This window comes from Streptomyces sp. NPDC003077 (assembly GCF_040611095.1).
Classification (GTDB): domain Bacteria; phylum Actinomycetota; class Actinomycetes; order Streptomycetales; family Streptomycetaceae; genus Streptomyces.
In genome coordinates this window covers 1-56,996 of record NZ_JBEXNM010000059.1, presented here as the reverse complement: position 1 = coordinate 56,996, position 56,996 = coordinate 1, and the positions used below count along the sequence as shown (strand labels likewise).

The window sequence follows — 56,996 nt, the reverse complement described above, 5'->3', positions numbered from 1 at the left end:
GGCGGGGTGGGGCGGGGTTTGGGGGGGGGGGGGGGGGGGGGGGGGGGCCCCGCCCCCCCCCGCGCCACGCTCGACCGGACCGGTCGGGGTGCGCGCCCGGTGGGGCCGGGGTGCGCGCCACCCGGCCCCACCTCCTACGCTCAGCTCTGGTGGGCGTAGATCCAGCGGTAACGGGCGCCACCAGCCGTCGGCCGGTCGGCCCGGAGTGCGGTCTGGGCGTTCATTGTGATCTTGCGCATGGTCGTGTCACCTCCTTTCGCCCCCCGGTGCGCGAGGGCCCTTCCAGCACCGCGCACCCACGGCACTTCGCACAAGTGAATGGGCATCAAACCGCCTTGACGGGCGAAACCGTGGCGATTCCGCGAACTGGCCGGCGGATTCGATGGCGCGAGCGACAGGCGGCCCGATTTCCGGTCCCGGCGTCAGGCCGCCCCAAGATCACTCAAGATCACGCAAGGTGACACAGGAACCGCCACCGGCCTGCCGAAATCCGTTCGTCGTTACGTTCGGTTACGTTTTGTGCATTGACCCCGGACGAGCGGGCGCAGGAAACTTCCGGGGACCCGGCCCGCCGCGTGCGGCCGGCCGGGCGGGCCGAGGGGGGAACATGGCCGATCGAGCACGCCCGTACGGACGCGCCGGAACCGGGGACGAACCGGAGGCGGCGGATATCCGTGACACGGAAGGTGCGGGGGAAGCGCGAACCGAAGCGGACGCACGGGCCCAAACAGACGGACGGGCCCAAACAGGCGCGCGGGCTGAAGCGGATGCGCGGGCCGAAACAGACACACGGGCCGAAGCGGACGCGCGGGCCGAAGCAGACGCACGGATCGAAGCGGACGCGAGAGCGGTGGGTGACGGGCGGACCGCGGGCAACGGGACGGGAGCCGGGAACCCGGCGGCCCTCTCGCCCGGAGGAACGCCCCCGGCCCCACAGGCGCGCGGCGTGGCGGTCGTCCCGTTCGGCAAGGCGGGGGAGTGCCGGGGGCCGCGTACGTACGACGCGGTGATCCGGGGCCTGCGGACGACCGACGCGACGGACGTCCTGATCTTCGCGCACGGGTGGAACAACACCTACGAGAAGGCGATGGGCTGGTACGAGTCCTTCCTGGCGGGCCTGGCGGGCCTGGCGGGCCTGGCGGGCCTGGCGGGCCTGGCGGGCCTGGCGGGCCTGGCGGGGATGGCCGGGATGGCCGGGGCGTCCAGAGGGGCCGGAGGGACCGGAGGGGCCGGAGCGGTCGGCGTGCCCGGTGCACCGGAGTTACGGCCCCACCCGATCGGCGTGGTCTGGCCCAGCACCGCCCTGGTCCTGCCCTCCGAGGAGGGCCCCGCGATGGCCGGTCCGGGCCGACCCGACCCGCTCGGCGCCGTGGTCGCCGAGCGGATCGACCCGCGCGTGCGCCGCCGTTACGCCGAACTGGCGGCGGCGGACCGCCTGGACGAAGGGCAGGCGGTGGAGTTCGCCCGCATGCTCGCGCCCTTGTGGGGCGCGGAGATGTCCACCGAAGACCTGCTGCGCCGGTGGCACCGGGCTCCGGAGGAGACAGGGACGGGGCAGCGCCGGGACCGCGAGCGGGACCGGGCGGGGGACTTCGGATTCGTCGGGGAGTTCGGCGCCTGGTCGAGCGGCGCCGCCGAGCCCGACGCGGCCGGCGTCCCCCGCTGGGCCGACCCCCGGTGGCTCGTCCGCCTCACCACCGTCCTGCTGATGAAGGACCGCGCGGCCCGCGTCGGTGCCCACGGCGTGGGCCGGTTGCTGCGGGACGTCCTGGCGGCCACCGACCTCCCCGTGCGGCTGATCGGCCATTCGTACGGCGCCCGCGTGCTGCTCTCGGCGCTGTGCGGGCCGCCGCTGCCGCGCCCGGTCGCCTCGGTGCTGCTCCTCCAAGGGGCCGTCTCCCGGATGTGCTTCGCGCCCGACGCGGACGGGACGGGCCGACCCGGTGGCTACCGCGCGGCGCTGGACCGGGACCGTACGCACCAGCCGTTGCTGGCCACCTTCAGCGGTGCGGACCGGCCGCTGACCCGCTTCTTCCACTGGGCGGCGCGCCGTGGCGCCGACCTCGGCGAGGCGCGGATCGCCGGCGGCCCGGACGGGCTGCCGCCCGCGCCCAGCCGGTACGCGGCGCTTGGCGGCTACGGGCCGGGCGGTTGCGGCCCCGAGTGCCGCGTCGTGCGCGCCCGCCTCCCGTACGAGCCGTACGACGTGGGCGAGATGGCGGCCGGTCCGGCCCGGCTGCTCGCGCTGGATGCCTCCGACGTGATCACGGGCCACGGCGACATCAGCAACCCCGCGACGTGGTGGATGCTCGGCAACCAGGTCACGGCGGGGACGGGGAGCGCCCCGGACGCGACGGCCGCTCCGTATCCCCCTGCCGCTCCGAGTGCCCCGCCTCCCTCCGCCACCCCGAGTGCCCCGCCTTCCTCCGCCACCCCGGAAGGGCGGCCCCTATGAGTGCATCCTCCAGGGCACGCGGCGCCTCCGGCCACGGGACCGCCCGCACGGGCGCCGCTCCCAAGCCGCTGGGCGGCCCGCTCCCGCTGCGCATCAGGCTGGAGCGGGAACGGGACGCGCAGGGCGTGGCCACCTCCTCCGTCACCTTCGAACTGGCCGCGGATGTCGGCAAACCGGTGCAGGTCGCCGGGTGCGCCTCGCACGTCCTGGGCCTGCCCGAGGACATCGCCGACCTGGAACGGCCGCCCCACCGCTCCCCGCGCTTCTTCCGTGTGCCGCACCGCATCGTCCGGGCGATCCACGAGCAGGCGCGGCGGATCGGGGACGGGCGGTGGGAGGCCCTCTGGCTGGAGTTCCCGCGTCCCTCCGGGTGCCTGAGCATGCTGCCGTGGGAGCGGATGCTGCACTACGGCCCGCGCGGCCTGCCGATCGTCCGGCGGCCGTACTCCCTCGTCCGCCCGTGGACGCCCGAGAACTCCCTGGAAGTGGTGCTGTGCGCGAGCGTGCTGCCGAGGCCCGCCGACTCGACGCATGGCGAGCCGTCGCCCACCGCGCCCGGACCCGCGCCCGGACCGCCCGGACCCGCGCCCGGAACGGCGTCCGAGGAGCCCCCTGGAGCGGCACCCGAGGAGGCGTCCGAAGCAAGGTCAGTAGCAAGGTCCGCAGCAAAGCCCGATGCGATGGCCCATGCGACGTCCCAAGCGATGTCCGAAGCGATGTCCGAAGCCGTCGACACCGTCCTCGACACGTTCGAAACCGTCATCGGCGAAGTGCGACGCCGCGCACGCGTGCACGTCTTCGCCGGTCCCGGCCTGCGGGCCGCGCTGCGTCCGTACGCCGGGCGGCAGCGCGACCTGGAGCTGATCGTGCACGATCCGCCCGCCGCGCACCCGGCCGCGGAGCCCGCCGACCCGGTCCGTGACCCCTGGCTGCGCTGGATCCGCGCCGAGCTGGGCGAACGGGCCGTTGACGTGGTGCACGTCCTCGGGGACGGCGCGCTGCTGGACGGCGAGGGCGCACTGATCCTCCAGGAGCTGACCGACCACGGTGGGGACCCCGTCCGGCCGGGGCCCACCGCGGTCGGGTCGGCGGAGCTGTCCACGTTCCTGATGCAGGTGGGGGCCTGGTCGCTGGTGCTCAGCGGCGCGCCGGGCAACACCTCCGGCTGCGGCCTGCGCGAACTCGCCGACAGTGTGGCCCGGGTGCACCCCGGCTCGGTGCTCGTCCACGACAGCGCGCGTGACCCGGCGCTGTCCGCGCTCAAGGCCGCGTATGTGTTCCTCTACCGCACCGAGGACACCCGGCCGCCGCTCTCCGACGCCCTGAGTACCTGGGCCTACCCCCTCCGGCTCGACTACCACTTCGGCAGCGGCGCCGAGCCGGTCACCCTCAACGCGGCCCGGCTGCTGCTGGACGAGGAGGGGCACACCGCGATCCACGGGGACCGCATCGAGAACGCCATGGCGGCCGAGGACACCCCGATGTGGCTGGCCGCCGGCATCCGCTACCTGGAACGCGTTCAGGCCCAGTGGCTGCCGCCGCCCTCGGGCACCGAGGACAAGTCCCACCTGGCGCGCCGGGTCGACGTCCGGTACGCGCTGGACCAGGCGGTGTTCCTGCTCGACCGCGTGCTGGCGCAGCAGACGGAGGAACCCGGCGTGCGGCCCGGGGGCCGTACCCACCAGGACTCACGGAGGAGGTGAGGCGATGTCGACCGCGAACGGCGACCGCGTCGTCGTCCGGCTGGAGACGGCGCTGCGGAACCGGGAGCCCTGGGGGCTGCTGCTCGCCCTGGACGAGCCGTACCACGCCACCACCTGCCCGCCGCACGTGGTCGCGTACGACCACGCCGACCCGGCCCTGAGCGCGGTGTGCGACGAGCCGCCCTCGCCGGGGGCGATCGGCGCGGCGGGCGACTTCCTGTTCCGGCTGCTGGGACAGAACCAGCACGCCGCGGACGCGCTGGGGCACGCGCTGCGGGCGGACGAGGGGCGGCGGGTGCCGGTCTTCGTGTACGACCGGTCGCACGGCTGGGGCGAGCGGCTCCCCTGGGAGACGCTGCGCACCCCGGAGGGCGTCTTCCTCAGCCTCGCCGCGCAGTGGCCCGTCAACCGGATGGTCGACGCCGCCGTCACGGGCGCCCGTCCGCGCGCGCTGGACTCCGGCGACCCGCTGCGCATCGCGGCGGTGCTGTCCTGCCTGGGCGTCTCCGCGCTCCAGGAATGGAACGCGCTGAAGGAAGCCGTCGGCACCGAGGGCAAGGCCATCGACCTGGACCTCCTCGTCCTGACGGGCGAGCGGGACCTGCGGGACGTCATCCGGGCGGACGGGCCCCCGGGCTCCGGGGTGAAGGTGAGCGTGGGCTCGATTCCGCTCCACCAAGAGGACCTGGTCGGCGTCGTCGAGGAGTTCGAGCCGCACATCCTGCACTTCTTCTGCCACGGCTCGGTGGACCAGGGCCCGCACATCGAACTGGCCACCACCTCCGACTGGGACGGCTGGGGAACGCGGAGCTCGCTGCACCTGGAGGCCGCCAACATCATCGAACTGACCCCGGTGGACGGCCGCCCCTGGCTCACCGTCCTCAACTGCTGCTCCGGCGCCGCCCCCGGCCAGGGCTACGGCCCCCTGGCGCGCAAGCTGGTGACGGACGGCGGGTTCCCCGCCGTCATCGGCCGCCGCGAGCCGATCGCGGTCGAGGAGGCCCAGGAACTGACCCGGTCCCTGTACCGGGAGCTGTTCGTCTCCCTGCGGGAACGGGGGCTGGGCGGCATCAGGCCCGAGGACGTCGACTGGTTCGAGCCGCTGCGCCGCACCCGCCGCCTGCTCCTGCGCCCGCACAGCGTGGCCCGCACCCCGTCGAACGCCGCGGCCACCAGCAAGGAGTGGTCGCGGCCGGTGCTGTACCTGCCGCACGGCACCCTGTACGGCGGCGCGGCGAACGGCCACCCGCGGAGCGACGAGCCCATGGCGGACGACCGGCGCATGGAACTCGACGTGCTGCTGGGCCTCTTGAGAGCGCCGTACCGTCCCCCGGAGCGGTTCCTGCGCGCGGTGGAGGCGCAGGTGGAGGATCTTCTGCCGGGCCGTGTGTCGGACGAGTGGGGTGACGAGCCGGACAAGAGGGGACGGGGCAGGGCGAGCAGTCCGGGGGGTGCGCGAGCCGGTGGGGCGGAAGGCCCGGAGACGGGTGGCTCCGGGCCGGGATCCGAGGACCGGGAACGGAGCCGGGGGACCGGAAGTGGGCGGCCGAGCGGCAGGCAGCGCCCGGAACGCTTGCCTGATGGGGACTGGGCTCCCGGCGAGTCTGTCGTATGGATGCTTCACGGTCCGGAGGAGGAGACGCCCGACGATCCGGGGCAGACGTGACGACGTGACCCAACCGACCGGCCTCCTCGGCGCCTGGGACCCCGGCGAGCCGCCCCCGCGCCTGGCCGTCAACGCGTGGACCGGACGGCCGGGACCGGTCGCCGCGCCGCTCGGTCCCGGCCACCGGGCCTGGGCGCTCGGCCCGGTCGCCGGCGTCAAACGGCTGCTGCGTCCGACCGCCCCCGACCCCGCCGACTACCGGGACGAACGCGTCGGCTGGGGGCTCGTCCTCCCCGACCGTCCCGGCCTGCGGCACCCGGAACGGCCCGAGGAGGCGCCCGAACCGGTCCGGGCCCTGTTCGACGCCCGCCCCGGCGCCCGGCTGCTGCGGCTGACCGGTGACTCGGCCACGACGGCGACGCTGCGCGACCACGCCGCGGGGAAGGACGTCGCCGTCGTCGGCTCCCCGCGCGGCGCGATGCCGGGTGCGCTGCCCTCGTACCTGTTGATCCACGGCGGCCCGAAGGCCGTTCCCTGGCGCGCGCAGTACCTGTTGGGGCGGGTGGCGCACGTCGGGCGGCTGCACCTGGTGGGCGAGGGGCTGGAGCGGTACGTGCACGCGCTGCTGGACGGCTGGTCCGGCTCGGCGGCCCGCTACGGCAGCCCGGTGGTGTGGAGCCCGGACCTGGGCGGCGGTGACATCACCTCCCTCATGCGGGACGCGATCGGCGCCCCGCTCGCCGAACGGCTGCGAGCCGACGGGGAGATGCCGGGCGCCGTCTTCCTCGACGGCCACCGGGGCGGGGCGTCCGTCTCCGACCTGGTCGCCGCGCTCCGAGCCCGGCGGCCCGCGCTGGTGGTCACCACCAGTCACGGTGTGACCGGCCCGCTGCACGACCCGGAGGCGCTGCGCGCCCGCCTCGGCCTGCCGGTGGACGCCGCGGGCGTGCCCGTGGACCCCGCCGCGCTGTCGGCCGACTGGGAGCCGGACGGCGCCGTGTGGTACGCGCACGCCTGCTGCGGGGCCGGCGCGGACCGGACCTCGGCCTTCGACGGCCTGGTCGCCCCCGACGGACCGGTGGGTGAGGTGCTGGCCGGCGTCGCCGCGCTCGGGTCCGTGGTCGCGCCGCTGCCCACCGCCCTGCTCTCCGCCCGCCGCCCGGCCCGCGCCTTCATCGGCCATGTCGAGCCCACCTTCGACTGGACGCTGCGCTCGCCCTGGACCGGGCAGCACCTGACGGACGGGATCACCGCGGCGCTCTACGGGGGCCTGTGCGGCGGCGAACCGGTGGGCCTGGCGATGCACCGGATGGTCCGGGGCATCGCGGCGCTGGCGCTGGCCCACGAGGAGGCGCTGCGCGCCTACAACGCCGGCGAGTGCACCGAACGGGCGGGCCTGCGCGCGGCGCTCTACCACCGCCTGGTGGCGGCCGACCGCACGGCCGTGGTCATCCTCGGCGACCCGACGGCCGCCCTGCCGCTGCCGCCGACGCCCTGACGGCCGTCCGCGTGCGGCTCCTGGTGACCGTCCGCCGACGCACCCTGAGGGCCGTCCGCGTGCGACAACCCCCGACGCCCCCGGCGACGCGCTCTGACGGCCACCTGGCGACGCGTCCTGATGGCCGTCCGTCGACGCGCCCCGACGGCCGTCCGGCGGCGACTCAGCCGTACAGTCCCTGCACGAACTGCGCCCCGTAGTGCTTCTCCAGCGCCTCCAGCTCCACGTCCTTGGCCTCCAGGGCCTTGACCATCCTGGCCCGGCTCGGCAGCGCGTCGGGCCGCCACGACTCGGGTTGCCAGAGCGAGGACCGCAGGAACGCCTTCGAGCAGTGGTAGAACACCTCCTCGATCTCGACCAGCAGCGCCACCTTGGGCCGGTTGCGCTGGACGATCATGTCGTCGAAGAACGGGGCGTCGCGCAGCAGGCGGGCCCGCCCGTTGATGCGCAGCGTGTCGCCGCGGCCGGGCACCAGGTACTCCAGGCCGACGTGCGGGTTGGCAAGGATGTTCAGGAAGCCGTCGACACGTTTGTTGCCGGGGCGGTCCGGTATCGCGATCGTGGTGTCGTTCAGGACGAGGGTGAATCCCGGCGGGTCGCCCTTGGGGGAGACATCGCACCGGCCCTGGGCGTCGGAGGTGGCCACCAGGCAGAACGGAGAGTGCGCCAGCCACTGCCGGTCCAGCTCCTCCAGGGACCGGCGGACCTTGTTCGCCGTGTGGGCGTTCGGCTCGCCGATCAGCTCACGCAGCTCGGCCTCGGACGTGATCTCCGTCGTTCCCACGAGCCCCGTCGTTCCCGCGAGTTCGACTGTTCCCGCCGTCTCCATCCCGGTCTCCCCTCACTCCTCGTCGCACATCAGGTCGATTCGTCACCGACTGTACGCGGTACCACTGACAACCGGCCGCTGTCGGCTGCTTTATACGGACAAGTCGGGGCTACAGGCGGGAGGCGGCGGTGCACAGGACGGGCGACCCGGACCGGACCCCGGGCAGGACGGCGCCCCCGGCGGACCCCGGCTCAGCCGGTCGACCGCACGTCACCGCCCCTCGCAGCGGCAACGCCCGCCTCCGGAGCGGGGAAAGGACCCCGGAGACGGGCGTCGGCCCGGGTGGGGAACGCGCCCGGCGCCCTCCCACCCAGGTCTCATCGCGGCTTTTCGACCCCGACCCCGACCCCGCACTCGACCTCAGCCGCGCCGTGCGGCCTTGCGGCGGGCGGTCGCGAACAGGACACCGGCACCCACCGCCACAACGGCCGCGCCACCGACGGCGATCGGGGCCGAGGAGTCGTCCCCTCCGGTCTCGGCCAGATTCCGGCCGTCGACCGGTGCGGCGCCGCCGCCCTGGGGAGCCGCCGCGTTGACGGCGTGTTCGGCGCCGTGGGTCCCGGAACCACCGCGTGCCGCGGCCCGTGCCTCGTTCGCGGGGGCCGGGCTCGCGTCCGTGCCGTGGCCGAGGTCGCCGTGCCCGTGGTGCTCGACGGTCGACTTGCCGGCCCCGGCGGCGATTTGGGCGTCCGTCGGGGCGGACGCGATCGGCGCCGGAACCGAGGACCCGGCACCCGAGGACGCGCCGCCCGCACCGTGACCGGCCGCCGGGGCGCCGCCCGCCCCCTGGCCGGCCGCCGGGGCGCCGCCACCGGACCCGCCGAACACCACGTCGGAGCAGGTGTAGAACGCCTCGGGGCTGTCCGACCGCTGCCAGACGCTGTAGATCAAGTGCCGTCCGAACCGCGCGGGCACCGTGCCGTCGAAGACGTAGTCACCGTTCACCAACTTCGGGTCGGTGACCCGCGCGAACGGCTTCGCCTCCAGGTCGGACCACTTCAGCGGCTTGGTGGGGTCGTAACCGGCCTTGGTGAGGTACAGCTCGAAGGAACCCCGGTGCGGGGCCGTGGCCTTGTAGCGGAAGGTGTGCTTCCCGGCTTTGAAGGGCGTGGCCGGCCAGTCGGCGCGCGGCAGGTCGAAGCCCCGGTACTTGGCGTTGCCCGCGCTGCACAGCTTCCCGTCGGGGATGATCTGCCGCGACTTGCCCGCGGCGTTGGCGACGTTGACCTCGTTCCAGTCGTAGAGGGGCTGCGGGCCGCCGGCCTGGACGGCCGCCTTGCAGGCCGCCGACCGGGGGCTCTCGGGACCCTCCGCGTAACACGCGAAGACGCGGCTGGCCGGGTCCTTCATGGAACCGTGCGCGACGGCCGGGGACGCGGCGAGCGCGGTGAGCGCGATCGGCGCGACACCGGTGAAGGCGAGCGCGGCGGCCTTGCGACGAGCGGACATCGTGGGGGTTCTCCTTGCTTCCGGTACGGCCGCCTCGTGCCCGTACGGCCCGGTCGCGTGCGCCGGTCGGCGCACGACGGGCCGTCGGTGAGGCGGGGGAGCGGGGCGGGGACGGCCGGACCGCGCGGCGCCCCAGCCGTCCCCCGGCACGCGCCGCGTGGCCGAGGCCCGTGTCCCCGCCCTGCGAGCAGCACGCTAACCACGCCGGACGGCGAAACCGTCCGCCCGAGCCGGAAGATCGAGTTCTTTATGGCGGGCTTAAGGAAGCGCTAAGGCCGCCATCAAGGAAGCACGCGACCGGGTGCGAACGGCCGGGGCGAGAACGGCCGGGTCTGTACCGCTGAGGCGTGAACGGCCGGGTCCGAACGGCCGGGTGCGAACGACGCCCCGGGAGGGACGCCCGACGACGCGGACGAGTGGGAACGGGGGCATGTCGGCAGCCGGGAACGGGCGGCATGTCGGCAGTCGTGGAGGGGGCGCGTCGTCAGCCGGGACGGCGGCGCATCGTCAGCCGGGGCAGGGGCGCGCCGACAGCCGAGGACGGCGGCACGCGGACGACCGGAAGCAGGCCCCCACGGCGGCACGTCAGCCCTCCGCTGCCGACCCGAGTTGTTCGTACGGCAGGAGCCCGCGACGGCCCCCCGGCCGGACGCGCCCCTTCCCCGCCGCGCGGAAGACCACACCAACCGCGGCCCTCCCTATCGGCTTTGGCCTGAACCGAACGGTTGCCCCAAGCATCGATGGTGTCTGCAACTACATCGGCGTACCGTGATCGACGGTGGCTTTCCGCGAGGGCGCGGCGGGCCGCAGTCGACCAAGGAGGGCCCGCTTCATGTGCGGAATCACCGGATGGATCTCCTACGACAACGACCTCACCACCGAACGCGCGACGCTCGACGCGATGACCGGCACCATGGCCTGCCGGGGCCCGGACGCCTCGGGCGTCTGGCTCGGCACGCACGCCGCGTTCGGACACCGACGGCTCGCCGTCATCGACATCGAGGGCGGCAAACAGCCCATGTCCGTCGAACACGACGGACGCACCCTGCTCGTCACCACCTACAGCGGCGAGGTCTACAACTACCGCGAACTGCGCGCCGAGCTGGAATCCCTGGGGCACACCTTCCGCACCCGCAGCGACACCGAAGTGGTGCTGCACGCCTACCTCCAGTGGGGACGCGATTTCGCCCACCGGCTCAACGGCATGTACGCCTTCGCCCTCTGGGACCCGCGTACGGAGGAACTGCTCCTGGTACGCGACCGGATGGGCATCAAACCCCTCTACTACCAGCCCACCCGCGACGGCGTCCTCTTCGGCTCCGAGCCCAAGGCGATCCACGCCCACCCCCAGGTGCGGCCCGTCGTGGACGCCGAGGGCCTGGCCGAGGTGATCAGCTTCACCAAGACCCCCGGTCACGCCGTCTACAAGGGCATGTACGAGGTCCGCCCCGGCCACCTCGTCCGCGTCGGCCGGGGCGGGGTGACCGTCGAGCGCTACTGGGCGCTGGAGGCCCGCGAGCACACCGACGACCGGGACGCGACCGTCGCGCACGTCCGGGACCTGCTCGACGACATCGTCGCCCGTCAGCTCATCGCCGACGTCCCCCTGTGCACCCTGCTCTCCGGCGGCCTGGACTCCTCCACCATCACCGCGCTCGCCGCCCGCGCCCTGGCCGCCCAAGGCAGCGGACCGGTGCGCTCCTTCGCCGTCGACTTCACGGGCTACACCGAGAACTTCACCGCCGACGACCTGCGCGGCACCCCCGACGGCCCCTACGCCCACGCGCTCGCCGAGCACGTCCGCGCCGACCACCACGACATCGTGCTGGACACCGCCGACCTCATGGACCCCGGCCACCGCGCCGCCGTCCTGGCCGCGCGCGACCTGCCCAGCGGCTTCGGCGACGGCGACACCTCGCTCTACCTGCTGTTCAAGGCGATCCGGGAGCACTCCACCGTCGCCCTGTCCGGGGAGTCGGCGGACGAGGTGTTCGGCGGCTACCGCTGGTTCCACGACCCGGCGGCGGTGCACGCCGACACCTTCCCGTGGATAGCGGCGGGGCTCGCCGGGCGGTTCGCCGGCGGGTCGAGCACCCGCGAGGCGCTGCTCGACCCGGGGCTGCTGAGCAAACTCGACCTGCCCGGTTACGAGGACCGCCGGTACCGGGAGGCGCTGGAGGAAGTCCCGTACCTCGACAGCGACACCGGCCTCCAGCGCCGGATGCGGGAGATCAGCTACTTGCACCTCACCCGCTTCGTCCAGATCCTCCTGGACCGCAAGGACCGCGCCAGTATGGCCGTCGGCCTGGAGGTGCGGGTGCCCTTCTGCGACCACCGGCTGGTGGAGTACGTCTTCAACACCCCCTGGGCGCTGAAGACCTTCGACGGCCGCGAGAAGTCGCTGCTGCGCGCCGCCGCCCGGGACGTCCTGCCGGACCTGGTCGCCGACCGGGTGAAGAGCCCGTACCCCAGCACCCAGGACCCCCGCTACGGCGAGGCCCTGCGCACCGAACTGAAGGAAGTACTGGCCGACCGCGAGTCCCCGGTCCTCCCCCTGCTGAACGGGGAACTGGCCGCCCGCGCCACCGCCGACGGCGCCACGGACGACATCCGGGCGGGCGCCGAACTGGCCCTGGGGATGGACGCGTGGCTGCGCGAGAAGGGGGTGTCGCTGGAGCTGTAGGGGACGGTGAAGCGGCGGCGGACCGGCTCGCCCTTGGGTCGCGGACCGGTTCGGCCCGCTTTTGGGTCGCGGACCGGCTCGCTCGCCGCCGTCGGCGCGGGCCCCGCCGTCCCGCCCGCGGGCGCCGCCGGTGCCGCTGACGCACAATGGGTGCGACAAAGTCCGGCACCGGGTCGCGCCGGCCCGCTCGACGCCGATCGGGTACCGGACCCGTACGGGTCCGTACCGGTGCGCCCCGGAGCACCGCACTCCGAGCGCCAGGAGCCACACTGTGACCGCGCCGACCCCGCAGATCACCATCGACCCGCACGCGGCCGAGGCGCCGTTCGAGCAGGTACGCCTCCAGATCGCCGCCCAGGCCCGGGACGGCGGCCTGCCCGTCGGCTGCAAGCTGCCGACCGTCCGCGGCCTGGCCGAGCACCTCGGGCTGGCCGCCAACACCGTCGCCAAGGCCTACCGCGCCCTGGAGGCGGACGGCGTGATCGAGACCCGGGGCCGGCACGGCACCTTCGTCGCGGCGGCCGGGGAGGCCGCGGACCGGGAGATCGCCACGGCGGCCCAGGAGTACGCCCGGCGCGCCCACCGCCTCGGCCTGGACCGCGCGGCGGCGCTGTCCGCCGTGGAGGCCGCGCTGCGGGCGACGTACGGGGACGTGGGCTGACGGGGCGTGGCCTGACGGGGGCGTGGGCTGACGGGGCGTGGCCTGACGGGGGCGTGGGCTGACCCGACGTGACCTGACGGGCGCGTGGGCTGACGGGCATGTGGTCTGGTCGGGCACGAGGTCCGGACGGGCGTGGGCATCCGGGGCGCCGGGTCCGGGCGATGTCCGGCGAACCCGAACTGACGGCCGGGCGCCGGGTCCGGGCGGTCCCGGCGAACCCAAACTGACGGACCGTCGGCAGCGGACGGCGCGAGGTGATCAGCGACCGCCTCGCGGGCCCTCCGGGCGGACCGCCAGGATGTGGGCGGCGCCCGACCACTCGCGTTCGCAGCCGCAGGCGCCGGAGGCGAGGAACAGCCGCCAGGCGCGGGCGCGCTCGGCGCCGATCTCGTCCACCGCCCGTTCCCAGCCCGCCTCCAGGTTGGCCAGCCAGGCCCGGAAGGTCAGGGCGAAGTGCTCCCGTAGGTCCTCCACCCCGCGCACCTCCAGCCCCGCGTCCTGGAGGCACCGCACGCCCTCGGTCAGCGTGCGGACGCGCAGCCCGGGACAGACGTAGCGGCGTACGAACGTGTCGTCCCGGAAGGACCGCCCGGCGCGCGTCACGTACACGTCGTGCGCCAGCAGGCGTCCGCCGGGCGCCAGGAGGCGGTGCAGGTGGCGCCCGTAGGCGCCGAGTTCGCCGCGGCCGAGGTGCTGGGTGACCTCCACGCTGGCGATCGCGTCGTACGGCCCGTCGCGCACCTCCCGGTAGTCCAGGCAGCGCACCTCGGCGCGGTCGGCGAGGCCGGCCGCGGCCAGCCGGTGCCGGGCGTAACCGGCCTGTTCGCGGGCGAGCGTGACGCCGACCGCGCGGACCCCGTAGTGCTCCACCGCGTGCCGCAACAGGGCGCCCCAGCCGCAGCCGACGTCCAGCAGCCGGGCCCCCGGGCGCAGGCGCAGCTTGCGGCAGATCAGGTCGAGCTTCTCGCGCTGGGCGTCGGCCAGGCCCTCCGGCCCGGTGGCCGGCTTCGGCCAGTAGGCGCAGGAGTAGACCATGGACGGGCCGAGGATCACCTCGTACAGGGCGTTGCTCAGGTCGTAGTGGTGGCGGACGGCCGCCGTCCGGCCCAGGGTGCGGCGGAGTTCGGCGCGGGGCGGCGGCGGGGGGAGGCCCAGCGCGCCCGCCGACAGGGCGCAGCCCAGCAGGCCGATGCCGCCGGCGAGCGCCGTCAAAGGGTGCTGCGCCTGCGTCTGAGGGCTCGCGGTGAGCGTCGTCGGGGCGGCGCGGTGCAGGAGATCCGTCAGGTCCCCCTCCACGTCGAGTTCGCCGGCGACGAACGCGCGGGTCACCGACAGGCGCCCGGGGCGCAGCAGCAACCGGCGCAGCGCCTGCGGGGACCGCAGCACGGCGATCGGCGCCCCCTCGGCGCCGGCGGTGCTGCCGTCCCACACGCGCAGGCCGAAGAGCGGCGGCGCGCCGTTGGCCGCTTCGAGGGCGGCGGCCAACTGCGCGGCCAGGGTGCCCCCCTTCGAGCAGGGTTCCCGCCGGGCCTCGGCTGCCTGGGGAGAGCCGTCCGGGGCCGCCGGGGGTGACGAGACGCTCGCGTCTTCCGGTGACGGTGAGGTGAACGGGCCTTCCGGGGTCGGCGGGGTGGTCACGTCTTCCGGGAACGGTGAGGTGGACGGGTCCTCCAGGGACGGTGAGTTGGACGGGTCTTTCGGGGGCGGTGTGGTGAAGGGGGCTTTTGGAGACGGTGCGGTGAACGGGGCCTTCGGGGACGGCGAGTTGGCGGATGGCTCCGAAGGGGTCGGGGGTGTGGGGGCGTCGGGGGTCGGGTCGTCGTCGCGCACGGGGCTCCTTCGGATCGGTTCCAGGTTCGGGGCGGGTGTCCGGCCTCGTCGGGTCGCGCGGCCGTCTTCGCTTTCTTCGGCTCCGGCCCGACGCGGCGAGAAAGTCCTTTCGTGTGGTTTCAACTGATATGGGCCTCTGGGGGATATGGGCGCAGTTGCATGGACCCATGACGAACACAGCGACCCGGAAGGCCCGGCGGCCGGAACGGGCACGGCGAGGACGGACCCACTGGTGGCGCTTCCTGGCCGCCGCGCTCGGCACGGTGGGCGCGGCGGCGGCCCTGCTGCTGAGCGGCGGCACCGGAGCGCTGGCGCTCGCCTTCGCCGGACGGCTCCCGGTGGCGGTCAGCGCCGAGCACGTCCAGGTCTCGGGGGTCTCGGCCACCCCGGGGATCAGCACGGGCGAGGGCGTCCGCCCCACGCTCGTCACCCGGGCCGACCACGCCGAACTCCGCGGCGCCTGCGCCAGGTCCACCGTCAGACTCCCGGTGATCGGCACGATGACGGTGACCATCGGCATCGACCGCGTCTCGGCCGCGCCGCTCAAGGTGGACCCCGGCGCCGTGTCCGCCCACGGGCTGTCCGTTGGCGGGGTCGGCCTGCGCCTCGGTTCGCCGGCCGGGGAGTCGGGCGGGCCCTTCTCGCTGACCGTGCGGCGGGCCACCGGCGAACGGCTGGTGGTCCGCCCGCACGCGTTCGCCGTGGGCACCATCAAGGCCCACGGGGTACGGCTCGACGTCCGGCGGGGCGTCCACGATTGCGCCCCCTCCCGGCCGGAACGCGCGCCGGGGAACGCACCAGAGCGAACCTCTGGGACCGGTGCCGAACGGGCCTCCGGGAGCGCACCGGAGCGCACCTCCGGGAACAGCGCCGAACGGACCTCCGAGAACGGCGCCGAGCGGACCTCGGGGAATGCACCGGAGCGAACCCCCGGGAACAGCGCCGATCGGCGGGCCGGCGACAGGGACCACGGACCGGCCGCGCCGGAAGGCGCCCGGAGGTGAGGCGGGCCTCCCACCGGGCGGCGGGCTTCGCGCACCGGTGGCGGCGGTGGCGTGCGTGGCGGCGGGCCCGGCCGTTCGCCGCCGGGCTGCTCATGATCACGGGCGGGACGGTGCTGGTGGCCGTCTCCTGGGGCGACCTCGGGCTGTTGCGGATGACCGGTACCGCCGGAGCCGCCACTTGGGGCATCGGCGGTCTGCTCGTCGTCGCCGGTTTGACCACCTGGGCCGACCGGGCCCGCCGCCACTTCACCGGGACGCTCGCCCTGGTGCTGGCGCTGACGAGCCTGGTGGCCGCCAACCTCGGCGGCCTCCTGCTGGGTTTCCTCCTCGCCGCGACCGGGGGGTGCCTCGCCCTGGCCTGGGTGCCAGGGGACCCGGACGAGGCCTGAGCCCGGCGGGCGGCCGGTGCCCGCCGGGCCCTCGGCGGGGAACCCGGCCGTCATCGGGCGGTCCCGCGCGGACGCCGCCGGGCCGGAGGCGTCCGCCGCAGATCCCCCCCGCGACACCATCCGCCGCAGGGCCTCCGGCACCGGCCGCCGCGGGGCCCGTATCACCGGACGGCGCGGTGCCCGTGACACCGGCCGGTGCGAGGCCTCCGGCACCGCCCGAAGCGGGCCCCGCGACACCGCCCGCCACAGGCCCCCGACGCCGCCCGCCACAGGCCCCCCGGCACCGCCCGAAACGGACGGCACCGCCCGGCACGGCGTCACCCCGTCACCGTTCCCGGTTTCCCGGGGCCGCCCGCCGCTCCCCGTCCTCGGGGAGACCAGGGCCGGCACCGCCCGCGGCCTGCTCGGGGACCCGCGCCGGGGCTCCCCGAGCCCCCGGACCCGCCGTCCCGTCCGTCCCCGGCCCGTCTCCGGCGGAAGCCCCCGTCGAAGCCCCCGTCGAAGCCCCCGTCGAAGCCCCCGCCGAAGCCTCCGCGGGAGCCCCCGCCGAAGCCCCCGCCGAAGCCTCCGCGGGAGCCCCCGCCGAAGCCTCCGCGGGAGCCCCGGCCGAACTTCCAGCCGACCCCCCCGCCCCCTGGTTCCCCAGCCGCCGCAGCACCAGGTCCGCCAGGTCCAGCAGGGTCGGCCCCGAGGTCGCCTCCACGGTGGGGATCTCGCAGCCGAAGTGGCGCTGGACGGAGACCATCAGTTCGGCGGCCATCAGGGAGTCCATGCCCAGTTCGTCCAGGCGCCGGTCCACGGGGACGCGTTCGGGGAGGGTCTGGAGGACCGCCGCGGTCAGCTCGGTCAGCGCCTCGACGGCGAGTCGGCGGGCCTCTTCGGGCGCGGCGGCGGCCAGCAGGCGGCGGAACTCCTCGGCGCTGTGCCCGGCGACGTCCTCGTCCGGCGGCAGGACGAGCCCCATGCGCGGGGTGTCCAGCGCCGGGCAGAAGGAGCGGAGCCGGTCCCAGGCGGTCACGCCGACGGCGGCGACCTCCGTGCCGTCGTCCGCGAGCAGTTCGTCCAGATGCGCGCAGGCCTCCCGGGAGGTCATGGAGCCGAGCCCCTGCCGTTCGAGGCTGTCGATCAGGCCGGTGCGCGCCACGTAACCGGTGTCCTCGATGGCGGCCCAGGCCACGGTGAGGGCCGGGAGGCCGCGCCGCCGGCGGGCGCGGGCCAGCGCCTCGACGGCCACGTTGGCGCCGACGTAGGGCACCTGGCGCGGGTTGCCGAAGAGCGCGGAACCGGAGGAGTACAGGACGAACAGGTCCACCGGGCGCTCGCGGGTCAGTTCGTCCAGCACCAGCGCCCCGCTGATCTTGGGCGTCAGGACCGCCGCGAACCGTTCGTCGTCCAGCTCGGAGACCGGCGCGTCGTCCATCTGCATGGCGGCGTGCACGACGCCCCGCACGGGGTGCCCCGCGGCCTCGGCCGCGTCGAAGACGGCGCGCATCGCCGCCGCGTCGGTGACGTCCGCCGCGTACGGGACCGCCTCCGCCCCGGCCGCGCGCAGCGACCGCAGCAGCTCCTCGCACCCCGGGGTGTCCGGTCCCCGGCGGCCGACCAGGGCCAGCCGGCGGGCGCCGCGTTCGGCGAGCCAGCGGGCGGTGGCGGTGCCGAAGCCGTCGAGCCCGCCGGTGACGAGGTAGGTCCCCTCCGGGCCGACGCGCGGCGCGGGGCGCGGGCGTTCGACGGCGGGGGGCCGTTCGAGGGACACCACGACCTTGCCGATGTGCCGCGAGTGCCGCACCGTCTCGTAGGCCCGCGCCGCCTCCGAGGCCGGCCGGACCCGGTGCGGCAGCGGCCGGAAGTCCCCGGCGGCGATGTGCTCGGTGACCTCCCGGAACCGGTCCGCCGCCTGCCGGGGGTGGGCCAGCAGCGTCTCCTTGATGTCCACGGCGAACAGCGACAGGGCCCGCGCGAACGGGCGCAGCAGCAGCCGCTCGTTGGCGTGGAAGTCGCGTTTGCCCAGCTCCACGAACCGGCCGCCGGGCCGCAGCAGTTCCAGGCTCCGCCCGATGGCCTCGCCGCTGAGGGAGTTGAGCACCACGTCCACCCCGCGGCCCCCGGTGATGTCCACGACCCGCTCGGCGAAGGACAGGCCGCGCGAGTCCGCGACGTGCTCCACGCCCAGCAGGCGCAGCAGGTTGCGCTTGTGCGGGGTGCCGGCGGTGGCGATGACGTGGGCGCCGCGCATCCGGGCGTACTGGAGCGCGGCCAGGCCCACGCCGCCCGCCGCGCCGTGCACGAGCAGCGTCTCGCCGGGGGCGAGCCGGGCCAGTTCGCCGAGCCCGTGGTGGACGGTCAGGAACGCGATGGGCAGCGTCGCCGCCTGGGCGAAGCCCAGATGATCGGGGATCGCGCCGACCAGCGCGGTGTGCGCGGTGACGTGCGAGCGCAGCGCGCCCGGGGCGATGGCGTACACCCGGTCGCCGGGCGCGAAGGCGGTCACCCGCTCGCCGACGGCCGTGACCACACCGGCGCACTCGTAGCCGGTGGGGTGCTCGTCACCGCCGTCCCTGCCGGGCTGCGGCGGCAGCAGGCCCTGGGCCTGCATGATGTCGCGGTAGTTCAGGGCCACCGCGCGGACCGCGAGGGCCACCTCGTCGGGGCCGGGCGGGGCGGGTTCGTCGGCCGGCCGCCACTCCAGACGGTGGGCCGGTCCCGGCGCACGCACCCGCAGGGCGTACGGGCCGTCCCAGGGCCGCGCGGCGAGCGCCGAGCGCCGCTCCCGCACGCGGGGGACGAACCGGCCGCCGGGCCCGAGCACCACCTCGTCCTCGTCGTCCGGGGCGAGCAGTTCGCGCAGGACCCGGTGGACGGGCGGGCCGCTCCCGCCCTGGGTGTCGTGCACGCTCACCCGGCGGATCGTCAGCCACGGCCGCTCGTTGGCGAGCGACCGGGCCATGCCCCAGGCGGCGGCGTGCGGCGGGTCCAGGGGCTCGGGCGCCGGGGCGCCGCCGCCCGGCACGACCAGCCACAGGCAGCGGTGCGCGGACGACGCCAGCCGCGCGCAGGCGTCGCTGCTCGCGCGCAGCGCCGCCCCGTGGCGCACGGCCCGCGCGGTGGCCTCGCCCGGGTCCGTCACCGGCGTGCCGGACCCGAAGCCGGAGACCAGCACGATGCCGATCGACGCGGTGTCGGCGGGCAGCAGCGCCTGCCACGCCTCGGGCCCGGTGTCCGGCCCGGTGGTGCGGACGTCGGTGTACCCGGCGTCGGTCAGCGCCGCCGCCAGCGCGGGAGCGAGCGCGCACCCGGGTTCCGCGGCGACGATCCACGAGGACGGCGCGTCCGGGTGCGCGGTGAGGGGCCCGGCTCCGTCCTGAAGGGCGGGGTGCGCCGGTGGGGCGGCCACCAAGGCGGACGGCGCGGACGACGCGGACGACGCGGACGGGGTGGACGGCGCGGGCCCGGTCCGCCGCCGGGCGGGCGGTCCCCCTTCCGCGCGGGCGGCCGGAACGCTCTCCCGAGCCTCCCGGTCCACCCCGTCCTCCCGCACGCTCATCCCGCATTCCGACGGGCTCCCGGCCTCCCGGTCCGCCCGCTGGGCCAGCAGCACCGACGTCCCCCCGGAGAGGTCGCCTCCCGCGTGCGCCCGGGCCACGCCGTCGAAGCCGCACTCGGACAGCAGCGCGCACCACCGCCCCGGGGACAGCAGCGGCGTGGCCGGGCGCTCCTGGAGGTCGGTGTGGTCCCAGAAGCTCCCCAGCAGGCCGAAGACCAGGGCGACCGTCTGCGTGTCGTGCACCTCCTGGGCCAGAAGATGGCCACCGTCCGCCAGCAGGTGCGCGATCCGCCGCAGCGACCGCCGCACGTCCGCGGTGGCGTGCAGCACGTTGGCCGCGACGACGAGGTCGAAGGAGCCCTCGGCGAACCCCTGCTCCGCCGGGTCGCGGTCCAGGTCCAGCGCCCGGTACTCGACGAAGTCGTGGTCCGCGAACAGCGCCTGCGCGCGGGGGATGAAGGCCGGGGAGACATCGGTGAAGACGTACCGGGTGCGGTCGCGGGGCAGGACCGGGAGCACCGACCCCGTGGTCCCACCGGTGCCCGCGCCGACCTCCAGCACCCGCAGCGGACGGCCCGCGGGCCAGGCGGCGGTCATGGCGCGCACCCACGAGGCGGTGGTCCGGTTGGTGGCCGCGGAGAGCGGCGAGGAGGAGTACAGCTCCTCGGTGAGGTGCCGGCCCGACTCGGAGAACAGCAGCTCCAGCGGGTCGCACCGGCCCCGCAGCACATCGGCCAGGTGGCTGCCGCACATCCCGTAGACGGCGATCTCGGGCGCGTGGTCGTGGCCGTTCCGGGCCAGCCGGCGCAGCAGCTCGGCGGGGCGGGCGCGGCCGGTCAGCTCCTGTGCCGCGCCGTCGAGGAAGTCGCCCGTGCCGCGCGCCAGGCCGTGCTGCCGGGCCATGCCCAGCAGCAGGTCGACGAGTTTGCCGTACTCGGGCCGGACCCCGGCCGCGGTGAGCGCGTCGAGCGTCACGGGCGTGCCGCCCGGCAGGATCTCGGCCAGCGCGCGGGCCGCGAAGTGGGCGGTCAGCTCGCGCACCCGGAGCTGCCACTCCCGCAGGGCGGCGCGGTCCCGGGGGGACAGCGCCGCGAGCCCGTCCGCCTCGGCCGTCGCGGCCACCTCGCCCGGGTGCGGCAGGGCGCTGCGCCGGGCCACGGCGTCCGGGCGCGGCGCCGCGCGCAGCTCGGTGACGTACGTACGGACCGGGGTCCGCCCGCCGCCCTCGAACCGGCGCAGCCGGCACCCGGTCAGCTCCAGGGTGACCGCGCCCTCCTCGTCGGTCACCGTGACGTCCCACTCGGCCTCCAGCGAGCCGGTCGCCCGGCTGCGGACGTGGAAGTGCCCGGTGGGCGTCAGCGGCTTCCAGGCGCGGACGGCGTCCACGGCGGCGGGCAGGAACGCCTGCCCGTCCGCGACGACCGGCGCCAGCAGCGGGCAGCCCGCCTGCAACGCGCCGTCCAGCACCGCCGGATGGGCGTGGTAGCCGTCGGCGGGCAGGTCCTCGGCGGCGTAGCGGGCCAGCACCTCGCCGTCGCCCGTGCGCAGGTGGTCCAGCACCTGGAAGGCGGGGCCGTGCCCGATCCCGGCCCGGCGCGTGCGGGCGTACAGGTCCGCGCCCGGCCCGGGCGGGCCCAGGCGGCGGCGCAGCGCGTCCAGGTCCAGCGGGTCCGGGCGGTGGCGCAGCAGCCGGCGCACCCGCGCGCGGGCGTGCGGCTGCCAGCGCCCGGCGTCGCCGGTGCGGCTGCCGACCCGCAGCACGCCGTCCTCGTCCGACAGCGAGGTCTGGAGCCACACGTCCATTCCGGGGTCGTCCCAGGGCAGCGCCAGCACCTGGAAGGTCAGGTCGGTGACCTCCACGGGCGCGTCGAACGCGTGCCGCCCGGCGGCTAGCGCCATCTCCACGTATCCGGTGGCGGGCACCAGCACCGTCCCGCCGACCCGGTGGTCGGCCAGCCACGGCAGGCGGGCCGGGTCCACGCGGTGGTGCCAGGCCGGTTCCAGCGCGGCGGCCCGCTCGCCGAGGAGCGGGTGGACGAGGCCGCCGTCACCGCAGGTGCGGGTCCACCAGTGGGGCGAGACCATGTCGTACGGCTCGTGCTGCCACGGGTAGGCGGGCAGGTCGGTCACCCGGCCGGGCACGGGGAAGAACGCCGACCAGTCCGCCGCTCCGGCCGCGACCACACCGGCCGCCGCGGCGTCCACCGCGGCCGGTCCCGGGCGGTTCCGCAGGAGCGTGGGCACGACGGCGGCCGGCCGCTCCGCCGCCTCGGCGGCCCGCCGCAGGTACGTCCGCAGGACCGGGTGCGGCCCGATCTCCACCAGCACGTCGTGCCCGTCGGCGAGGACCTTCCCGGCCGCGCGGGCGAACAGCACCGGCTCGCGGACGTTGTGCCACCAGTACGCGGCGTCCAGCGGCGGCTCGCCGGGCCCGCCGGCCCGCTCCCCGGTGACGGTGGAGACGAACGGCAGCCGGGCGGTGCCGGGCCGCAGGCCGTCCAGCGCCTCCGCCAGCGGCGCGGCGAGCGGGTCCATCGCCCGGCTGTGGAACGGGTGGTCCACCTCCAGCAGCCGGAAGAACGCGTCCCGCGCGCCCAGTTCCCGCCCCAGCTCCTCCAGCGCGGCGAGGTCCCCGCTGACGGTGACGTCCCGCGCGCTGTTGACGGCGGCGACCTCCAGCCGGTCCCCGTAGGGGTGCAGCGCCTTGCGCACCTCGGTCTCCGGCAGTCCGACCGCCGCCATCCGCCCCGTCCCGGCGGTCACCGCCTGGACCCGGCTGCGGGCCACCACCACCTGGGCGGCGGCCGGCAGGTCCAGCGCGCCGGACACGCACGCGGCGGCGATCTCCCCCACGCTGTGCCCGAACACCGCGTCCGGCCGCACCCCCCGCCGCTCCAGCATCGCGACGAGCCCCAACTGCACGGCGAACAGCGCCGGCTGCGCCACCTCCGTGCGGTCCATCCGCGACCGCTCCGGCGGCGCGGCCAGCTCCCCGGCCACCGACCAGCCCAGCAGCGGCTCCAGCACCGCGTCCGCCTCCTCGACGGCCGCCCGGAACACCGGCTCCGCCAGCAGGTCCGCCCCCATACCGGCCCACTGCGAGCCGTTGCCGGAGAAGGCGAACACCGTCCCGCCGGGCCGATCGCGCCCAGGGACGGCGGACGGGCCCGGCACCGGCGACCGCGCCCACTCCCGCAGCCGCTCCGCCGCCTGGGCGGGGGTGCGGGCCAGCACGGCGGCGGGGTGCGGATGGCGCGCGCGCCGCCGGCACGCGGTGTGGGCCGTGTCATAGAACTCCTCGGCGGGCACGCCGTCCAGATGGTCCGCCATCCGCTCGGCCGCCGCCCGCAGCGCCTCGGGGGAACGGGCGGAGACGAGGACGGGGAGGGGGGTGGGGGGCCGCGGACCGCCGGAGGTCGCCGGCCCGTCCGGGCCGGTGGCCGCACCGACCGGGGAGCGACCGGCGGACGCCGACTCGTCCGGGCCGGTGGCCGTCGCGGCCCGCCGTACCGAGACCGCCCGCCCGCTTTCCGCGCACCCCGTGGCGGTACCACCCGCCCCGCTCGCGTCCGGCGGCGCCCCGAGGACCGCGTGCGCGTTGGCGCCGCCGAACCCGAAGGCGTTGACGCCGACCACCGCGCCGTCCGCCCGCTCCTCCAGCGGACGCGCGGCCAGCACCGGCTCCAGTTGCTGGGCGGCGAAGTCGATGCGCGGGTTGAGGGGTTCGGCGTGCAGGGTGGCCGGGATCTCGCCGTGCCGCAGCACCAGGCAGGCCTTGAGCAGGCTGGGCAGCGCCGAGGCCGCCTCCAGGTGGCCCAGGTTGCTCTTGACCGAGCCGATGGGCAGCGGGCCGCGCGTCCGCGACGCCGCCAGCGCCCGGCCGATGGCCTCGCACTCCGCGGGGTCGCCGACCGGCGTGCCGGTGCCGTGCGCCTCGAAGTAGACCAGGGAGTCGGCCGCGATGCCGGCCCGCGTGTAGACCTCGCGCAGCAGCGCCTCCTGGGCGTCGCCGCTGGGCAGCGCCAGTCCCGCCGTGCGGCCGTCCGCGTTGACGCCGGAGGCCAGGATCACCGCGTGCACCCGGTCGCCGTCGGCGAGCGCGTCCGGCAGCGGCTTGAGCACGACCACGCCGCCGCCCTCCGCCCGCGCGAACCCGTCCGCGTCCGCCGAGAAGACCCGGCAGCGCCCGGTCGGCGAGAGCATCGACGCCTTGGAGAAGCCCACGTACGGCTCCGGGTTGAGGAGCAGGCTGATCCCCGCCGCCAGCGCCAGCCGGCTGCGCCCGGCGCGCAGCGCCTCGCACGCGTGGTGCAGCGCGGTCAGCGCCGAGGAGCAGGCGGTGTCCACGGCCATGCTGGGGCCGCGCAGGTCGAAGAAGTGCGAGAGCCGGTTGGCGGTGTTGGACACCGCGCCGCCGGACATCGAGTACGCGTCGATGTCCCCCGGCGGCAGCCTGCCCATCAGCGACGCCTGCGGGGAGCCCGAGCAGCCCACGTAGACCGCCGCGTCCGAGCCCGCGATCCGCGCCGGGTCCAGCCCGGCGTCGTCCAGCGCCTCAACGGACATCTCCAGCAGCAGCCGCTGCTGGGCGTCCATCCGGGTCGCCTCACGCGGGGAGATGCCGAAGTACCCCGCGTCGAACCCGCGGAAGTCCTCCAGGTAGCCGCCGGCCATGGTGTACGCCTTGCCCGCCCGGGCGGGGTCGGGGTCCAGGAAGCGGGAGGCGTCGAAGCGGTCGTCCGGGACGTCGGTCACCAGGTCCCGGCCCGCGCGCAGCGCCGCCCAGAGGGTATCCAGGGAGGTGATGCCGCCGGGCAACCGGCAGGCGGCGCCCACCAGGGCGATGGGGGTGTCGTAGGGGGCGGAAGGCTGGACGGTCATGGGTGCTCCTGTGTCCGTACGGGTTGGGGTGCTGCCGGGCGCGCGGTGCGGGGGAGGGGCGGGCGCCGGTGCGGGGGAGGGGCCGGGCGGCTGCCGGTGCCGCGGGCCCGCGCCCGTCGCCCGGGACGAACCGCTCGCCGGCGGGCGGGCGCGCCCACGGGACCGGGGCGTGGGGAACGGGCCGGGGCCCGGCGCGGTGCGTTCGGGGCCGGACGTCCGACGTGCGGGGAAGGCGCCTACCGCAGGCACGCCAGCAGGTAGTCCTTGTCGACCACCGGCCGCTCGGGGCAGGCCAGCCCCAGCCGGGCGAGGTTGCCGTCGTCGTACCGGCGGGTGACCCGCGCCCAGCACGCGTACATGGCGAACGCCTCGCCCGCCGCCCGTATCGCGGGGGACCCGGACGTGGCGGGGCGGGGGTCCAGCCGGACGGAGCCCACCCCCAGGTGCTCGGCGAACGCGGCGATCACCTCGGACATCGGCGTGTCGCGGGAGTGGACCACGTGGTAGGTGTCCGTGCCCTCCGGGGGCTTCCGGCGCGGGGCCTCCACCATGGCGTACGCGGCGTGCTCCACCGGCAGCACGTTGACCCGCGCGTCCGCTTCCACGGGAACGACCACCTCCTCGCCGGGCACGGCCAGCTGGGGGAACATGCGCAGCCCGAGGGCCGCCGCCTCCGCGGCCGTCCGCAGCGGGTGCGAGGGCCGTCCCGGGTAGGCGGGCTGCCGGGTGACCAGTCCGCTGGGCCGGAACACCGCCGCCCGGCCGCCGCACTCGTCCGCCCAGCGCCGCACCAGGACCTCGGCGTCGTACTTGGAGCGCTCGTACGGGGTCTGGAAGCCGTACGAGGCGTCCAGCTCGCCCTCGTACACGGTGCCGTGACGGCGGGCGCCCGCGACCGCGGCGGTGCTCACGTGACACAGCAGGGGGGCGCGGGCGCCCGCCGTGAGCAGTTCCAGGACGTGCCGGGTGCCGTCCACGTTGGTGGCCCGCACGTCCGCGTCCTGGTCGGAGAAGGAGACGTTGCCGGCGCAGTGCCACAGCACGTCGACGCGGTCGGCCAGCCGCTGGAACGCCTCCCGCGACAGGCCCAGCCGGGGCCGGCGGACGTCGGCCTCCACGGTCTCCAGCCGCCCGCGCACCGCCCGGAGTTCGGCCGCCGGCATCCCCGAGGCGTGCAGGAACCGCAGGACGCGGTCCGACGCGGGCAGGCGGTGCGCGCGGGCCAGCAGTATGACGCGCTCCTCGCGCTGGAGGAGTTCACGCAGGAGGTGCAGTCCGAGAAATCCCGTGGCACCGGTGACCGCGACCGACATCATCGACTCCGGGGGAGAAATGGCGGGGAATGCCGGTGCTTTCGCGGAATTCCGCGCGGGAATTCCGGGAGCGGACGCGTGCGGGGTGCCGCGGTGCCCTCCGGTGAGTTCCGCGGTTTCGTGAAGGTGCGCGGGCCCTGCGGTGTTCCGTGCCGCCCCGCCGTGTTCCGGGGTGCGCCGCCTGCGAAAGAATCCGACGAGAAACTATTTTATCGGCGTTCCGCGGCATTTCCGGCGGGAGTTGGTCAAACCACCGGAACGGCGGGAAAAGGAAGTGTGCGGTGTTCTGGTGTTCGGGAGAGCGCTGTTCCGCGGACACGAAAGGGGGAGCGGGACGGGGAAAGAACGCCCGGACGCTCCTTACCGGCGGGGTGCGGGGCGGGGGTGGGGGCGGCGCGCATCCGCACCGCTCCCCCCGATCACTACGGACGGCGCGGGTCCACGCCACCCCCACCGATCACTACGGACGGCACGGATCGGCACCGCCCCCACCGACCGCCACCGGCCGCGCGGGTCCGCGCCGCCCCACCGGTCGCTACAGGTACAGCCCCGCCTCCGTGCTCGGCTCCTGGGCGGGGACCGAGGCCGGGCGGCTGCCGCGGCGCAGCGCGAACAGCTCGGCGAGCGTCGCGCCGTCCCGGCCGACCCCGTCCTCCGTGCCCAGCCAGTCCACCGCCTCGCGGCGGGTCAGCGGCCCGACCTCGATGCGCGCCAGGCAGCGGCCGGGGCGCACCACCGCCGGGTGCATCCGCTCCAGGTCCTCGTTGGTCGTCACGCCGACCAGCACGTTGCGGCCCTGCCCGAGCAGCCCGTCCGTCAGGTTCAGCAGCCGCGACAGCGCCTGCCCCGCGGTGTGCTTGGCCTCGCCGCGGATCAGCTCGTCGCAGTCCTCCAGGAGCAGCAGCCGCCACCGGCCCTGGCCCGGCCCGTCGTCCTCGCCGATGGCGATGTCCATGAGGTAGCCGACGTCGTTGAACAGCCGCTCCGGGTCCAGCACGCAGTCCACCTGGCACCAGTCCTGCCACGCGCGGGCCAGGGTGCGCAGCGCCGAGGTCTTGCCCGTGCCCGGTGGGCCGTGCAGCAGCAGCAGCCGACCGGCGATCTCCTGCGGCACCACCTTCATCAGCCCGTCCAGCGCCCCGGCCACCGGCGCCGTGTAGTTGGGCCGGATCTCCTCCCAGGTGCCGGCGGAGATCTGGCGGGTGGTGCGGTACGGGCCGCGGCGCGGCGAGAAGTACCAAAAACCCATGGTGACGTCGTCGGGCCGGGGCTCCGGGGCGTCCTCCGCGCCGTCGGTCGCCCGCTCCAGCACCGTGCGGGCCAGCTCGTCGGTGAGGGCGGTGACGGTCACCTCCGCGCCGTGGTTCCAGCGTGAGACCAGGAGGGTGTAGCCCTGCCCCTGGGCGAGGACGGCGCCGCGGTCCTCGTCCCGGGCGGAGCGCAGGACCTCCGCCCCGGGCGGCAGCAGGGTCGCGCCGGCCCGCACCCGTTCGACGGAGCGGCTGCGGGCGTACGGTTGCTGGCCGGTGGCGAAGCGCCCGAGGAAGAGGGCGTCGATGACGTCGGACGGTGAATCGCCGTCGTCCATGGTCAGACGGATCGGCAGGGACTCCTCGGCGGCGGACGGCCGCTCGTGGTCGGCACACATGCCGCCATGATCCAGCACGGAAACCCGGCGCGTACATGGGTTTTCGCCGTGTGTGCCCGGGCGCGCGGCGTTTTCCCGCCTCCGGCGGGTTTCCACGGTGTTCCCGGGCGTTTCCGGGCCGTTCGCCACTCGCGAACGGGGCGGGCCCGCCGGGCGGCACCGGCCCGGCTCCTCCGCGCGTCCGCCGCCGGGATCGGGACGCCTACGGGCGCCATCGGCCACCACCGGACGCCCCGCTCCGCCGCCGGGAACTCCGCGTCACCCCATGGGCGTCTCCCGTCCATGGGGAATGCCATCACCGCACAACCGTTCCCGCGAAACCGGCCGTATCGGATGGGAAGCTGGCTACGCTTGCCAATTGTGGGACGTCATGGTGGGGAACGTCATGGTCGGACACGGGTGAGGACGACGAGGCGGGGGCGCTGGAGCTGGAAGATCGCCGGTGGGGTGTGTGCCGCGGTCGCGGCGCTGGCCCTGCTGCTGGCGATGTGCGGCTTCCCGCCGGGGCGCGTGGGCGGCGGCGACACGGAGCCCGGCGGGGTCGCCACCGCCCCCGGAAACCGCCCCGCCCAGGCGGGCGGCGACAACTCCGAGGTCGGCTGGGGCTTCACGCACACCGAATACAGCGCGGACCAGGGCACCGCCACCGCCACGGCGGACGCCGACCGGCTGCTGTCCGCCGAGCGCCTGCCGCAGAACCAGCACATCATGGGCTGGGGCGCGCAGAACCCCGAACCGCGCCCCGGCGAGTACGACTTCGAGGAACTGGACAGCCGCGTCGACCTGATCCGCAAGACCGGCGGCACGCCCGTCATCACCCTGTGCTGCGCCCCGGACTGGATGAAAGGCGGCAAGCCCGGCGAGACCCGCTGGAGCGAGCTGGAAAAGGCACCGGACCCGGAACACTACGAGGACTTCGCCAAGCTCGCCGGAAAGATCGCCCGGCGCTATCCCGACGTCCGCCACTTCATCGTCTGGAACGAATTGAAGGGCTTCTTCGACGACGGCAAGAAGCGCTGGAACTACGAGGGATACACCCGCCTCTACAACCTCGTCTACCGCGAATTGAAGAAGGCCGACGAGGAGAACCGGGTCGGCGGCCCCTACGTCGTGATGGACAGTTACCGCCCGGGCGATGACACCTACGCCTCGGAACTGAAAGGCCCGTGGGGCAGCATCGACCGGCGCGCGCTGGACGCCATCCGCTACTGGAACCGGAACAAGGCGGGCGCGGATTTCGTCGTGGTGGACGGCTCCAGTTACACCAAGGACGACGCCTACGTCCCCGACGAATTCGCCGCCACGCGGAAATTCGCCGACGTCGGCCGCTGGCTGCGCCGGGAGACCGGGCTGCCGCTGTGGTGGGCCGAGTGGTACGTCGAGACCGCCGACGAGAACGACGACCGCGCCGGGTGGAGCGAGCCGCGCCGCACCGCCGTCCAGGCGAGCGCCCTGATCGAGATGGTCCGCGGCGGCGCCACCAGCGGCTTCTACTGGAACCCGCAGAACACCGGCGCGAACTGCCCCGGCTGCCTGTGGCGCAGTACCGAGCTGGACGACGGCGGCGGACGGCTCCCCATGATGCGGCTGCTGGCCGCCTTCTCCCGCGCCTTCCCACCCGGCACCCCGCTGCGGGAGGTGGACGTCGCGGCCGACGACCGGCCCAACGTCCGGGTGCTGGCCACCGACCGGCAGGTCCTGGTCGTCAACACCAAGGACCGGCGGATCGACGCGGACGTGGACGGCCAGCGGTTCGCCATGGGGCCGTACGAGGTGCGGTGGCTGAAGCGGTCGTGAGGGAAGAGGTACGCGGTGGCTGAAGCGGTCGTGAGGGGAGCGTCGCGGCCACTCCTGGGAGACGGCCGGGACCGCGTCAGATCACGCGGAAGAGGTCGGCGGCGGCGTGGACGTCCGTGAGGTCCTCGATGGAGCGCAGGTTGTCGCACAGCGCCTCCAGGACCGAACCGGCCTCTGCGGCGCGCGGGGCGCCGACGGCCACGCCGAAGACCCGGAAGCCCAGCCGGTGCTTGGCCTTCTTCCAGCCGCGCATCCACTCCTCGGTGACGTCGCACTCGTCGTCGGTGATCATCACGATGTCCCCGCGCGAGCGGGCGGCGTCGTCGAACTCCTCCTCCAGCAGGTCGCCGGCCACCGTCAGCGGTGCCTGGTAGCTGGTGCCGCCACCGAGGAAGGTCTCCGCGAAGTCGAGGACCCGGGTGATGCCGGCGGGCTCGCCGGCCGGGAAGCGGAAGACCCGCGTCCGGTCGGCGGAGGAGAACAGGATGCCGACGAAGTCCCGCCTGGCGTGCCGGGCCTGGTCCAGCAGCGCCAGGGCGCACGCCTTGGACCACGCCTCCCGGGTGATGCCGCCGGGCCCCGCCGCGTACATGGAGTGCGAGGTGTCCACGCACGCGATGACGGCGCCCCGGCCGGTGTCCTGCTCCCCCTGGCTGTCGTAGAGCATCAGCTCCCCGGCGGCGTACCGCGCGGCGAACACCGCCCGCAGCTCGGGCGAGCCGAGGTGGGCCAGCTCGGAGGGGACGACGCGGGAGAGGTCGTCGCCGAGCGTGACGCCGACCAGCTCCCCGGTGGCGTTCTCCACCTTGCGGGCGCGCTCGCCGCCGGCCATCTGCCGGAAGCGGCCGATCAGGTCGGCCCACTGGGCGAGCCGTCCGGTGCGCAGCCGCTCGGCGAGCCGGGACCGCTCCTCGAACGGCATCCGCTCCAGCTCGCCGGCGCCCACGCCCCACGCCCGCATCAGCGCGGCCTCCTCCCGCACGGCCCGGGCGGCCCGCGCCACCGCCTGCCGCGCGGTGGCGCCGAGACCGGGGGCCGCCGCCCCGAGGGCCTGCGCGGCGTCCTGGGCGGCCTGCCGCGCGGCGGCCTCCGCGGCTTCGGCGGCCTCGATCGCCTGCCGCACGGCGTCGGCGGCCGGGTCCGGCACGGCGCCGTTCCCGTCGGCCGCCTCGGCGGCCTGCCGAAGGGCCTCGCCCACGGCGGTCGCCGCGCGGGCGGCCTCCTGCCGGGCCCGCCGCGCCTGCTCGGCCCGTTCCCGGGCGCCCGTGGCGCTCTCCAGCATCCGGCGCAGCGCGGAGGCCTGGGCGAGCACGGCCATGGCGGCGGCGTAGGGGTCGCCGGCCGTTTCCCGGCACAGTTCGGCGAATCCCGGTGACTCCACCAGGGAGCTGACGATCTGGTGGTTGACCAGCCGGGAGGGGTCCATCTCCGCGGGCTCGCGCAACCGCGGGCCGGCCTTGTAGGAGGCCAGGAACACATCGGCCAGGAGGTCGGCGGCGTGGTCGTGGCGGCCGTCCAGGTCCTCGGCCAGCTCGCGCAGCCCGGCCGCCTGCGCGTAGGTGTCGCGCCACGCGATCCGGTCGAACCGGTCCGCGACCACGGCCGCGGTGTGCCGTTCGTACGCATCGGCGGACGGGGCCAGCCACGCCCCGGACCGGTTCGCCAGCTCGTGGAGCGTGCGCGGTGTCTCGTCCATGGGTTCCCCGGTGTTCAGGTCCGGTCCGGTGTTCACGTCCGGTCCTGCACCATGCTCGCGTCCAGCCCGAGGGCCTCGGTGAGGACGCGGGCGCGGACGGCGCGCTGGCGGCCGGTGACCCGGTCGATGGCGGCGGTGGAGCGCCCGGCGCCCGCCGCCTCCGCGCGCAGCTTCTCCAGCCGCTTCCCCGCCATGGCGAGCGTGTGGTGCGCCTTCTTGATGACCCACTCGCTCAGCGCCTCGCGGGACTGCCCGGCCATCGCGTCGAGCTGGGCCTCCAGCTCCTCGATGGTGTCGGCCAGGTCGAGCGCCTCCCTGGCGTCGGGGTTGACCAGTTGGAGCACCTCGCGCTCGACGGTCGGGCGCTGGGCGGGGGAGTCCCACAGCACGTGCGTCAGCACCGAGAGGTCGTTCTCGGCGACCGCCGGGCGGCCGTCCAGGTACGCGGACGCCTGGAGCAGGCCCACCGCCTGCCGCCAGCGGCGGTCGGAGGCGACGAGCTCCTTGCGGCGCAGGGCGGCCCGCAGCGTGCACACCGCGTCCACGATCGCGTCGGGGACGTCCACGGCCGGGACGGCATCGGTGACGGCGTGCTGCAACGCGGCCAGCTCGACGGTCGTCCGGGCCGGTGCCACCGGGCGGCTGACGGCGGAGCGGACCAGCGCGGCGAAGTTCGCGGGGTCCTCCAGGTACCCGACCTCGATCCGCACCAGCAGCCGGTCGTAGATCGCGGCCGAATCCTCGCCGCTGGGCAGCTCGTTGCTCGCCGTGATGGCCCCGATCAGGGGGCAGCGGATCGGCTCGCCGCCGTTCTCGGGGTGGTAGATCCGCTCGTTGAGGAAGCCCAGCGTCTCGTTCAGCGCCGCCGTGGAGCACTTGAAGATCTCGTCGATGAACGCGACGTGCGCGGTGGTGGCCCGGCCGTCGTAGACCTGGCGGTACTCGCCCCGGGCCAGCGCGGCGACGTCGATGGGGCCGAACATCCGCGTCGGCGCGGTGAACTTCGACAGCAGGATCTCCCAGTAGGACGCGCCCTCGATCCGGCCCGTCAGCTCCCGGGCCAGCTCGGACTTCGCCGTTCCGGGCGGGCCGAGGACGAGCGAGTGCTGCCCGGCCAGCAGCGTCACCACGAGCGTGCGCACCACGTCGGCCCGCTCGTAGAAGCGGTCCGACAGCTCCTTTGTGATCGCCCGCAGCCGCTCGGCCGTGTCCTGCGCGTCCTCCATGGTGCGGCTCCTTGCCTGTGACGCCCCGCCGGGCTGACGAGACCGCCTCCGCCCATGGCTGCGACGCAGAGGAGGCGGCGGTTACGCCGGGCCGCCCTTGCTCTCGGGAGCGGCCCCGTGCCCGAGCAAGATAACGCGCGGGCCCCGCCCGCCACCCCGCCCGGGTAGGCGTCACGAATCCCGCACGCCACTTCGCCCGGGAGCGTCAAGAACGTCACCCCGCCCGGGTGCGCCACGAACCCCGCCCGCCACCCCGGGCCACCTCGGGACAGCGTCACGGGCAGCCCCGCCCCCGGCCCACCTCAGGACAACGTCACGAACCGCACCGCCAGCGAGACGAGGAAGACCAGCAGCAGAGGCATCGCGAACCAGAACGTCCCCTGGAGGCGGCGCAGCCGCCGCACGGTGGGCGGCGCCAGCACGCGGACGAACTCCCGTACCGCCAGCAGCGCGAGGAGCACCAGCGCGCTCAGCCCGCCGATCACCGACCACGGCGTCCATGTCACCACCGGACCGGTCCGGCCGGGTGCGGCCTCCGCCACCGGCCCCGTGGGCGCGTTCTTGAGTTGGTACAGCGCGGCGTGCTCGTTGGAGAACACCCGGCGCAGCTCCGGCCGCCGGTCCAGCGTGGCGCGCAGCCGCTTCTCCCAGCTCGCCGCGTAGCCCACGTCCAGCCGCAGGTACTCGGACTGGCCCCGGTTGACGATGAGGTACGAGTTCGGGCCCGCGTCGACGAGCTTCTCCACCAGCGGGGTGACCAGCACGGGATCGCGGGGCGCGAGGGTGGGCTCGTACTGCACCCGCTCGGCGTCCCTGGCGCCCCAGGGCAGCGCGGGGGTGACGTTGTTGACGGTGTCGTTGCTCAGCCACAGCAGCCGGACGGTGGGCTTGTCGTGGGCGTAGACGTACTCCATCGCGGCGACCTCGCCCGGCCGGATCCGTTCGAACGGCTCGTTGCCCCACCGGGCCACCAGGAAGCCGATCACCAGCACCAGCCCCGTCACCAGGGCGGCGAGCGGCCCCAGGCCCCGGCGGGTGCCGGTGGCCCGCGGGAAGAGAGCCAGCGCCGCCAGCAGGCAGGCGCCGGGCAGCGCGAACATGAAGACCCGCAGCGCCATCTCGCCGCCGTAGGACTGCATCCCGAAGCCGAGGAACGGCACGAACGTCAGGGTCAGCAGGGACCGTTCGGAGAACCCGGCCGCGCGCCGCCGCAGCACGCCCCAGCAGGCCAGCGCGAGCACCCCGCCGGCCATCGCCACCCGCGTGTACAGCACGAGTTTGTGGGTGCTGTCGCCGTTGCCGATGCGGCCGGTCACGGACGAGGTGACGTTTCCGCCGAACCCGCCGATGCCGCCGAACAGCTCGTCGAAGTGCCCGGACCAGTACGGCTCCGCCAGGAAGCCGATCCACACCACCACCAGCACCCCGCACAGCAGCGGCAGCCCGTACAGCGTCGAACGGCGGGCCAGCACCAGCACCGTCAGGACGCCGAGCATGACGAACGGGGTGAGCTGGTGGCCCGCCACCGCCGCCGCGAACAGCGCGATCAGCACCGCCAGCAGCGCCGCCCGCTGCCCGCGCCCGACGGGCCGCACCTCGGCCTCGCCCGGCCGCAGCCTCCCGCGCAGCACCCGCGGCTCGCGGAACCACACCAGCAGGACCGCGACGAAGACCAGGTACAGGAGGTAGGTGAACCCCTGCGGGGAGAAGTAGTCCTGGCCGACCCAGCCGGACAGCGCGAACAGCCACGCCGCGCTCCACTTGGCCCGCCACCCCGCCCGTACGGCCTTCAGGAGGAGGAACAGCGGCGCCAGGTACAGGAGCTGGATGACCGTCGGCCACCAGCGCAGCACCTCGGACAGGTCGGTGACCCCGGCCGCGCCCGCCACGAACTGCGCCAGGGCGAAGAACCCGGGCCAGCTCCAGCGCGCGTCCAGCTCCGGGATGGCGGTGCCGGCCCGGTCGATGCGGTCCAGGAACCCCAGGTGCTGCCAGGCCGTGGCGAACCGCGGCTCGGCCTCCAGCACGGCGGGCAGCGCGTGCAGCGCCACCACCGTCGCGAGCAGCACCACCAGCAGCAGGCCCCGGCGCGGCCGGGACAGCCACAGCCCGGCGGCGAACGCCACGATCAGCAGGGCGGCGCCGATGAGCGTCGCGGTGGGCAGGACGGTGATCAGGCCCAGCCCGCCCATGCGGTTCAGGTCGGCGTCGCCCATGCCGCGCAGCGGCAGCCAGAACAGCGCGAGCGCGGCGGCCAGCAGCACCCAGATGCCGGTCTCGGGGCGGCGCCACCAGGGGGCGGCCGGGGGCGCGGGCGGTTCCCCGGTGTCCGGGAGGACGACGACGGGGGCGCCGGGCGGGGCGGCCGGGTCCGTTCCCGTGGGGGGCGCGGTGGCGGGGGGCGATCCCGCGGGGCCGGTGGGGGACGCGGCGGTGGGGGACGCGGCGTCCTGCCCACCGGCCAGCCGGAGAGTCTTGCCGCCGCCTCCGCTTCCGTTCCCGTCGTCGCCACCGTTCGGATTCCCGGTCCCGGCCGGGGCGTCCGGCACCGGCCGGGGCGACCGTTCGGCGGCGGGTGACCGTTCGGCGGTCGGTGCCCGTTCGGCAGCCGGCGACAGGGGCCGGACCGGCGCCCGCGCCCCGGCCGCGCCGGTCTCCCGCGCCGCCTTGGCCCAGGACGGCGCCTCCGAGGCCGCGGCCTCATCCGTCCGGGCCGCCTCCAGGGCGGGCACGCCCAGGGGCGGGGTCGGGGGCCGCATGTCGGGCCGCCGCTCCAGGTGGTCCACGTCCACGTGGACGCCCAGCGGCATGGTGTCCACGTCGGCCAGAGCCCGGCGCGCCCACCGGGGGCGGCGGGACGCCTCCTCCTCGGCCTCGTCCGCCGCCGGGTCCGCCGCGACCGGCGTCGGCGCGTCCCCCAGGTCACCGTGCACCGCCAGGTCCGCGAGGTCCCCGTCCGGGGCGAGCCCCTCGGCCGGGGTCTTGGACAGCGGCGCCGAAGGGTGGCCGCGCAGGACGCGGAACAGCTTCACGGTCGCGATCGAGACGATCACCGCCAGGCTGCTGATCTCCGCGACGCCCGCCCCCGTCAGGCCCATCCGGGGCAGCAGGATCAGCGTCAGGCCGAGCACCAGGAAGCACAGCAGCCCCTGGAGGTAGGCGAGCCCGGAGGTGCGGCTCTGCGCGCGCAGCACCGCGAAGTAGACCTCCATCACCACCCGCAGCACGGCCCCCACCGCGAACCAGCGCAGCAGCGGCGTCGCCGCGTCCGCGTACCCCTTGCCGAAGACGCCCAGGATGTGCGGCGCGCCGACGAACAGGACGAGCGCGACCGGCAGCATGATGCGGGCCATCCGGCCCAGCGCGGCCCGGGTGTTCGCGGCCAGCCGCGCCGGGTCGTGCGAGCCCTCCACCGTCAGCGACGCGCCCATGTTGATCGCGAGCAGGTTGACCGTGCCGCCGATCGTGGTGGTGATGTAGAAGTACGCGTTGTCGGCCGAGCTGACCTGCGAGGCGACGATCACCGGCACGAGGTAGACCACGGCCAGCGAGAACAGCGACCCGGTGTAGTCGCCCGCCAGAAAGCGGCCCATCTCCTTGAGGGACGGCGGCCGGGCGGTGCGCTCGGTCTTCCGCACATGCCGGGGCACCAGCTTGCGGAAGACCAGCCACCCCAGCGGCACCACCGACAGCGCGATGGCCGCGACCCACGAGACGAACACCCCGGCCGTGGGGAGGGCCGCCGCGAACGCCACCAGCAGCGCCAGCTTCCCCACCGAGAAGACGAAGTTGCCCGCCGGCACCCACAGCGCGTTGCGCAGCCCCGTCAGCACCCCGTCCTGGAGCGTGAGCAGCGACCAGGCGACCACCGCGACGATGAACCCGAGGCCGTTCAGCGTCCCGTGCAGGAAGCGGTAGGACGGCCCCCACAGATCGAGGGTGACCAGGAAGACCCCGGCCGCGAAGGCGACGATCAGCGAACTTCCCGCGTACGTCCCGGCCACCAGGCGGCCGGTCATCCGCCCGGCGACCGGGATGAAACGGGCCAGCGCGCCGGTCAGCGTCACCGCCGTCAGCCCCGCCAGCAGCTTCATCGCGGCGATGGCCGCCGACCCCTGGCCGACCGCCGACTCGGTGTAGTACCGCGCCGCGACCAGCCAGAAACCCAGCCCGAGTACCCCGGAGATGCCGGTGTTCAGCATCAGGGCGTAGGCGTTGCGGAACAGCGGGCTGCCGCCGCCCCGCCCCCCTGGGAACCGCAACTTCCGGCCCCCCTTGACGGGCCCCTGCTCCGCACGCTCCTCGGACCGGGTGGTGGTCTCAGACACTGGCTCGACTGCCCTTTCTGAAGCGTTCCCTCTGCCGGCCCGCCGGTCGGTGCGTGTGCGCGGGCGCGGCCGGGCGCCCGGGGATCAGCGCCCTGGGGTGCACAGCCGCACCGCCCGACGTGTCCTGCGCACCACCGCGTACCCCTTGGTGAGGGCCCGGTCCCGGGCGAAGTTCCGCGCGATGCCGTGGCCTTCGACGATCCGCTCGAACTCCTTGACGTCCGTGGTCCGCCGCACCGTCATCCGCGCCAGCGCGTACGGCCCCTGGGAGCGGCCCGCCCGCGCGTTGCCCACCGCCAGCGACTGCCGGAAGCCCGCGCCGCGCACCGTACGGCGCACCCGCCGGTCCGAGTAGCCGAAGGGGTACGCGAACGAGACCGGGGCGGCGCCCAGTTCCCCGGCGATGATCTGCTTGCAGCGCAGCACCTCGTCCCACAGCCGCTCGTCGTCGAGCTGGTCGAGCTCCGGGTGGCGGTGGCTGTGCCCGCCGATCTCCACCCCGGCGGCGTCGAGTTCGCGCACCTGGTCCCAGTCCAGCATGGTGTCCAGCGCCTCGCCGGTGTCGTGCGCGCCGCGCAGCCACCCCGTGGAGACGAAGAGGGTCGCCGGGAAGCCGTGCCGGGCCAGCACGGGCAGCGCGTGCCGGTGCACGCCCTCGTACCCGTCGTCGAAGGTGATCAGCACCGGCTTGTCCGGCAGCGCGCCGCCGTTCCGCCAGGCCGAGGCGAGCGCCGTCGTGGTCAGCGGGGTGAAGCCGCGGTCGGCCAGCACCGCCATCTGGTCGGCGAACGCCTCCGGGGTCACGGACAGCTCCCGGGTGGCGGGCGCGGGCGCGCGTGACACGGCGTGGTACATGAGGATCGGCACCCGGGTGTCGGCGGCTCTCACGCGGCCTCCTCTGGGCGTGCGGTGACGGGGGACGGAGCCCCAGGAGCCTTGGGGGACGGGGCGGTGGGCGGGCCGTCCTCAAGGACGGGAGCCTGACCGTCCGGGAGAGCGCCGTCGCCTTCGAGAGCCTCATCGGTCACAGGAACGTCATCGTGTACGGGAGCCTCGCCGACCGGAAGGGCGGCATCGTGTACGGGAGCCTGACCGGCCGGAAGCGTGCCGTCGCGCACGGAAGCCTCGCCGACCGGAAGCGCGTCATGGCGCACGGAAGCCCCACCGACGGGAAGGGCGCCATCGCGCGCGGAAGCCCCGACGCCCGGCGGAACGCCATCACCCGGCGCCCCGCCCTCCGTAACGGGAGCGCTCCCGACCGGTGCCGCGTCCCCCGCCCCCACGGTGAACGCGCCACCCTCGCGGCGGGCCCGAGCGCTGCCGCGCGCGTACCCCACCGCCGCCGCCGCGATCCCGGCCACGATGGCGCCCGCGCGCCCGGCGCCGCCCGGCCGGCGCAGCACCGCGTCCGCCAGGCCGCGCGCGACCCCGGCGGGCAGCACCCGCGTCGTGTAGCGGCGTTCGGTGGCCAGGCCGTCCCGGGCGCCGACGCTGCGCGCGACCAGCGCTTTGGACAGCCCCTCCGCGTACGCGCGGGAACGGAAGTAGGCGAATCGTTCCCGCGAGCGCGGCACCCGGTGGTGGATGACCGACCGGTCGTCGATCAGGAGCACCGCCTCGGGCACCGCCCGGGTCAGGCGGATGCACAGCTCGGTCTCCTCGCAGCCGAGCGGGTGCTTTCCGGCGTCCCGGCCGATGTGCGTGGCGAACCCCCCGACGCGGGCGAACGCCTCCCGCCGGAAGGACGCGTTGCCGCCCAGCACGTTGCGCACCCGCACCTTCCCGGGCGGCAACCCCCGGTAGGTGCACCCGACCACCCAGTCGAACTCCTCCGGGAACCAGGCGGGCCGGCGCCCGGTGGACCACACCGGCTCGGTGCGCCCGCCGACCGCCATCACCCGCGGGTCGGCGTACCCCTCGGCGAAGTGCAGCAGCCAGTCGCGCTCGGCCACCGCGTCGTCGTCGAGGAAGGCCACGACCTCGCCGCCGGCCGCCGCGATGCCGGTGTTGCGGCCCGCGGACAGGCCGCGCGGCCCCGAGTTGGGCAGGACGTGCAGGGGTGGCGAGCCGGTTCCGGAGGGGAACCGGGCCCGCAGCCGTTCGTACAGGCCCGGATTGTGGTCGACCACGAGCAGGATCTCGTGGGCGGGGTGGGACTGCTCCCGCACCGAGTCCACGGCGGCGAGGATGTCGCCCCAGCGGTCCTCGGTGTAGACGCAGATCACCACGGAGACACGGACGCTCAAGACGCCTCTCCCGTGATCATCGCGGGGCGGGTGCGCGGGTGGCGGCGGGTGCCGCGCTCGCGCAGGATCACCTTCAGGACCCGCAGCCCGTCCCGGACGGCGCGCAGGTTGCTCACGCCGTGGATGCGGTTGTACTCGTGGCTGGGAATCTCCTGCACTTTCAGGCCCGCCTTGACGACGCGGATGTTCATCAGCGTCTCGACCTCGAACCCCGCGCAGTCCAGCGCGATCTCGTCCAGGCAGTGCCGCCAGAAGGCGTTGTAGCCGTAGCACAGGTCGGTGTACCGCGCGCCGAACTTGGCGTTCACCACCGAGGTCAGCACCCGGTTGCCGAGCCGGCGGATCGGCGTCATGTCGTCGGTGCCGCCGCCGTTGGCGAACCGCGAGCCCTTGGCGAAGTCCGCGCCGCCCACCAGGGCGGAGACGTAGCTGACGATCTCCGCGCCGTCGGCCGAGCCGTCCGCGTCGACCATGACGATGATGTCGCCGGTGCACGCGGCGAACCCGCTGATGAGCGCGTCCCCCTTGCCCTTGCCGAGCTGCCGGACCACTTTCACGCCCGGCCACGACTCCTGGGCCACCCGCACCGTGTCGTCCGTCGAATTCCCGTCGACCAGAACGACTTCGTGAATCCAGTCGGGCAGTGTCTTGAATACGTAGGGAAGATTTTCCGCCTCGTTCATCGCCGGAATCACGACGCTGACCGGCGGTGCTATCGCGAAGTGCGAGGAGACCGGTTTGTATTGCACCGGTTCGGTAATCGGCGGTAACGGCTTCGGATCTGTTTCCGCCGAGCGAAGGAACGAGCTCATGAGTCTGTTTCCCTCTCGTCCGGTGGATCGCCCACCCCCGGGCGGTCCGGCTGGGTGTCCGGTTCGAAAGGGGGGTTCACACCCCGTTCACGACGGCATGGTTCCCGTCACCGTGCGAACAGGGCGAGCTGGCATGCGTGGTACTGGCCGCGCGGCTCGTGGACCGGTGATCGACGTGCGAAAACCGGGCACGGCACCCCCCTACCGCGCCCCGCTCCGGACCATCACGGCGACGCTTGAGCCCTCCCCTAGTGCCGCTGTGCACGGTGGACCGATGCGGGTGGAGATACGACGGTATTGATGATTGAGACTCTATGGCAAGACCTGGAACACCAAATCCGCTTTGGGGTTATTGGCCAATACGGAGCGGTGAACTCAGCGTCGACCCGACCGGATCCGGCCCATCCGTTTGAGGAGGCGATCGGCCGGCCCGAACAATTCCGGCCGGGACAATACGGTGTTCCGCAACGCCCGTACCGGAGCACGCCGCGCCAGATGTCCCAGCGCCACCGGGTGGGGTCGTGCCACCCAGCCTTCCGAGACCGTCAGCTCCCGCGTCTTGAGCGAGTTCTTGTACGCCTTCTCGCCGCGGCCGAGATCCAGATACGCCATCGACGCGCCGGCGGCTTCCTCGATCATGTGCAAGTGCAGGATCAAGCCCGGTGAGAACTTCGCGTAGGCCGGATCGTAGGCCGGGAACCACCCCGCGAGCACCCGCTCCGAGCGCGGCCCGAAGTGCGCGGCGACCGGCCGGTCGCCGGCGTACAGCACGGACAGCAGCCCGCCGAAGGTGTCCGTACGGGTGTGGAACAGCCGCTCCACCAATTGGACGATCCAGGCCTGGGCGAAACGGTCGCTGCGCCCGGTCCGCCGGTACTGCGCCGACTTCCACGCCATCAGGACGCGCAGCGCGGCCGGGTCCCGCTCGTCGTGGACGTACCGCACCGCGCCGACGTCCCGGCCGAGCTTGCGTTCCTTGGTGAGCGTCCTGCGGACGAAGTTCGGCGACCGCGCGCGCAACCGGGACAGGTACGCCTCGTACCCCTCGTCCAGATCCACGACCGGCGACGGGTGGGTGGACAGCAGCGTGGCCTCGAAGGGCTTCTGGCCCTCCACCAGGTGGTCGAACTCCAGCACCGACAGCCCGCAGGCGTGCAGCAGCTCGCGGGCGTCCCACTGGAAGCCGGGCCGGTGCATCAGCCCCTGCGCGTCGGAGACCCCCAGGCCGACGGCCCGCCCGACGCCGAACGCGGTGCGTTGGAAGGGCAGGAACGCGGCCGGGGCGCCGTCCTCGTGGACGACCGCGATCCGCACGTCGCGGCGGCAGGCGCCCACGGCGAGCGCGAACTCCGGGGACAGGAACGGGTTGGCGAGCTGGGGCGCGCCCAGCAGGTGGGCCTGGGACTGGATGGCCGTCCAGGCGGCCCGGTCGGCCCCGGACAGCTCGCCGGGGCGGTACACCGCGATGTCGTTCCCCTCCACGTCACTCCGTTCCCGGCCGGCGGGACCGGCCGCCGCGCCGCCGTAGGTACACCCCCGCCAGGACGGCACCGCTGATCACCGTCACGGCCACCACCCCGCCGCGCGTCGACCACAGGTGGAGCGCGAGCATCGCCTGGGCGACCAGGAGGTTGACGGCGATGGCCCCCGCCCCCGCGGCGACCGCGCGGCCGAGCGGATCGAGGCGTCCCAGCGCGGCGCCGATCGCGGCGGCCGGCGCCAGCAGCAGGAAGAACAGGGTGAACGGAGCGCGCAGCGGCGAGGAGATGTCGGCCAGCGCCAGCACGGCACCGACGCAGCCCACCGCGACCGCGACCCCGGCGAGCAGCGGCGCCGCGTCCCGGACCGGCGACCGGCCCGCGGGCCCGCCGCCGTCCGGCCCGCCGGCGCCCGGCCTGTCGCCCTGACGGGTGCCGCCGTCGTCCTCGCCCCTGGGTCTGTTGCCGTTGATCGTCTTCGTCTGCATTGGCAGCTTTGCCCCCCATAAGCGCCGGATGCGGTGCCTCAATGTTTCGCAGCGGGAACGCGCCCGTCAAGAACACGGAAGCGAGGCCCGCAAAGACGTTGCGAAGCCGTGCCCGCTCCCGGAGGAAGGGCGGACACGGCGTGCCACGGACGGGCAAGATCCTTGCGGGGGCGCCCCGTTGATCGTCCGTGTCGGCACGCGGTCACGGAAGCGGCCGGGTTCCCCGCCCCATGACGAGGAACCCGGCCCTTACGGGGTGGCGACCCCTACGGAACGATCTGCAGCAGCTTGTTCGGCGAGCCGCTGCCCGGGTTGGTGACGACCCCGGAGACCGCGCCGTTCACCAGGGCCGTGGAGACCTGCGCCGGGGTGGCGCTGGGGTGCCCGGCCAGGTAGACCGCCGCCGCGCCCGCGACGTGCGGGCTGGCCATCGAGGTGCCGGAGATGGTGTTGGAGGCGGTGTCACCGGTGTTCCACGCGCTCTTGATGTTGCTGCCCGGCGCGAAGAGGTCCACCCGCGATCCCCAGTTGGAGAAGCTGGAGCGGGCGTCGGTGTTGGTCGTCGAGCCGACCGTGATGGCCGCCGGGACCCGGGCGGGCGAGTAGTTCTGCGCGTTCGCTCCCGAATTACCGGCGGCCACCGCGTACGTGACCCCGCTGTCGATGGACTTCTGCACGGCCGCGTCCAGCGCCGAGTCCGCGCCGCCGCCCAGCGACATGTTCGCCACCGACGGGCCGCTGTGGTTCCGGGTGACCCAGTCGATGCCGGCGACGACCTGCGCGGTGGTCCCCGAACCCGAGTTGTTCAGCACGCGGACCGCCACGACCTTGGCCTTCTTCGCGACGCCGTACGAGGTGCCGGCCGCGGTCGCCGCGACGTGCGTGCCGTGCCCGTTGCCGTCCTGGGCGACGTTGTCGTTGTCGATGGCGTCGTAGCCGTTGACCGCCCGGCCGCCGAAGTCCTGGTGCGAGATCCGCACACCGGTGTCGATGACGTAGACGGTGGCGCCGCCGCCCGCGCTGTCGGGGTAGGTGTACTTCTGGTCCAGCGGCAGCCGCGGCTGGTCGATCCGGTCCAGGCCCCAGGACGGCGGGTTGGACTGGGTGCCCAGGGCGTGCACCGTGCGGTCCTGGTAGACCCGGTCGACGGCCGGGTCGGCCGCCAGTCTGCGGGCCTGGGACTCGGAGAGGCCCACGGCGTAGCCGTTGAGGGCGGCGGTGTAGGTCCGCCGGACCGTGCCGCCGTACTCGGAGATCACGGCGCGGCCCTCGGCCGAGGCCGCCTTGAGGCCCGAGGTCTTCTTGAACGTGACGATGTAGCTGCCCTTGACCGCGTTGCCGGCGCCGGCGCCGACGATCGTGCCCTGGGCGGGGGCCGCCTGCGCCGGGAGCGCGGCGGCGCCGAGGGCGGTGGTCGCGGCCACGGCGGTGATCGCCGCGGCGAGGCGGGTCCGGGCGGAGCGCTTCCCGGTGGTCGTGGCGGTACGCGAGCTGAGGGTGGAACGCATCACTGCCATCGCGAGGGAGTCCTCCTCATAGGAGGCGCGCGTGGTGCGCGCGCCAAAGGGGGGAGTGGCGTACGGGGTCGTACGCGCAGAGAGGTGCGGGCGGTACCACGGCCCGCATGCCGCACAGGATTCCCGGAGCCGAACGTTCGTATCAAGGGTTCTGCCCGCATGACATATTCACGTCATGTGTCGGCAACGTGCAGCGGTGAACTTCCCTGTGAACGGGAAGAGTTGACACAACCACCTTTTACGGCGCCGTGTCCCGGGCGGCGGAAGTATTGACATGGACACTTCCAGCGACGGGGCGGGGGCGCCGGATGAGCACGGTGGGACGGAAACCCTGCTAGGGGAGATCACATGAGACTGACAAGATTCGCCTCCGCGGCGACCGCCCTCCTCGCCGCGATGGCGCTCGCCCTCACCGGGTCGAGCACCGCCGCCTCCGCCGCACAACCCCCCGCCACCAGCTACGTCGCCCTCGGCGACTCCTACTCCTCAGGCGCCGGAGCCGGGAACTACGACAGCGGCAGCGGCTCCTGCAAGCGCAGCAAGCGGGCCTACCCAGAGCTCTGGGCCGCCGCCCACAGCCCGTCGTCCTTCACGTTCAGCGCATGCGGCGGCGCCCGAACGGGTGATGTTCTGGCCAAGCAACTGGGCGCCCTGAACTCCTCCACCGGACTCGTCAGCATCACCATCGGCGGCAACGACGCCGGGTTCGCCGACACCATGAGCACCTGCACCCTGCAGGGCGAGCGCGCCTGCGTGTCCCGCGTCGAGCAGGCCCGCACCTACATCAGGAACACCCTGCCCGGGAAGCTCGACCAGGTGTACGACGCCATCAAGGGCAAGGCCCCCGCGGCCGAGGTCGTCGTCCTGGGCTACCCCCGCTTCTACAAGCTCGGCGGGAGCTGCGCCGTCGGCCTCTCCGAGAAGTCCCGCACCGCGATCAACGCCGCCGCCGACGAGATCAACACCGTCACCGCCAAGCGCGCCGCCGACCACGGCTTCACCTTCGCCGACGTGACCAAGACCTTCACCGGACACGAACTGTGCTCCGGTGACGCCTGGCTGCACAGCGTCACCTTCCCCCTCGGCGACTCGTACCACCCCACCGCCACCGGCCACTCCAAGGGCTACCTGCCCGTCCTGGAGACCGCCGCCTGAACCCCCGTCCCCCGCACGCCGCCGGCGAGACGGCCTTCACTGACCGGGCCCCACGCCCTCGCCCGTACGTTCCCCACCCCTCCACCTGACGGCACGTCACGGCCTCGTCGCCCGTGACCCCCGTCCCGACCCCGCCGGTGTACGCCCCGCTCGACGCGTACACCGGCTTCTCGCTGCCGCGCCGCTACCCCACCGGCCCCGCACCCCGCAGGAACACCACCCGCGCCGGATCACGCCCGGCCTCGACGACCGCGACGAACGCCGCCCCACGCCCGGCGGCCTCGGCCCCCGTCCCGACGACGCGCACGGATCCGGCCGACGCGGGCGGGCCGCCGCCGGTCCCGCTTGCTCCCGGCCCGTCGGTGTACGAGGTCCCGTCGGCTCCGGTCGGCTGGGAGCCGCCCGTGTACGAGGTACCGACGGTCTCGCTTGTCCCCGACCCGCTGGTGTACGAGGTCCCGTTGGCCCCGGCGGGCTGCAAGCCGCCCGTGTACGAGGCGCCACCGGCCCCGGTGGGCTGCGAGCCGCCCGTGTACGAGGTGCCGCCGGTCCCGCCTGTCCCCGACCCGTTGGTGTACGAGGCGCCACCGGCCCCGGTCGGCTGCGAGCCGTTCGTATACGAACCCCCGCCACCCCCGGTCGGGGCCGCGCCCCCGGAAGCCGAGCCGCCCTGGGTACCCGTCGGATAGGACCCCGTCGGTGTGTTGCCCGGATACGGGCTGGTCGGGGTGTGCCCCGGCGCCGGTGTGGTGTGCGTCTCGGTGGGGCGCGGCGTGGTGGGGGTGTGCCCAGGGGTGGTGCCCCGCGTGCCGCCGCCCGGCGCGCCGCCCGTGCCGTGGGTGGAGCCGGGAGTGGTGCCCGGGGTGGTGCCCCCGCCGGATGTCGTGCCGCCGGTGGCTCCTCCGGAACCCTGCCCCCCGTTCTGGCCACCCCCGGTACCGGTCCCAGCCCCGCCGTCCTGCCCGCCCGTCTGCCCGCCGTTGCGTCCCCCGCCGCCCCCGCCGCCCCCTCCGCCGTCGTCGCGGACGAGCGCGTACGTCACCCCGCCCGCGGCCAGCGCCGCCAGCAGGGCGGCCACCGCCAGCAGCGCCACCGGCCGCCGGCGCCCGCCGCCGTCCGCCGCGCCCTCGCGTCCCGTGCCCATGGGCGGCGTCGGCGCCTCGCTCCCGGGCGGGGGCGGCGGGGTGGGGGAGTACGCCGTACGGGTCGCCTCGCCGCCGGGCGGCGGCCCGCCGAGGGGCGGCGGTACGACCACCGTGGGCGTCCGCCCGCCGCCCGCCACCGCCTCCAGCACCCGTTGCGTCTCGGCCGCCGACGGACGCAGCTCCGGGTCCTTGCGCAGCAGCGCCTCCAGCAGCGGCACCAGCGGCCCGGCCCGCCGGGGCGGCGGCAGCCGTTCGTCCACCACCGACCGCAGCGTCCCCAGGGGCGTGTCCTGCCGGAACGGCGAGTGCCCCTCGACGGCCGCGTACAGGGTCACGCCCAGCGACCACAGGTCGGACCCGGGGCCCGGCGTACGGCCCAAAGCCCGTTCCGGAGCCAGGAATTCCGGCGACCCGACCAGCTCGCCCGTCATCGTCAGCGCGGAGGAGCCGGGGACCGTCGCGATGCCGAAGTCCGTCAGCACCACCCGCCCGTCGTTGCCCAGCAGCACGTTGGCCGGCTTGACGTCGCGGTGCAGCACCCCCACGGCGTGCGCGGCCCGCAGCGCCGCCAGCACCTCAGCGCCGATGCCCGCGGCCCGGGCGGGCGGCATGGGGCCCTCGGCCTCCAGGACGTCCGCCAGCGACAGTCCGCGTATCAGTTCCATGACGATCCAGGGCCGGCCGTCCTCGGTCGCCACGTCATAGACCGTCACCACATTGCGGTGCGTGATCCGCGCCGCGGCCCGGGCCTCGCGCTCCAGGCGGGCGTACAGCAGCCGTTCCTCGTCCTCGGTCAGCACGCGCGGCGCGCGGACCTCTTTGATGGCGACCTCGCGGCCCAGCAACTCGTCCCGGGCCCGCCACACCACGCCCATGCCGCCCCGGCCCAACTGGCCGAGCAGCCGGTAGCGTCCCGCCAGCAACCGCCCGCTCCCGGAACCCTCGCTCATGGACGAGCCCCCCTCGCAAAAGAGCGATTCGGTGCAAACGTACCTCAATCAAGCGCACTTGCCGCCCTTTCGAACGACGATCCGTCACCACCACCGGACGACTCCGTCCGCCGCGCCGCGCCCCCGTCGGCGACCACCCGGCGCGGTCCCGGAACGAAGCCCTCCGAGCGCCGTGACGCCCCTGCGCGGCCGGTGTTTCCGGCCCGCGCCGGGGCCGTGCCGGGGGCGCGCCGGACGGGTCGGCGACGCCCCGGAAACCGGTCCGGGAAGCCCCCGGAACCGGGCCCGTCAACGTCCTTGTTCCGCAGGTGAATCCCGGGACCGGGCTGCGCGGGTGCCCCAGGAGAGAGATAGGGTTACTCTGCCCGGGCCGGGTGCCCTCGTACGGGTGGGGAGAGTCATGGAACAGATAACAGTGCGCAGCAGGCCGCGTGTGCCTGCCATCAACTGCAAAAGCGGCGCGTCCAGCGCGCGGCTGGACCGGCACCTCGCGGTGCTCGGCGGTCCCGCCATACCGCAGCGCGAGGCCGAGGGCGCGACGCTGCTGATGCGCGAGCTCACCAGCCGTGACCACGCCCGCACGAAGACGAGCCGCGGCGCCAAGGTCGCGCTGATGGCCCCCCTGCGGACGCTGCGGCGTTCGCTGTTCGGCGGCCACGGCTGACCCGGCCCACCCGGCCCGAGCCAGCCGGACCGGCGCGGGCCGCGAAGCCCGCCGACGGCCGGCCGACACGGGTCTGAGGGAGTCCCGGTCCCTCAGACCGCACCCGCCCCGACGGGCACCCGCCCGTCGGGACCGGTTGATCCTCATACACACCGATGCCGGGCCGCTCCCCATCGCGGCCCGGCATCGTGCTGTTTGCCCTGCTTCGCCCCGCGCCGTCCCGGCGTCGGGGCGTACTCATGTGTGGTCCGACCGCGCCGCGTCCCCACCGTCACAGCAGCGCGAACTGACCGCCCGGCCCCTCCTCGGGGTGATCCAGCACGGAGGCGGGACGGCGGCTCGCGGTCGGCACGGGCAGGATGCCCACCGCCCGCAACTCGGCCGCCTCGATTCGCGGCCCCTCGGCGGTGCGCCGCCGTACCTCGCGGATCTCCGGCCGGGCCTCGTCCAGCAGGGCCAGCACCGTGACCAGTTCCAGCAGCTCCGTCGTCCACTCCGGCGGCCACGCGGTGGGGCGCACCGCCTCCAGCGAGCCCGGGGCGGGTTCCCCGTCCGCCCCGTCCGGGCGGGCGGTGCGCCGGGCGAGCCAGGTCTCCAGGACGCGCACCCCGCCCGCGTACCACTCCCAGGCACCGCGTGGCACCGGCGCCACCCGGCCGCCGCCGATCAGCAGCGCCTCGTCCGCCGCGTCGTACGAGAACCCCTCGGGCAGCCCCCGGGCGGGCAGCGCGGCGCGCACGTACGGGCGCCGCCCGCCCGGCATCCGGGGGCGCGGCCCCTCGCCCGCGCCGCGCAGCCCGTATGTGTGCAGCCACAGCAGCCGGCGGCCCAGCTCGACGCCCGCCGCCCACACCTCAGGGTCCGCGGTGAGCGGGACGGCGCGGTCGCCGGAGGGCAGGTGACGGGCGCTGACGGCGATCCAGGCGAGCAGGTCCTCGGCGTCCACCGGCCGGTCCAGGCGGCGGGCGAGCAGCGCGGCGAGGCCGGGCGCGAGGTTGGGCTCGCGGCCGTCGGGGCGGCGGTAGAGCGGCCGGACGCGCCCCGGGCGGCCCGCGGGCGACCGGCCATCGGGCAGCAGCGCCGCGGGCACCACCGCGAACCCGGCACCTTGCGGCAGGTGCGCCTGCTCGACGACGAAGACCTGCCGGGCGTCCGCCACCCGCCACAGCTCCGGCCGCGCCTGGTCGATCAGCCGGTGGTCGGGCAGCAGCCACTGGCGGTCGTACGGCCCGTGCAGCACCCGCACCGGCTCCGGGCACGGGCCGGCCGCGACCGCCAGCCGCCCGGTCGGCGTGGCCTGCCCCGGGAGCTGCGCGACCGTGCTGTGCGGCGTACGGGCGCGGGAGACCCGGAACAGCCGCTCGCGGGCGGCCTCGTCGGGGGCGCGCAGCAACGCGTTCCAGCGGGCCTTCAGGGACGCGGCGTCCGGCGCCCGCACCCAGGCGCGGCCGAGCCGCAGGGGCGCCACGGACCAGGGCATCAGGTCGTCCAGCCGGGGCGCCGCCGCGAGGTCGGTGCCTTCACTGCCCGCGGCCTGTGTCGCCGTCACGCGGTCGCCCTCCCTGGCCCGTTCGGTTCGCTGTTGGGCATGGTAACCGCGGGCGGGGGAGGGGAACGGAGGGCGCCGCGGGGTGCCGGGAAGGCCGGTGGGGGCACGGGTGCGCCGGGCCGCTTCTCATTCTTCCGTCCGGTCCCGATGCGGGCTTCCGTCGGTCTGATCAGGACAGGTACGGTCCTGGCGGTGCGGCTGTGAGTCCTGGGGCGTACGGGTGGGAGGGGGCCGCGGCCGGGAACGGGGACAGCCGGCCGGACCGAGTGCGCGGACAGGCTCCGTACGTGCCCCAAGGGAGCGCGCCCGGGCGCCACCGGCTGGGACGCCCGACCGACAGCACGGACAGCACGGACAGCACCGAGAGCACCGACAGCACGGACAGCACCGAGAGCGCTGACAGCACGGACGCCGGACCGACGGAAGAACGCCGGGAGGACCATGACGACCACGACCAGCGCGGCCGGAGTGCGCGTGGCGGCGCGACTGGACCGGCTGCCGGCGTCCCGCTGGCACCGCCGCCTCACCTTCGTCGTCGGCATCGGGGCCTTCTTCGACCTGTACGAGGTCTTCCTCGGCGGGGTGCTGGCCACGGCGCTCGCCGAGCGGTGGCACCTCGACCACACGGCCAAGTCGTGGATCATCGCGGCCGGGTTCCTCGGCATGTTCGTCGGCGCCAACGTGCTGTCCGTCATGGCCGATCGCTTCGGGCGGCGCCGGATGTTCCTGGTGAACCTCGCCGGATACTCCCTCTTCTCGCTGCTCGGCGCCTGCGCGCCCGACGTGACGTGGCTGATCGCGCTGCGCTTCCTGGCGGGGCTGGGGCTGGGCGCGGAACTCGTCCTGGTGGACACCTACCTCGCGGAGTTCCTGCCGCGCGCGGTGCGCGGGCGGTACATAGCCGCCGCCTACACCTTCGGGTTCCTCGCCGTCCCGGTCGTGGCGCTGCTGGGCGCGCGGCTGGTGACCTCGCACGCGCCGCTGGGCGTCGACGGGTGGCGCTGGCTGCTGGTCGGCGGGGCACTGGGCGCCGCGTTCCTCCAGCTCATGCGGGTCCGGCTGCCGGAGTCGCCGCGCTGGCTGGTGGTGCACGGGCGGGGCGACGAGGCGGACCGGATCGTGACCGGGATCGAGAAGCGGGTGGCGGACGAGACCGGGACCACCCTGCCGTCCGTCGCGGAGGCCGCGACGATCCCGGAGCGACGGATTCCGCTGGGCGAGATGTTCCGGGGGGAGTACCGGCGGCGCACGGTGATGTGGTGGATCTTCCAGGTCCTCCAGACCGTCGGCTACTACGGCTTCGGCACGCTGGCCCCCGTCGTACTGACGGCCAAGGGGCACCCGGTGAGCGCGTCGCTGACCTATGCCGCGCTCAGTTTCTGCGGCTATCCGATCGGTTCAGCACTGTCCGTACCGCTGATCGACCGGATCGAGCGCAAGGTACTGATCATCGCCTCCGCACTCGGCATAGCGGCCTGCGGACTCGTCTTCGGACTCGCCGACTCCATGCCCGTCATCGTGACCGCCGGCTTCGCGCTCACGATCTGCGCCAACGTCTTCTCCAACACCTTCCACGTCTACCAGACCGAGATCTTCCCCACCGGCCTGCGCAGCGGCGCCATCGGCGTGGCCTACTCCCTCTCCCGACTGACCTCCGTGATCCTCCCCTTCGTCGCCCTGACCGTGCTGACGCGCCTGGGCCCGGGCGCGGTCTTCGCCGGATCGGCGGCCCTGATGGTGCTGCTGTGCCTGGACGTGGCCCTGCTCGGGCCACGCAGCACGGGGCGGAGTTTGGAGCGGATATAGGGGGCGGGCGATGAGGGCCCCGTCCGTCAGTGCGCGTCCATCGTCACCGTGAAGGAGAACCGATCCCCCCGGTAGTGGATGCGGGCCACGTCCACCACCCGGCCGTCCTCGTCGTAGGTGATGCCCGTGTAGTGGAGGATCGGGCTCAGGAGGGGGACTTGGAGGAGGCGGGCGGTGGAGGGGTCGGCGAGGCGGGCTTCGACCGTGTCGGTGATGCGGCTGATGCGGATGCCGATCGCGTCGCGCAGGACCTTGGTCATCGGCCAGCGTTCGAGGTCCGGGAGGAGGATGCGGGCGGCGATGTCGGGGCGGACGAAGTTCTCGGCGTGGTTCGTCGGCTCGTCGGTCTTCTCGTCGCTGCGGAGGCGGCGGTAGCGGGCCACCTCGGTTGCGCCGGGGAAGAACTCGGCGAGGTCGGCCGGGACGGGGACGGAGGCGGGTGCCGTCTCGCGGTCCAGCAGGACGGTCTTCATGCCGGACTGCTGGGCCACGATGGCGTCCACCGAGCCGAGCAGCCGCACCGGCGAGCCGCGCCGCGCGCTCGGCTCGATGAACGTGCCGCGCCGCCGGTGCCGGCTGATCAGCCCTTCGTTCTCCAGTTCCTTCAGCGCCTGCCGCATCGTCAGCACGCTGACGCCGTAGTGCGCGGCGAGCGCGTCCTCGGTCGGCAGGCGGAGGGGGTCCGTGGGGGAGCGGCCCAGTATCGACGCGCGCAACGACTGCGACACCTGATACCACAGCGGCAGCTTGCGATTCAGGGCGACCGAGTCGGGAGCGAAGGTCGGCACTGGTACCCCACAGTTCTGCTGGTGCTACGTGATCTTACGGACGGAAGTGGCGTTCCAGACCCTGCCATACGTCGTCGTAGCCGCGCTGCAGGTGGGTGGCGGTGCGGGCCTGTTCGGTGAGGGTCAGCGGCCAGCGGGTCTCGAACATGAACGCCAGGCCGTCGTCGACCTTGTGCGGCTTCAGTTCGGCCGCGCTCGCCCGGTCGAAGGTCTCCCGGTCCGGCCCGTGCGCGGACATCATGTTGTGCAGCGAGCCGCCGCCGGGGACGAAGCCCTCCGCCTTCGCGTCGTACGCGCCCTCGATCAGCCCCATGTACTCGGTCATCACGTTGCGGTGGAAGTACGGCGGGCGGAAGGTGTCCTCGCCGACCAGCCAGCGGGGCGCGAAGACCACGAAGTCGACGCCCGCCAGACCCGGCGTGTCGGAGGGCGAGGTGAGGACCGTGAAGATCGACGGGTCCGGGTGGTCGTAGCTGATGGTGCCGATGACGTTGAAGCGGCGCAGGTCGTAGACGTATGGGACGTGGTTGCCGTGCCAGGCCACGACGTCCAGCGGCGAGTGGTCGTATGTCGCCTTCCAGAGGTTGCCGCAGAACTTGTTGACGACCTCGACCGGGCCCTCCACGTCCTCGTACGCCGCGACCGGGGCGAGGAAGTCCCGGGGGTTGGCCAGGCCGTTGGCGCCGATCGGTCCGAGGTCGGGGAGCTGGAAGGGCCGGCCGTAGTTCTCGCAGACGTAGCCGCGGGCCGTCTTGTCCAGCAGCTCGACGCGGAAGCGGACGCCGCGCGGGATCAGCGCGACGTGCCCGGGCTCGGCGCGCAGCAGCCCGAACTCCGTGCGCAGCAGCAGGCCGCCGCGCTCCGGGACGATCAGCAGCTCGCCGTCCGCGTCGCTGAACACCCGGTCGGTCATGGAGGCGTTGGCGTGGTAGAGGTGCACGGCCATGCCGGAGCGCTGGGTGATGTCGCCGTTGCCGCCCAGGGTCCACAGTCCGTCCAGGAAGTCGACTGGTCCGGTCGGCTCGGGGAGCGGGTTCCAGCGCAGCCGGTTGGGGTCGGGGACCGTCTCGGTGAACGGCGTGCCGCGCAGGGCGCCGTTGTCCACCCGGGTGAAGGGCGGGTGCGCCGCCGAGGGGCGGACGCGGTACAGCCACGAACGCCGGTTGTGGGCGCGGGGCTCGGTGAAGGCCGAGCCGCTGAGCTGCTCGGCGTACAGGCCGAGGGGTGCGCGCTGGGGTGCGTTGCGGCCCACCGGCAGTGCGCCCGGCAGCGCCTCGGAGCTGTGTTCGTTGCCGAAGCCGGGGGAGTACGCCAGCCCCTCGGCCGTCTTCCTCGCCCGTTCGTTGACCGTGCCCGTGCCTGTCATCGCGTGCTCCCGCCGCTCAAGGAATCCGGAATCCTATGCAAGACCTTAGGATTGGGGTGGGGGTCCGTCAACGGTGGATGGGGGCGCGTCGGGGTGGTCGGCGGCGGTGGGTCCGGGAGCGGGCCTGGGGGTGGGTCTGGGAGCGGGCCTGGGGGTGGGTCTGGGAGCGGGCCTGGGGGTGGGTCCGGGAGTCGGCTGGTGTGGTGGCCGGCTGCGGGTGGTGGCGGGGACCGGGGTCGGGCCTGGGCTGACCTGGGAGTTCTTCCGGGGTTTTGCTCGTATTGCTCGCGTGTCAAGGGCTTGTTGGGGCGTGTCGGGGGCCCCTAACGTCACCTCGTCCGCCGCCCCTGGTGGATGTTCAAGGGTGAACGTGAGGTACCCCCATGCTGACCATCCTCGGCTTCGCCATGATCGCCACGTTCCTGGTGCTGATCATGATGAAGAAGATGTCGCCGATGGCGGCGCTCGTCCTCGTCCCCGCGCTGTTCTGCCTGCTGGTCGGGCAGGGTGCGCACCTGGGGGAGTACGTCCTCAAGGGCATCGGTGACCTGGCCCCGACGGCCGCGATGCTGATGTTCGCCATCATCTACTTCGGGGTGATGATCGACGTCGGCCTCTTCGACCCGATCGTCCGGGTCATCCTGCGCTTCTGCAAGGCCGACCCGGTGCGGGTGGTCGTCGGCACGGCGCTGCTGGCCGCGATCGTCTCGCTGGACGGTGACGGCTCGACCACCTTCATGATCACGGTGTCCGCGCTGTACCCGCTTTACCGCCGCCTGAAGATGAGCCTTGTGGTGATGACGGGCATCGCCGCGACCGCCAACGGCGTGATGAACACACTGCCCTGGGGCGGGCCGACCGCCCGCGCCGCCACCGCGCTCAAACTCGACGCCGGCGACATCTTCGTCCCGATGGTCCCGGCCCTGGCCACCGGGCTGCTCGCGGTCTTCCTCCTCGCGTACGTCCTCGGACGGCGCGAGCGCAAGCGGCTCGGGCTGCTCTCCCTGGACGACGCCGGGGCCGTCCGCGTGGCGGAACCGGTGCTCGTCGCGGCGGATGGTGGGGAGACGCGTGGTGAGGGTGGGGGCGTGGCTGCTGGGGACGGTGTCGCCGCCGGGGGCGGGGTCGCGGTCAGGGATGGGGTCGCAGTCAGGGACGGGGGGAAGGTGCCGGAGGCGCGGGCCGGTGCGGTGGGTGTCGGTGGCGGTGGGCATGCGGCCGGGGCCGATGGGGCGGAGGTCGAGGGGCAGGGGCTCGATCCGCACCGTGCCACGCTGCGGCCCAAGCTGTACTGGTTCAACGCCGCGCTGACCGTCGCCCTGCTCACCCTCCTCATCCTGCAGACGCTGCCGATCCCGGTCCTCTTCCTGCTCGGCGCGGCCATCGCGCTCACCGTCAACTTCCCGCACATGCGCGATCAGAAGGCGCGGATCGCCGCACACGCCGAGAACGTCCTGAACGTCTCCGGCATGGTCTTCGCCGCCGCCGTCTTCACCGGCGTCCTCACCGGCACCGGCATGGTCGAGCACATGGCGCGGTGGCTGGTCGACGGCATCCCGGACGGGCTCGGCCCGCACATGGGCGTCGTCACCGGCGTCCTGAGCATCCCGCTCACGTACTTCATGTCCAACGACGGCTTCTACTTCGGCATCGTGCCGATCCTCGCCGAGGCCGGTGCCGCGCACGGCGTCCCCGCCGTCGAGATCGCCCGCGCCTCGCTCGTGGGGCAGGCGCTGCACATGTCCAGCCCGCTCGTTCCCGCCGTGTACGTGCTGGTGGGCATGGCGAAGGTGGAGTTCGGGGATCACACGCGGTTCACGGTGAAGTGGGCGGCGTTGACGTCGCTGGTGGTGCTGGGGGCGGGGCTGCTGTACGGGATTGTGTGATGGGGGAGTGGAGTGGGGTGGTGGTTGGGTCCGCCGATGACTGTTGCCTTCTGGCCTTAATATGTCGGCAAATATGGTTGCTTGTCGGTAACCCCCGCGTCACCGGCTGGCCACCGGGCGGGAAGCCCGGAGCAACCATGGAGGGGGACGACCCCCATGGACGCGGGACCACCCGCACTTTCACTCCCGGGCGCGAGCCCCTGAGCACGGAGCCACTCGTGACCGTCCCCCCGACGTACCGGAGCACCGGGCCGTGACCGCCGCCACGGGCGGCGGCCGGGGCTGGCTGCTGCGGCTGGTTCTCACCTTCGCCTTCGCACAGTCGGCGGTCAGCATGGCCCGGCCCGCCGTCTCGTACCGGGCGCTGGCCCTGGGCGCCGACGAACGGGCCGTCGGCGTCATCGCGGGCGTGTACGCGCTGCTGCCGCTGCTCGTCGCCGTACCGCTGGGGCGCCGCACCGACCACGGCCGGTGCGCGCCGCTGCTGGTCGTCGGCGTCGCGCTCATCGCGGGCGGGTGCGCCCTCAGCGGGGTCGCCGGTTCCGTGCCCGAGATGGCCGCGTGGAGCGGGGTGATGGGCCTGGGGCACCTGTGCTTCGTCATCGGCGCGCAGTCCATCGTCGCCCGCCGCAGCGCCCCTGACGATCGCGACCGCAACTTCGGCCACTTCACCATCGGCACCTCCCTCGGCCAGCTCCTCGGACCGGTCGCCGCCGGGCTGGTGATCTCCGAGCGGGACGGGGCGATGGCCACCACCAGCGCCACGGCGCTCCTCCTCGCGGGCGCGCTCGCCGCCCTCGCCTACCTGTGGCTGTGGCGCCTGGAGCGGCCCGCCCGGCAGGCGGTGCGGCGCGGCGAGCCGGGCCGGGCGGCCCCCGTCTCCGTCGGCCGCATCCTGAAGGCGCCCGGTGTGGCCGCCGGGATCTTCACGAGTCTGGCCGTGCTCTCGGCCACCGACGTCCTGACGGCCTACCTGCCCGTGGTCGGCGAATCCCGCGGCATCGCACCGGCCACCATCGGCCTGCTGCTGAGCCTGCGCGCCGCGGCCACCATCGCCTGCCGCCTGGTGATGACGCCGATGATCCGGTGGCTGGGGCGGACCCCGCTGCTGGTGGGCAGTTGCGTCCTGGCGGGGCTGCTGTGCGCGGGACTGGCGCTGCCGGCGCCGGTGTGGGGGCTGGCCGTCATGGTGGCCGCGCTGGGATTCTGCCTCGGCGTCGGGCAGCCGCTGTCCATGACGACGGTGGTCCAGGCGGCGCCCGAGGCGGCCCGCAGCACCGCCCTCGCGCTCCGGCTCACCGGCAACCGCCTCGGCCAGGTCGCCGCGCCCGCCACGGCGGGCGCGCTCGCCGGGCTCGCGGGGACGGCCGCGCCGTTCGCCATGCTCGGCGTGCTGCTCGTCCTCGCGGCGGGGACGGCGGTGGGACGGCCCTGGGGACGGCGGACGGGGTGGCAGACGAGGTCAGGGCGGCCGAAGTCAGGGCGGCCCAGGTCGGGGAGACCCAGGTCAGGGCGGCGGGCCAAAAGGAGAGGCGGTGCGGGCGCGGACGGCGCTAGCGTCGGGGTATGCCGGAGTCGCCGCACATACGCCGATTCTTCGACGAGTTCGCCGAGGAGTACCACCTCCTGTACCCGGACTGGTCCGCCACGGTGATCGAGCAGGGCCGCGCCCTGGACGCGTACGTCCGCCGGGCGCTGGGCGACGGCCCGCACGCCCTGCTGGACTGCGCCTGCGGCATCGGCACCCAGGCGATCGGCCTGGCGCTGACGGGCCACCACGTCACCGGGACGGATCTCAGCCCGGCGGCCGTCGCCCGCGCCGCGCGGGAGGCGGCGGCCCGGGGCGTACGGATGGAGACGGCCGCCGCCGACATGCGGTACCTGCCCTTCGGCGACGGCGCGTTCGACGGCGTGGTGTGCGCCGACAACTCCCTGGCCCACCTCCTCACCCCGCCCGACCTCCTGGCCGCCCTCGCCGCCATGCACCGGGTGCTGCGGCCCGGCGGGGCGCTGCTGATCGGGATGCGCGACTACGAGGAAGCCCGCGCCGTGCAGCAGCGGTTCACCCCGACGCGGCTCACCCGCACGTCCGATGGTCGGCCGGTCATCGGCCTCCAGTTCTGGCACTGGCACGAGGACCGCGAGCACTACGACTTCGACCTGATCCATCTGCTGCCGGACGGCGACACCTGGCAGGTGCACAGCCGGCGCGCCACCTCCTGGGCGCTGACCCGGAAGCAACTCACACCCTTCGTTACGGAGGCGGGGTTTGCGGAGGTGCGGTGGCACGAGCCGGAGGAGAGCGGTTACATCCAGCCGTTGTTGACGGCTCGGCGGGTGGGGTGAGGGGTGGGTGCGCGCCACGTCGCCATCGGCCTTCGGGTGGGAGGCTTTCTCGTGGGGCGCCGTCTCTTTCAGGTGGGGATGGGGGCTGTGGCGGGTGCGGGCCGGTGGGTTTTGCGCCTTTTGTTTCGTACGGGGCGGGTGCGTCCCGGTGGTCGGTACGCCTTTTGTTTCTTACGGGGTCGGGGCCGCCCCGGGGTACCTCCTCGCGGCAGTTGCGCCTCCCCGACGCGATGTAGGTCACCGGCCGCCGCGCCCCAGTC

Annotated in this window: 33 protein-coding genes and 1 pseudogene; 15 read left to right on the top strand and 19 right to left on the bottom strand. The window is 74.6% G+C overall.

Features of this window, described 5'->3' with window-relative positions; genetic code table 11:
- The first annotated feature begins 946 nt into the window (after positions 1-946).
- Genes ABZX96_RS29600 through ABZX96_RS29585 form a run of 4 tightly spaced genes read left to right on the top strand, consistent with a single transcriptional unit; the run spans position 947 to position 7,262 of the window.
- Positions 947-2,455 (top strand): hypothetical protein, encoded by a 1,509-nt coding sequence (locus ABZX96_RS29600; protein ID WP_355550294.1) that lies wholly within the window; start codon positions 947-949, stop codon positions 2,453-2,455.
- Positions 2,452-4,158 carry a hypothetical protein gene (locus tag ABZX96_RS29595; RefSeq protein ID WP_355550292.1) on the top strand — a complete coding sequence of 569 codons (1,707 nt, stop codon included), beginning with the start codon at positions 2,452-2,454 and terminating at the stop codon, positions 4,156-4,158. Before ABZX96_RS29600 ends, ABZX96_RS29595 begins: the two co-directional genes overlap by 4 nt.
- A gap of 4 nt (positions 4,159-4,162) precedes the next feature.
- Positions 4,163-5,824 carry a CHAT domain-containing protein gene (locus ABZX96_RS29590; protein ID WP_355550290.1) on the top strand — a complete coding sequence of 554 codons (1,662 nt, stop codon included), beginning with the start codon at positions 4,163-4,165 and terminating at the stop codon, positions 5,822-5,824.
- Between the two features lie 4 nt (positions 5,825-5,828).
- A complete protein-coding gene (locus ABZX96_RS29585; protein ID WP_355550288.1) occupies positions 5,829-7,262 on the top strand; it encodes a hypothetical protein in 1,434 nt (477 codons plus the stop codon).
- 163 nt (positions 7,263-7,425) lie between these two features.
- Here the strand turns inward: ABZX96_RS29585 and ABZX96_RS29580 are convergent, their stop codons facing one another.
- Positions 7,426-8,046 (bottom strand): pyridoxamine 5'-phosphate oxidase family protein, encoded by a 621-nt coding sequence (locus ABZX96_RS29580; protein WP_355550286.1) that lies wholly within the window; start codon positions 8,044-8,046, stop codon positions 7,426-7,428.
- A 405-nt stretch (positions 8,047-8,451) separates the two neighbouring features.
- A complete protein-coding gene (locus tag ABZX96_RS29575; RefSeq protein WP_355550284.1) occupies positions 8,452-9,540 on the bottom strand; it encodes a lytic polysaccharide monooxygenase in 1,089 nt (362 codons plus the stop codon).
- 832 nt (positions 9,541-10,372) lie between these two features.
- Between ABZX96_RS29575 and asnB the strand changes: the two genes are divergently transcribed.
- Positions 10,373-12,223, top strand: coding sequence for an asparagine synthase (glutamine-hydrolyzing) (gene asnB, locus ABZX96_RS29570; protein WP_355550282.1), 1,851 nt, complete (start codon positions 10,373-10,375; stop codon positions 12,221-12,223).
- A 271-nt stretch (positions 12,224-12,494) separates the two neighbouring features.
- Positions 12,495-12,884, top strand: coding sequence for a GntR family transcriptional regulator (locus tag ABZX96_RS29565; RefSeq protein WP_355550280.1), 390 nt, complete (start codon positions 12,495-12,497; stop codon positions 12,882-12,884).
- A 258-nt stretch (positions 12,885-13,142) separates the two neighbouring features.
- Here the strand turns inward: ABZX96_RS29565 and ABZX96_RS29560 are convergent, their stop codons facing one another.
- A complete protein-coding gene (locus tag ABZX96_RS29560) occupies positions 13,143-14,714 on the bottom strand; it encodes a class I SAM-dependent methyltransferase (protein WP_355550278.1) in 1,572 nt (523 codons plus the stop codon).
- Between the two features lie 167 nt (positions 14,715-14,881).
- On the opposite strand from ABZX96_RS29560, the gene ABZX96_RS29555 reads away from it, so the two are divergent.
- Complete coding sequence (locus ABZX96_RS29555) at positions 14,882-15,718, top strand: DUF6230 family protein (RefSeq protein ID WP_355550276.1); 837 nt, start codon at positions 14,882-14,884, stop codon at positions 15,716-15,718.
- Positions 15,715-16,107, top strand: a complete 393-nt coding sequence (locus ABZX96_RS29550; RefSeq protein ID WP_355550274.1) for a DUF6114 domain-containing protein — start codon at positions 15,715-15,717, stop codon at positions 16,105-16,107. The genes ABZX96_RS29555 and ABZX96_RS29550 overlap by 4 nt, the downstream gene beginning before the upstream one ends.
- Positions 16,108-16,432: 325 nt before the next feature.
- On the opposite strand, the gene ABZX96_RS29545 is transcribed toward ABZX96_RS29550, so the two are convergent.
- From ABZX96_RS29545 to ABZX96_RS29535, 3 genes are all read right to left on the bottom strand, one after another.
- Positions 16,433-24,532, bottom strand: coding sequence for an SDR family NAD(P)-dependent oxidoreductase (locus ABZX96_RS29545; RefSeq protein ID WP_355550272.1), 8,100 nt, complete (start codon positions 24,530-24,532; stop codon positions 16,433-16,435).
- Between the two features lie 236 nt (positions 24,533-24,768).
- Positions 24,769-25,845 (bottom strand): SDR family oxidoreductase, encoded by a 1,077-nt coding sequence (locus ABZX96_RS29540; RefSeq protein ID WP_355550270.1) that lies wholly within the window; start codon positions 25,843-25,845, stop codon positions 24,769-24,771.
- Positions 25,846-26,380: 535 nt separating this feature from the next.
- A complete protein-coding gene (locus ABZX96_RS29535; RefSeq protein WP_355550269.1) occupies positions 26,381-27,493 on the bottom strand; it encodes a DUF5925 domain-containing protein in 1,113 nt (370 codons plus the stop codon).
- A gap of 399 nt (positions 27,494-27,892) precedes the next feature.
- On the opposite strand from ABZX96_RS29535, the gene ABZX96_RS29530 reads away from it, so the two are divergent.
- Positions 27,893-29,290: a xylan 1,4-beta-xylosidase gene (locus tag ABZX96_RS29530; protein WP_355550267.1), complete on the top strand. Its 1,398-nt coding sequence runs from the start codon at positions 27,893-27,895 to the stop codon at positions 29,288-29,290.
- Between the two features lie 76 nt (positions 29,291-29,366).
- Here ABZX96_RS29530 and ABZX96_RS29525 read toward each other — a convergent pair whose 3' ends face one another.
- The 9 genes and pseudogenes from ABZX96_RS29525 to ABZX96_RS29485 form a co-directional block, all read right to left on the bottom strand.
- Positions 29,367-30,986, bottom strand: coding sequence for a VWA domain-containing protein (locus ABZX96_RS29525; RefSeq protein ID WP_355550298.1), 1,620 nt, complete (start codon positions 30,984-30,986; stop codon positions 29,367-29,369).
- A 32-nt stretch (positions 30,987-31,018) separates the two neighbouring features.
- Positions 31,019-32,212, bottom strand: a complete 1,194-nt coding sequence (locus ABZX96_RS29520; RefSeq protein ID WP_355550265.1) for an AAA family ATPase — start codon at positions 32,210-32,212, stop codon at positions 31,019-31,021.
- Between the two features lie 302 nt (positions 32,213-32,514).
- Complete coding sequence (locus tag ABZX96_RS29515) at positions 32,515-36,540, bottom strand: lipopolysaccharide biosynthesis protein (RefSeq protein WP_355550264.1); 4,026 nt, start codon at positions 36,538-36,540, stop codon at positions 32,515-32,517.
- An 84-nt stretch (positions 36,541-36,624) separates the two neighbouring features.
- The gene (locus ABZX96_RS29510; protein ID WP_355550296.1) at positions 36,625-37,395 is read right to left on the bottom strand and encodes a polysaccharide deacetylase family protein; all 771 of its coding nucleotides are present in this window, start codon (positions 37,393-37,395) and stop codon (positions 36,625-36,627) included.
- Positions 37,396-37,820: 425 nt separating this feature from the next.
- Positions 37,821-38,786 (bottom strand): annotated as a pseudogene (locus ABZX96_RS29505) (glycosyltransferase family 2 protein); the annotation flags it as partial.
- Positions 38,783-39,598 carry a glycosyltransferase family 2 protein gene (locus ABZX96_RS29500; protein ID WP_355550262.1) on the bottom strand — a complete coding sequence of 272 codons (816 nt, stop codon included), beginning with the start codon at positions 39,596-39,598 and terminating at the stop codon, positions 38,783-38,785. The gene ABZX96_RS29500 and the pseudogene ABZX96_RS29505, both read right to left, overlap by 4 nt.
- Positions 39,599-39,973: 375 nt before the next feature.
- On the bottom strand, positions 39,974-41,080 hold the full coding sequence (locus ABZX96_RS29495) for a GNAT family N-acetyltransferase (RefSeq protein ID WP_355550260.1): 1,107 nt from the start codon (positions 41,078-41,080) through the stop codon (positions 39,974-39,976).
- Position 41,081: 1 nt separating this feature from the next.
- Entirely contained in the window at positions 41,082-41,564 is a 483-nt protein-coding gene (locus tag ABZX96_RS29490; protein ID WP_355550258.1) for a hypothetical protein, read from the bottom strand.
- Between the two features lie 266 nt (positions 41,565-41,830).
- Positions 41,831-43,081 carry a S8 family peptidase gene (locus ABZX96_RS29485; protein ID WP_355550256.1) on the bottom strand — a complete coding sequence of 417 codons (1,251 nt, stop codon included), beginning with the start codon at positions 43,079-43,081 and terminating at the stop codon, positions 41,831-41,833.
- 348 nt (positions 43,082-43,429) lie between these two features.
- Between ABZX96_RS29485 and ABZX96_RS29480 the strand changes: the two genes are divergently transcribed.
- A complete protein-coding gene (locus ABZX96_RS29480; RefSeq protein WP_355550254.1) occupies positions 43,430-44,236 on the top strand; it encodes an SGNH/GDSL hydrolase family protein in 807 nt (268 codons plus the stop codon).
- Positions 44,237-44,420: 184 nt separating this feature from the next.
- Here ABZX96_RS29480 and ABZX96_RS29475 read toward each other — a convergent pair whose 3' ends face one another.
- Positions 44,421-46,331: a serine/threonine-protein kinase gene (locus tag ABZX96_RS29475; RefSeq protein WP_355550252.1), complete on the bottom strand. Its 1,911-nt coding sequence runs from the start codon at positions 46,329-46,331 to the stop codon at positions 44,421-44,423.
- A gap of 400 nt (positions 46,332-46,731) precedes the next feature.
- Here ABZX96_RS29475 and ABZX96_RS29470 point away from each other — a divergent pair, with 400 nt between their 5' ends.
- Entirely contained in the window at positions 46,732-46,995 is a 264-nt protein-coding gene (locus ABZX96_RS29470; RefSeq protein ID WP_355550250.1) for a hypothetical protein, read from the top strand.
- A gap of 271 nt (positions 46,996-47,266) precedes the next feature.
- Here the strand turns inward: ABZX96_RS29470 and ABZX96_RS29465 are convergent, their stop codons facing one another.
- Positions 47,267-48,544 carry a type ISP restriction/modification enzyme gene (locus ABZX96_RS29465; protein ID WP_355550248.1) on the bottom strand — a complete coding sequence of 426 codons (1,278 nt, stop codon included), beginning with the start codon at positions 48,542-48,544 and terminating at the stop codon, positions 47,267-47,269.
- Between the two features lie 441 nt (positions 48,545-48,985).
- Between ABZX96_RS29465 and ABZX96_RS29460 the strand changes: the two genes are divergently transcribed.
- Positions 48,986-50,350: an MFS transporter gene (locus ABZX96_RS29460; protein ID WP_355550246.1), complete on the top strand. Its 1,365-nt coding sequence runs from the start codon at positions 48,986-48,988 to the stop codon at positions 50,348-50,350.
- A 26-nt stretch (positions 50,351-50,376) separates the two neighbouring features.
- On the opposite strand, the gene ABZX96_RS29455 is transcribed toward ABZX96_RS29460, so the two are convergent.
- Positions 50,377-51,138 (bottom strand): GntR family transcriptional regulator, encoded by a 762-nt coding sequence (locus ABZX96_RS29455; RefSeq protein WP_355550244.1) that lies wholly within the window; start codon positions 51,136-51,138, stop codon positions 50,377-50,379.
- A gap of 34 nt (positions 51,139-51,172) precedes the next feature.
- The gene (hmgA, locus tag ABZX96_RS29450; RefSeq protein WP_355550243.1) at positions 51,173-52,504 is read right to left on the bottom strand and encodes a homogentisate 1,2-dioxygenase; all 1,332 of its coding nucleotides are present in this window, start codon (positions 52,502-52,504) and stop codon (positions 51,173-51,175) included.
- 383 nt (positions 52,505-52,887) lie between these two features.
- Between hmgA and ABZX96_RS29445 the strand changes: the two genes are divergently transcribed.
- The 3 genes from ABZX96_RS29445 (at position 52,888) to ABZX96_RS29435 (ending at position 56,736) form a co-directional block, all read left to right on the top strand.
- The gene (locus ABZX96_RS29445) at positions 52,888-54,390 is read left to right on the top strand and encodes a citrate:proton symporter (protein WP_355550241.1); all 1,503 of its coding nucleotides are present in this window, start codon (positions 52,888-52,890) and stop codon (positions 54,388-54,390) included.
- A gap of 253 nt (positions 54,391-54,643) precedes the next feature.
- Positions 54,644-56,044, top strand: coding sequence for an MFS transporter (locus tag ABZX96_RS29440; RefSeq protein ID WP_355550239.1), 1,401 nt, complete (start codon positions 54,644-54,646; stop codon positions 56,042-56,044).
- Positions 55,957-56,736 carry a class I SAM-dependent methyltransferase gene (locus ABZX96_RS29435; RefSeq protein ID WP_355550237.1) on the top strand — a complete coding sequence of 260 codons (780 nt, stop codon included), beginning with the start codon at positions 55,957-55,959 and terminating at the stop codon, positions 56,734-56,736. Before ABZX96_RS29440 ends, ABZX96_RS29435 begins: the two co-directional genes overlap by 88 nt.
- Positions 56,737-56,996 lie beyond the last annotated feature (260 nt).

What these genes read in the sequence shown, in the direction of transcription:
- ABZX96_RS29490 (WP_355550258.1), bottom strand. Translation starts at nt 41,564, where the DNA reads ATGCAGACGAAGACGATCAACGGCAACAGACCCAGGGGCGAGGACGAC.
- ABZX96_RS29480 (WP_355550254.1), top strand. Translation starts at nt 43,430, where the DNA reads ATGAGACTGACAAGATTCGCCTCCGCGGCGACCGCCCTCCTCGCCGCG.
- ABZX96_RS29590 (WP_355550290.1), top strand. Translation starts at nt 4,163, where the DNA reads ATGTCGACCGCGAACGGCGACCGCGTCGTCGTCCGGCTGGAGACGGCG.
- ABZX96_RS29460 (WP_355550246.1), top strand. Translation starts at nt 48,986, where the DNA reads ATGACGACCACGACCAGCGCGGCCGGAGTGCGCGTGGCGGCGCGACTG.
- ABZX96_RS29575 (WP_355550284.1), bottom strand. Translation starts at nt 9,540, where the DNA reads ATGTCCGCTCGTCGCAAGGCCGCCGCGCTCGCCTTCACCGGTGTCGCG.
- ABZX96_RS29435 (WP_355550237.1), top strand. Translation starts at nt 55,957, where the DNA reads ATGCCGGAGTCGCCGCACATACGCCGATTCTTCGACGAGTTCGCCGAG.
- ABZX96_RS29555 (WP_355550276.1), top strand. Translation starts at nt 14,882, where the DNA reads ATGACGAACACAGCGACCCGGAAGGCCCGGCGGCCGGAACGGGCACGG.
- ABZX96_RS29545 (WP_355550272.1), bottom strand. Translation starts at nt 24,532, where the DNA reads ATGACCGTCCAGCCTTCCGCCCCCTACGACACCCCCATCGCCCTGGTG.
- ABZX96_RS29470 (WP_355550250.1), top strand. Translation starts at nt 46,732, where the DNA reads ATGGAACAGATAACAGTGCGCAGCAGGCCGCGTGTGCCTGCCATCAAC.
- hmgA (WP_355550243.1), bottom strand. Translation starts at nt 52,504, where the DNA reads ATGACAGGCACGGGCACGGTCAACGAACGGGCGAGGAAGACGGCCGAG.
- ABZX96_RS29445 (WP_355550241.1), top strand. Translation starts at nt 52,888, where the DNA reads ATGCTGACCATCCTCGGCTTCGCCATGATCGCCACGTTCCTGGTGCTG.
- ABZX96_RS29535 (WP_355550269.1), bottom strand. Translation starts at nt 27,493, where the DNA reads ATGTGTGCCGACCACGAGCGGCCGTCCGCCGCCGAGGAGTCCCTGCCG.
- ABZX96_RS29525 (WP_355550298.1), bottom strand. Translation starts at nt 30,986, where the DNA reads ATGGACGAGACACCGCGCACGCTCCACGAGCTGGCGAACCGGTCCGGG.
- ABZX96_RS29485 (WP_355550256.1), bottom strand. Translation starts at nt 43,081, where the DNA reads ATGGCAGTGATGCGTTCCACCCTCAGCTCGCGTACCGCCACGACCACC.
- asnB (WP_355550282.1), top strand. Translation starts at nt 10,373, where the DNA reads ATGTGCGGAATCACCGGATGGATCTCCTACGACAACGACCTCACCACC.
- ABZX96_RS29510 (WP_355550296.1), bottom strand. Translation starts at nt 37,395, where the DNA reads ATGTACCACGCCGTGTCACGCGCGCCCGCGCCCGCCACCCGGGAGCTG.
- ABZX96_RS29520 (WP_355550265.1), bottom strand. Translation starts at nt 32,212, where the DNA reads ATGGAGGACGCGCAGGACACGGCCGAGCGGCTGCGGGCGATCACAAAG.
- ABZX96_RS29500 (WP_355550262.1), bottom strand. Translation starts at nt 39,598, where the DNA reads ATGAGCTCGTTCCTTCGCTCGGCGGAAACAGATCCGAAGCCGTTACCG.
- ABZX96_RS29595 (WP_355550292.1), top strand. Translation starts at nt 2,452, where the DNA reads ATGAGTGCATCCTCCAGGGCACGCGGCGCCTCCGGCCACGGGACCGCC.
- ABZX96_RS29475 (WP_355550252.1), bottom strand. Translation starts at nt 46,331, where the DNA reads ATGAGCGAGGGTTCCGGGAGCGGGCGGTTGCTGGCGGGACGCTACCGG.
- ABZX96_RS29540 (WP_355550270.1), bottom strand. Translation starts at nt 25,845, where the DNA reads ATGTCGGTCGCGGTCACCGGTGCCACGGGATTTCTCGGACTGCACCTC.